We start from the raw sequence: 57671 nt of genomic DNA on the forward strand, positions 1-57671 counted from the left end.
CAGACCGAGGCCATCAGGCTGCCCCCCGGCACCGACGGCGATCAGCTGCGCGCCGCACTGACCGGCATCGTCGAGGGCCATGAGGTGCTGCGCTCCCGGCTGGACCGGCAGACGATGACCCTGCTTCCCGGGTCGACACCCGACTTCCTCACCGAGGCAACGGTGTCGGGGGGCGCGGGCGATCTGCGGGCCGCTGTCGCCGACCACGCCGCCAAGTCATTGGACAGCCTCGATCCCGAACGCGGCGTCCTGCTGGCGGCGGTGTGGCTGAGGCACCCCCCGACGGACGAGAGCGTGCTGGTGCTCACCGCGCACGTCCTGGCGATGGACCCGGCCTCGTGGCGGGTGGTGGTCGGCGAACTCGACGCCGCCCTGACCGCCTTGGCCGCGGGCGAGTCACCCGCGCCGTCGCGCGAGCACACCGGCTGCCGGCGCTGGGCGCAGGCGTTGATCAAGCGCGCCGAAGCCCTTGACACCGAGCAGTTTTGGCTCTCCCAGCTCAGTGGCGACGACCCCGAGCTGGGTACCCGCCGCGTCGATCCCACCCGCGACCGGGCCCGCGACCTGACGGTTCGGGTGGCGATCACCGACGCCGGCGTCACCGGCCGGCTCTTGAACTCCAGTGCGCCGATGTTCGACCTGCTGATCGCCGCCGCGGCGCGCACGGTCACCCGCTGGCGGCAGCACCGCGGACAGCCGACGCCGCCGCCGCTGCTGGCCCTCGAAACGCACGGCCGCGCCGACACCGTGGTCGAGCAAGGCGAGGGCCGGACGTTGGACACCACCGACACCGTCGGGCTGCTGAGCGCGATCTACCCGCTGCGGGTGCAGGCTGACGATCCCGCCGACATCGGGCGACGGACGATTCCGGGCGACGGCGTCGACTTCGGCCTGCTGCGCTACCTGCGCGGCGACACCGCGGCCGGGCTCGGCGCCCCGCCCGGGCCGCAGCTGTTGTTGAACTACCTCGGTCGCCTGGATCTCGGCGAGGCCGAGACCGGGCTGCGGCTGGACCGCGAGCTGCTGTCCGGGCTCCCGCTGTTGCCGGAGCCCGACCTGGCGGTGCGCCACGAACTGAGCATCCTGGCCACCGTGTTGGGTCCCGACGACCAGCAGGTGTTGGCGACCCAGTGGCGAGCGCTCCCTGACATCCTGGAGGAGGCGGACATCATTGCGTTGCAATCGATTTGGAATGACGCGTTGCGGGAGCTGGTGACATGAGCACGCTTGCGGTGCTGGGCGCCGGGGCCAAGGCGGTGGCCGTCGCGGCGAAGGCGGCGGTGTTGCGTCAGATGGGCGTCGATGCACCGGAGGTCGTCGCCGTCGAACGCACCGGCGTGGCCGCCAACTGGCACGCCACCGGCGGCTGGACCGACGGATCGCAGCGGTTGGGCACCAGCCCGGAAAAGGACGTCGGGTTCCCCTACCGTTCCTCGCTGGTGCCGCTGCGCAATGCCGAGCTCGACGAGCGGATGATGCGATACAGCTGGCAGGCGTATCTGATCACCACCGGCCAATTCCGCCAGTGGATCGACCGGGGACGGCCGGCGCCCCGGCACCGGCGGTGGCACGAGTACCTGCGGTGGGTGGCCGAACAGGTCGACATGACGGTCGTCCACGGCGAGGTCGACCGCCTCTCCGTCGACGGCCGACGCTGGGCGCTGCGCACCCGCGAGCGCACCGTGCGCGCAGACGCGTTGATGATCACGGGGCCCGGCCAGGCCGAACGATCGTTGCTACCGGGCAATCCGCGGGTGCTCTCGATCGCGCAGTTCTGGCATCGCGCCGCTCAGCACGAGCGGATCTGCGCCGAGCGGGTCGCGATGATCGGGGGCGGCGAGACCGCCGCCGCCATGCTGACCGAGCTGTTCGGCCACCGGGTTTCGACCATCACCGTCATCTCGCCGCAGGTGACGCTGTTCACCCGCGGCGAGAGCTTCTTCGAGAACGCGCTGTTCTCCGATCCCACCGACTGGACCGCGCTGACGCTGGACGAACGCCGCGACGCGATCGCGCGCACCGACCGCGGGGTGTTCTCGGCGAGCGTGCAGGACGCGCTGCTGGCCGACGACCGGATCCGGCACCTGCGCGGCCGGGTGGCGCACGCCATCGCTCGCGACGGGCAGATCCGGCTCACGCTCAGCACCGATCGGGGCAGCGAAAACCTGGAAACCGTCCACGGCTTCGACCTGGTCATCGACGGATCGGGCGCCGACGCGCTGTGGTTTACGACGCTGTTCAGCCAGGACGCGCTGGACCTGCTCGAACTCGGGCTGGGCACACCACTCAGCTGCCAGCAGCTGCAGGAAGCGATCGGCCACGACCTGTCGGTCAACGACGTCACACCCAAGCTGTTCCTGCCCAACCTGGCCGGACTGAACCAGGGGCCGGGGTTTCCCAACCTCAGCTGCCTGGGGCTGCTGTCCGACCGGGTGCTGGGCGCCGAACTGTCCGCCGCCCAGCGTTCGACCGCGAGAAATACAGGGAGAAACGATGAGCACCAACCCCTTCGATGACGAGACCGCCGCCTTCGTCGTGCTGGTCAACGACGAAGACCAGCACAGCCTGTGGCCCGCGTTCGCGGACATGCCGGCCGGCTGGCGGCAGGTCTACGGCGAGGCGAACCGGGCGGATTGCCTGCAGTACGTCGAAGAGCACTGGACCGACATGCGGCCCAGGAGCCTTCGCGAGGCGATGGATACCCGGTAGCCGGCGCGGTGAGTTTTCGTCGTGGCCCGGGTCTATAGATCAAACCCGACCAACGACGAAAAGGAGCCGTCCATGCCCGCGATCACGCCCTCGCTGTGGTTCGACCACAACCTCGAGGAAGCGGCGGAGTACTACACCTCCGTGTTCCCCAACTCGCGGGTCGAGGGCTTCAACCGGACCACCGGGGCCGGCCCCGGCGAGCCGGGCACCGTCCTGTCGGGCAGCTTCGTGCTGGACGGCAACCGGTTCATCGGCATCAATGGCGGTCCGCACTTCACGTTCAGCGAGGCGGTGTCGTTCACGATCGCGTGCAAGGACCAGGACGAGGTCGACTACTACTGGGAGCGGCTGACCGACGGCGGCGAGGAATCGCAGTGCGGGTGGTGCAAGGACCGCTTCGGACTGAGTTGGCAGATCGTCCCCGACCGCCTCTACGAGCTGATCGGCGACCCGGATCGCGAGCGCGCCGCGGCGGCGACCCAGGCGATGTACGGGATGCGCAAGATCGTCATCGCCGAGCTGGAGCGCGCCGTGCGCTGAAACCCCGGCGCCGAAAGCCATGATGCACGCGCACGCGTTAGGTTAGTCCGTGCGGGCGAGCCGAACAGGGAGTGAACATGGCCGACGGGGTATCCCACGATGTCTGAACCGGGCTGGATCGACGTACCCGGCCCCGCGGGCGACCTGAAGGCCCTCACCTGGGGGCCGCCGGACGCCCCGATCGCGTTGTGCCTGCACGGTTTCCCCGACACCGCCTACGGGTGGCGCAAACTCGCGCCGCGGCTGGTGGAGTCCGGGTGGCGGGTCGTCGCGCCGTTCATGCGCGGCTACGCGCCGTCGTCGATCCCGGTCGACGGCGATTTCCACGTCGGCGCGCTGATGGACGACGCGCTGCGGGTGCGCGACGCCGCCGGCGGCACCGAGCGTGACGTCGTGATCGGCCACGACTGGGGCGCGATCGCCGCGACCGGGCTGGCCGCGATGCCCGACAGCCCGTTCGCCAAGGCGGTGATCATGTCGGTGCCGGTCTCGGCGGGTTTTCGCCGCAGCGCCAGCGTCGCCGACCGGCTGCGGCTGCTCGGCCATCTGCCGCCGCAGCTGCTGCGCAGCTGGTACATCCTGTACTTCCAATTGCCTTGGCTCCCCGAGCGTTCCGCGTCCTGGGTGCTGCCGCGGCTGTGGAAGCGGTGGTCGCCGGGGTATCGCGCCGACGAGGACCTGCGCCACGTCGACGCCGCGATCGGCACACCGGAGAGCTGGCGGGCGGCGCTCGGGCCGTACCGCGCCACCATCCGCAGCCCGCGCCCGCCGGCGCGCTACGCCGAACTGAACCGGCTGTGGACCGAGGAGCCCCTGCTGCCCAGCCTGTACCTGCACGGCCGCGACGACGGCTGCATGACGCCGGCGTTCACCTACTGGACGGAGAAGGCGCTGCCCGCGGGCAGCGAGGCCGCGATCGTGGACCACGCCGGGCATTTCCTGCAGCTCGAACAGCCGGACAAGGTCGCCAACCTGGTGCTGACCTTCATCGGCTCGCCCGGCTGATGCCATGGCTGCCCACCGGATGGCGGCCGTGGATGCGCAGTTCTACTGGATGTCGGCCAAGCTGCCCAACGACCAGTTCCTGCTGTACGCGTTCGACGGCGAACCCCGCGCCGGCGCCATGGAGCAGCTGTGCGGGCGGGCGCGCGCCTGCCCGGAGCTGACAATGCGGGTCCGCGAGGGCGGCCGGCTGACCTATCCGCAGTGGGTGCCCGCGACGGTCGGGCCGGAGCGGGTGGTGCGCCACGACCTGGCCGACGACGGCTGGCCGGCGTGCCTGGCGGCCGTCGTCGCGCTCGCCGAGGACCAGCTGGACGTTTGCCGGATGCCGTGGCGGCTGCACGTGTTCACCCCGGTGCGCGGCGTTCCCGGCATCCGGGCGGGCGCGGGCACCGTCGCGGTGTTGCAGGTCGCGCACGCGCTGGCCGACGGCGCCCGCGCCTCGGCGATGGCGGCCTGGCTGTTCGGCCGGGACGCGCCGGTGCCCGCGCCGGCCCGGCCGCCGGCGGGGTTTCTGCCGTGGCGGGCCGTCGATGCGGCCCGCGCCCATCGCCGGCTGGTGCGCGACACCCGCGCCGGGGCGCTGGCGCCGGGGGCCGGGCCACGGCCCCTGATGCGCACCAACGCCCGCCCGGGCGGGACCCGCTCGGTGCGCACGCTGGTGCGGCGCCGCGCGCAGCTGGCCGGCCCGACGGTCACCGTCGCGGTGCTGGCCGCGGTGTCCACGGCGCTGTCCACACTGCTCGGTGCCGGGTCCGAGGCGCTGGGCGCCGAGGTGCCGATGGCCAAACCCGGTGTGCCGCACGCCAATAACCACTTCGGCAACGTCGTCGTCGGGCTGTATCCGCAGCTCGGCGTCGAGGACCGGGCGGCGCGGATCGCGACCGATTTGGCCAACGGCCGGCGGCGCTTCGAGCACCCGGCGACCCGCGCCGCCGACCGGGCGTTCGCCGCGGTGCCCGCGGCGTTGTTGCGGTGGGGCGTCGCGCAGTTCGACCCCGATGTCCGCCCGGCGCAGGTCGCGGGCAACACCGTGGTGTCCAGCGTGCACCGCGGCGCCGCGGACCTGAGCTTCGGCGGGGCGCCGGTGGTGCTGACGGCCGGGTACCCGGCGCTGTCGCCGGCGATGGGGCTGACGCACGGGGTGCACGGCATCGGTGACACCGTGGCGATCAGCGTGCACGCCGCGCAGTCGGCCGTTCCCGACGTCGACGAGTACGTGCGGCTACTCGACGCGGCGCTGTGACCTACTGCGCGTCACCGGATCTCGCCGCTTCCTCGCGGGTCATGCCCATGGCGCCGATCAGCTCCTCGTGCAGCTCGAACCACACGGTGTGGTACGAGTCGATCAGCGGCCGGGTCAGCCACACGGTGTCGCCGGCCTTGATCTTGTCCAGCGCCGCGGTCAGTTTCGCCGCGTATGCGCTCAACCGCGGCAGCTGCGCGGCGGCGGCGGCGACGATCGGCAGCGCCCGCCCGTGCACCGCGTCGAGGCGGGCCAGCACCGCGGCGTCGTAGGCGGCGTCGTCGTGGGTGTTGGGCGCGCCGCCCGGGCCGCCCTTGAGCTGCCAGTCGGTGGCCAGGGCCTTGAAATCGGTGTTCACGGCGCGGAATTCGTCGTACGCGGCGGCCATGGCGCCGGCATCGATGCCGGCGCGCTCCGCGGCGAGCAGCGCGTCGAGGCGGGCGCGTCCGTCGGGGGTGATCCGCAGCCCCGCGCCGTCGGCCAGCAGGCCCGCGCCGCTCAGCCGCTCGACGATGTCCGCGACGTCACCGAGCGTCGCCGTCAAGTCGGCGGCCCGCACCCGGCCCTTGAGCCGAACCGCCTGCAGCACTTCCAATTCGGTCACCGGGTGGCCCCCGCGTTCAGCGCCGTCAGCATGACGAGCAGCGGGGTGACCGACACCACGTCGTTATGCCCGGCCTCGAGGGCCGCGCGGACCGCGGCGTCGGAGGTGTCGTCCAGCCGCGGGTGATCGCCGGCGGCGTGCGCGCGCAGCGGGCTGATCCGCCGCGCGATGTCGGCCAGTTCACGCAGCTCGGGCGTATCGTCTTCCGACCACGCCGACGGGCTGAGGTCGCCCTCGCGGACTTCGCCTGCGTAGCCGTCGACCGTGATCTGCCGGCCGGCCAGCGCCGCCGCGGCCCCCTGACCGCAGCCCACCACGGCCACCCGGCCCAGCTCGCGGCTGACCACCGCGGCGTGGCTGGCCGCACCGCCGACCTCGGTGACGATGCCGTGGGCGGCCAGCATGCCCAGGACGTCTTCGGGCCGGGTGTGATCGCGCACCAGGATGACCCGCTCGCCCCGGTCGGCGGCGCCCAGCGCCTCGTCGACGTCGGTGTAGGCCCGGCCCGACGCCACGCCCGGGCAGGCCGGCAGGCCCTGAGCCAAAAGCGGTGCGGCGAAACGGGTTTCGGGCTGCAGCGCCGGCAGCAGCAGGGCCGTCACGTGCTCCGGGGTCACCCGGCGCAGCGCCTCGGCGTCGTCGATGATCCCCTCGCGGCGCAGCTGCAGGGCCAGCCGCACGGCGGCCTGAGCCGACCGCTCGGCCGAGCGCGTCTGCAACAGCCACAGCGCGCCGTCGTCGACGGTGAACTCGATCTCCTGCACGTCGGACCCGAGCCGCTCCAGGGTGCGGGCGGCGTCGGCCAGCTCGTCGTAGACGGCCGGCTGCCCGTCGCGCAGCGCGTCGATCGGTTCGACGTCGACCAGCCCCGAGACCACGTCGTCGCCCTGGCCGCCGGGCAGCCATTCGCCGAAGGGCTCGTCGGCGCCGGTGATCGGATTGCGGGAAAAGAACGCTCCCGCACCGGAATTGGCGCCCCGGTTGCCGAACACCATCGCCTGCACGACGACGGCGGTGCCGCCGCGATCGGCCAGGCCGTAGTGGGCGCGGTAGGCGACGGCGCGGGGCGAATCCCACGACGCGAAGACCGCCTCGATGCCGGCGCGCAGCTGCGCGTAGGGATCGTCGGGGACGGCTTGGCGGCCGACGATGCGCCGGTACATCGTCGTGAACCGCCGGCGGGTGTCGCGGGCGAAGGCGTGGCCGTCGAGCTCGGCGAGCGCGCGCTCGACGGCGTCGCTCATGCCCAGGTCCAGGATCGTGTCCATCATGCCGGGCATGGAGTGCGTGGCTCCGGAGCGAACGCTGACCAACAGCGGGCGCGGGCCGCGCCCGAACGTGCGCGAGGTCTCGGATTCCAGGCGGCGCAGCGCGTCGAGCACGTCGTCCCAGAGCGCGTCCATCGTCGCGCCGGGGTCGGCGAGGTAGCGCAGGCCCGCCTCGGTGGTGATGCAGAACGCGGGCGGCACCGGCAGGCCCTGCCCGCGCATCGCGACGATGCCGTGGCCCTTGTTGCCCAGCAGCTCGCGGGGGTGGCGCGTCTCGCCGGTCAGTGCGACCACGGCGGACATGGTGCACCCCCTCGTCTCGCGGCCTGTCCCGGCGGGACCTTCCCGGCGGGCCTCGACGAGTATGTCAGGACGGTCCGCGCAGGTCCGATGATCTAGGTTTGCACCTATGTATGTGGATGTCGGCTTACTGATCCTGCGGCTCGTGCTGGGACTGACGCTCGCCGCACACGGTTTCAACAAGTTCTTCGGCGGCGGCCGGATACCGGGGACTGCGCGGTGGTTCGAGAGCATCGGGATGAAGCCCGGCAAGTTCCACGCCGCGGTGGCCGCCACCACCGAGGTGTCGGCAGGGCTGGGCCTGGCGGCCGGGCTGCTCACGCCGATCCCGGCGGCCGGCTTCGTGTCGCTGATGCTGGTCGCGGCCTGGACCGTGCACCGCGCCAACGGGTTCTTCATCGTCAAGGAGGGCTGGGAGTACAACCTGGTGCTCGCGGTCAGCGCCGTCGTGGTGGCCACGCTGGGCGCCGGGCGGCTGAGCCTGGATTGGCTGATCTTCGGCCACAACTGGTTCGACGGGTGGCCCGGCCTGGTGATCTCGGCGGGCCTCGGCCTGGCCGGCGCCCTCGGGCAGCTGGTCATCTTCTACCGGCCGCCGGTCAAACAGGCGGGATAAGCGCGGGGCTAGGTCGTCCCGCTCCTCCCGTCCTGGCCGAGCAGCAGGCCGCCGGTCCCGCCGGCGCCGGGGGTGCCGGGCGGCGTGCCCGGTCCTCCGTTGCCGCCGTTGCCGCCGTCGCCGATCAACACCGCGTTGCCGCCCCTGCCGCCGGCGGCGCCCGCGCCGCCGGTATCGGCCGCGCCCGCTCCGCCGTCACCGCCGTTACCGATCAGTCCGGCCGTGCCGCCGGCCCCGCCGGCGCCACCGGGATCGCCGAGCTCCCCGGCGCGCCCGGCGCCGCCCGCGCCGCCGGATCCCATGAGCATGCCGCCGTTGCCGCCGTTGCCGCCGGCCGCGCCCTGGAACCCGCCACCGCCGCCGACGCCGCCGGCCCCGCCGTCGCCGAAGAACATGCCGGCGTTGCCGCCGGCGCCGCCCGCGCCGCCGGTGCCGCCGCCGTTGTTGCTGCCGCCGTCGCCGCCGGCCCCGCCGCCGGCGCCCATGCTCAGCAAGCCGGCGTTGCCGCCGCGCCCGCCCGCGCCCGCGGTGGTCTGGCCGAAGCCGCCGTTGCCGCCGTGGCCGCCGCCGCCGAACAGCCCGCCGTTGCCGCCGGCGCCGCCGGCGCCGCTGCTGCCGTTGAGGTTGCTGGCCCCGCCGGCCCCGCCGGCCCCGCCGTCGGCGAACAGCCCGCCGTTGCCGCCGGCGCCGCCCGCCCCGCTGGTTTGGCCGAACCCGGCGTCCCCGCCGATCCCGCCGGTGGAGAACAGCCCGCCGTTGCCGCCCGCCCCGCCGGCCCCGCCCGTGCCGTTGCCGTTCACGCCGGGGGTGAAGGCCACGGCGCCGGCGCCGCCGTTGCCGGCCGCGCCGGCGAGGAGCCCGGCGTTGCCGCCCGCCCCGCCGGCCCCGCCGATGTTGGCGCTCGGCGCCCGCCCACCGGCTCCGCCGGTGCCGCCGGAGCCGAACAACCCGGCGCTGCCGCCGGCGCCGCCCGCCCCGCCGTTGCCGGTCGTCGACGCGCCGCCCGCGCCTCCGGCGCCGCCGGAACCGAACATTCCGCCGCCGGCGCCGCCGTGCCCGCCGGCGGCGCCCGCGGCCCCGGAGCCCCCGATGCCGCCGTTGCCGAACAAGAGCCCGCCGTCCCCGCCGGCGGCCCCGGTCCCGGCGGCGCCATTGGCGCCGTTGCCGATCAGCGGGTGACCGGTTAGCGCCTGGACGGGCGCGTTGATCGCGGTGATCGCCTGCTGCTGCGCGGCGTGTAGCGGGTTGGCGCTCGCGGGAGCGTTGAAGCCGTCCAGGCCCAACAGCTGGCCGGCGATGCCGCCGGCGCCCGTCGCGCCGCGCACCTGGCCGAGGCCGCCGTTGCCGCCGTTGCCGCCGTCGCCGATCAGCATGCCGTTGCCGCCGGCCCCGCCCGCGCCGCCGACGCTGCTGGCGGCGCCCTCGGCGGTGCCCCCGCTGCCGCCGTTGCCACCGTTGCCGATCAGGCCGGACCTGCCGCCGGCGCCACCGACCCCGCCCTGAGCGGTCCCGCCGTCGCCGCCGGCGCCGCCCGCGCCGCCGGAGCCGTTGAGCATGCCGGCCGCGCCGCCGGCCCCGCCGCGCCCGCCGGTCTGGGGGCCGAACCCGCCATTGCCGCCGGCGCCGCCGTCGCCGAAGAGCAGGCCGGCGTTGCCGCCGGCCCCGCCGGCCCCGCCGATGCCGACCACCGGCGTGATGCTCTCGCCGCCGGCGCCGCCGGTGCCGCCGCCGCCCATGCTGAGCATGCCGGCGTTGCCGCCGTCCCCGCCGGCGCCGCCGAAGGTCGAGCCGTGCCCGCCGGTGCCGCCGGCGCCGCCGCCCCCAAAGATCCCGCCGGCCCCGCCGGCGCCGCCGAGCCCGCCGGACCCGCCCGTGCTGGTTCCGCCTCCGCCGCCGGCCCCGCCGGCGCCGAACATCCCGCCGGTCCCGCCGGCCCCGCCGGTGCCGCCGGTCCCGCTCACGCTGGTCCCGCCGAGCCCGCCGGTGCCCCCGGCGGAGAACAGCCCGCCGGCGCCGCCGGCGCCGCCGTCCCCTCCCGGACGGGTGATGCTGTCGCTGTGCCCGCCGGCGCCGCCCGACCCGGCCGCGCCGAACAGCATGCCGGCGTTGCCGCCGGCCCCGCCGTTGCCGGCGGAGGCGTTCGAGTTCCCGCCGGCCCCGCCGGCCCCGCCGGAGCCGAACAGCCCGGCGGCCCCGCCGTTGCCGCCGGCCCCGCCCGGGCCGCCCACCGCCAGGGGTTGGCCACCGGCCCCGCCGGCTCCGCCATTGCCGATCAGCCCGCCCGCCCCGCCGTTGCCGCCGTTACCGCCGGCGTTGCCGCCGTTGGTGCCGGATCCGCCGGCGCCGCCGTTGCCGATCAGCCACCCGCCCGGCGTCCCGTTCTGCCCGGTCCCGGCCGCGCCGTTGGTGCCGTTGCCGATCAGCGGGCGCCCGGTGGCCGCCTGGATCGGCGCGTTGATCCCGTCGAGCACGGTCTGCAGCGGGGACGCGGCGGCGGCCTCGGCGGCCGCGTACATGGTGCCGCCGGAGTTCATGGTCTGGACGAATTGCTGGTGGAACAGCGCCGCCTCGGCGCTCATGGCCTGGTAGAGCTGGCCGTGGCCGGAGAACAGCGAGGCCAGCGCCGCCGACACCTCGTCCTCGGCGGCGGCGAGGATCGCGGTGGTCGGTGCCGCCGCGGCCGCATTGGCGGCGTTCAGCGCCGAGCCGATGCTCTCGACATCGGTCGCCGCCGCGGCCAGCATTTCGGGCGCCACAAATACAAATGACATCGCTATTCCTCCCGGTTGATGAGCGTTCGGGGGATGCGCGTAGCGACCCAGCCCGACGTTCGGTTGCATCGAGTCAAGGATGCGAGGCGGCGCCGTGGCGAACGTCGGTCAAAGCTCGTAGATTGCGCTCGCCGGGGGTCGTAGATTTGCCGAGGGACTTGTACGCCGGACCGGTGTTGCTGTTCACGGGGCGTGCACGCCGAAGCGCAAGGCCCACTGGGGATTAGCTCGAGTAGCGGCCGTACGGCGCGCAGGCGCCCGCCGAAACGCGGCGGACAACCGCGAGCTACGCCGATTCGATATTGCCGTTCTGGCCGAGCAGCAGCCCGCCGGCGCCGGCGGTCCCCGGCGTTCCATTCGGTGGGCCGGTGCCGGCGTTGCCGCCGTTGCCGCCGTCGCCGATCAGGAGGGCGTTGCCGCCGTTCCCGCCGGCGCCGCCGGCGCCGCCGTGACCGTCCGCGCCGGAGCCGCCGTCACCGCCGCTGCCCATCGCCCCGGCCTTGCCGCCGGCCCCGCCAGCGCCGCCCTGGGTGAGAGCACTCAGGCCGGCGGCGCCCCCGGCGCCGCCCGCGCCGCCGGAGCCGTTGAGCAGACCGGCATTGCCGCCGGTGCCGCCGGTACCGCCCGTGGCGTTGAACAAGCCGGCGCCGCCGGCGCCCCCGGCACCGCCGTCGCCGACGAGGAAGCCGCCCGCGCCGCCATTGCCGCCGGCCCCGCCGTTGCCGTTGAAGACGGACCCGCCGAAGCCGCCGGCGCCGCCCCCGGCGCCCATGCTCAATATTCCGGCGTTGCCGCCGGCCCCGCCGCGTCCACCGGTGCCCGAGAGCCCGAAACCGCCGGTGCCGCCACCGCCGCCCCCGCCGAACAGCCCGCCGGCGCCGCCGGACCCGCCGGCACCGGCGGCGCTGGAGCCCGAGCCGCCGGCGCCGCCGTCGCCGCCGCCGGAGAACAGCCCGCCGACGCCCCCGGCGCCGCCCGCCCCGGCCGTACCGCCGAACCCGCCGTACCCGCCGACCCCGCCGTTGGCGAACAGCCCGCCGGCGCCGCCGGCCCCGCCGGCCCCGCCCGTGCCGGTGCCCGCGCCCGCCCCGCCGTTGCCGGCGGCGCCGAGGAGGAGCCCCGCACTGCCGCCGGTACCGCCGGCCCCGCCGGTGGTGCCCGCGCCCGTCGTCCTACCGCCGGCGCCCCCGGCGCCGCCGGAACCGAACAGCATGCCCGACCCGCCGGCCCCGCCGGCCCCGCCGCTGGCGGTCGCGGAGGCACCGCCGGCGCCGCCGGCGCCGCCGGAGCCGAACATCAGCCCTGCCGCACCGCCGTCTCCGCCGGCCCCGCCCGCGGCGCCCGATCCTCCGAGGCCGCCGTTGCCGAACAGGATGCCGCCGGCCCCGCCCGCCGCTCCGGTCCCCGCGGCGCCGTTGGCGCCGTTGCCGATCAGCGGGCGCCCGGTCGCCGCCTGGACGGGCGCGTTGATCGCAGCGATTGCCTGTTGCTGCATGGTGTGCATGGGCGAGGCGCTGGCCGGGGCGTTGAATCCGTCGAGCCCCAGCACCTGGCCGGCGGTGCCGCCCGCGCCCGGCTTGCCCGGGTTGAACGTGCCCGTCCCGCCGTTGCCGCCGTTGCCGCCGTCGCCGATCAGCACGCCGTTGCCGCCGACCCCGCCGTTGCCGCCAATGCTGCCGGCGCCGTTGCCGCCGGCGCCGCCACTGCCGCCGTTGCCGCCGTTCCCGAACATCCCGGCTGCGCCGCCGGCGCCGCCGGGTCCGCCGATGCTGGTGCCGGCGGCCCCGCCGGTGCCACCCGCACCGCCGGAGCCGTTGAGCATGCCGGCGGCGCCGCCCGCCCCGCCCTTGCCACCGTTCTGGGCGCCGAACCCGCCGTTGCCGCCGGCCCCGCCGTCGCCGAAGAACATGCCGCCGTTGCCGCCGGCCCCGCCGGCGCCGCCGAAGCCGCCCGGGGTGACGCCTTCGCCGCCGATGCCGCCGGCGCCGCCGGCCGCGCCGAGGCTGAGCATGCCGGCGTTGCCGCCGGTTCCGCCGGCCCCGCCGAAGGTTGCGCCGTGCCCGCCGCTGCCGCCGGCGCCGCCGGCGCCGAACACGCCGCCGGCCCCGCCGGTCCCGCCGGCGCCGGCGATGCCGCCCTGGCTTTCCCCGCCATGGCCGCCGGTGCCGCCGGGCCCGAACATGCCGCCGATTCCGCCGGCGCCGCCGGCCCCGCCGGTCCCGGCGTCGCTGAACCCGCCCATCCCCCCGGCGCCGCCGCCCGAGAGCATCCCGCCGGCGCCCCCGGCGCCGCCGGCCCCGCCGGACGCGGTGTTGCTCTGGGTGAACCCGCCGGCGCCGCCGGTCCCGGCCGCGCCGGAGAGCATGCCGGCGTTGCCGCCGGCCCCGCCGGTCCCGCCGGCTCCCTGGATCGAGCCGCCGCCGGCGCCGCCCGCGCCGCCCGCGCCGAACAGCCCGGCTGCCCCGCCGGTCCCGCCGGTCCCGCCGGTTCCGGTCGTGGCCGATCCGCCCGCCCCGCCGGCCCCGCCGAGGCCGATCAGCCCGGCGGCGCCGCCGTTGCCGCCGTTGCCGCCGTTGGTTCCGGGTGTGCCGGATCCGCCGGCGCCGCCGTTGCCGATCAGCCAGCCGCCGGGCGTGCCGCTCTGCCCGGTCCCCGGGGTTCCGCTGGTCCCGTTGCCGATCAGTGGGCGCCCGGTTGCCGCCTGGATGGGCGCATTGATGCCGTCCAGCAGGCTCTGCAGCGGGGACGCGGCCGCCGCCTCGGCCGCCGAATACATTGTCGCGCCGACACTCATCGCCTGGGTGAACTGCTGATGGAAGGTCGCCGCCTCGGCGCTGATCTCCTGATACAGCTGCGCATGCCCGGAAAATAGCGACGCCAGGGCCGCCGACACCTCGTCGGCGCCGGCGGCCACTATCGCCGTGGTCGGCGCCGCCGCGGCGGCATGGGCCGCGCTCAGCGCCGATCCGATGTTTCCCACATCCGTTGCCGCCGCAGCCAGCATCTCGGGCGCCACCAATACGAACGACATCGCGTCCTCCCGGTCGTCAGCACGCGTTCCGGGATGCGGTCGCCACCCCAGCCGACGCTGTGGATTCGACTCAAGGATGCGAGGCGGCCCGCCGACGTACGTCGGTCATAGCTCGTAGATTGCGCACGCCGGGGGGTCGTAGATTCGCCCGTCGAAGTACGTAGCAGTCCCGCGCACGCGTGCCGCGGCTCAGCCGTGACCGGTCACTTCCTGGGCGAGCTGCACCCGCGAGCTGATGCCGAGCTTCGCGTACACGTGCGTGAGGTGGGTCTGCACGGTCCGCCGCGAGACGAAAAGCCGCGCGGCGATCTCGTTGTTCGCCAGGCCGTCGGCGACCAGCCGCGCGACGTCCCGTTCGGTCGGGGTGAGGGAGCCCCAGCCGCTGCTCGGGCGCTTGCGCTCCCCACGGCCGCGGCGCGCGTACGCGACGGCTTCCTCCAGCGACAGGCCGGCGCCCTCGGCCCACGCGGCGTCGAAGTCCTCGTCGCCCAGCCCGTCGCGAATCGCCGCGAGCGCCCGCTCGTGATCCGCGTCGTAAATCCGGAAGCGGACCACCCCGATCCGCCGGCGGATCGTGTCGGCGGCGCCCATCAGCCGCGCCGCGTCGCGCGGGCTTTGCCCGTCGGCGGCCAGCCGGGCGAGGCACTCGAGGACGTCGGGCACGGCCAGGTGCGCCCCGCATTCCGCCGCGCAGCCCAGCGCCTTGTGCGCGTCGCGGTCCGCCTGGTCCGGCTCGCCCTTGGCGAGGGCGATGCGCGCCCGCGTGGTCAGCGCGCGGGCCAGGTGCCAGCCCGACGACACCGCGACCTGCTGGTCGGCCCGGCGCCCGGCCTCGATCAGGTCGCCGCGCGCCAGCGCGACCTCGGCGATCGGGTTGGCGATCGCCGCCCCGAGCTCGCCCTGCACGCTGAGCCGCTGCTGGGCCGCCTCGGTCGCCTCGGCCGCGGCCGCGACGTCGCCGGCGGCCACGGCCGCGGTGGCCGAGACCGCGTAGCTGAATCCCTCGTTGTACGGCCACAGGTCGGCGGCGGCCCGCAGCGACGCGTCGGCCTCGGCCGCGGCCGCGCCGGTCTCGCCCCGGAAGGCGAGGGCAAGGCTCAGGCTCAGCCGGGCGCCCCACCGGAACAGCACGTCGTGCGACGCGTCGGCGTCGGCGGTCACCGCCTCGAACTGCGCGACGGCCTCGGCCAACTCGCCCTGCATCAGCTGCGCCAACCCGAGGGTCCAGCGGCACGAACGCGCGTCGAACCGGTCGCCGATCGCGTCGGCGAGCTCGCATCCCTCCCGCGAGGCCGCGCCCGCGGCGATCGGGTCGCCCGCGTAGAAGGCGCCGTTGGCCTGCCAGGTCAGGATCTGCGTCAGCCGCCACTGGTCGTCGAGCGCGCGGGCGATGCCGATCGCCTCGGCGAGGTACGGGCGCGCGGCGTCGGCGCTGTACGACGCGATCGCGCCGCAGGCGGTGAGCGCGCGCGCCAGCAGGGCGGGGTCGTCGAGCTCGCGGGCGATGGCCACGGCCTGCTGCGCCTGCTCGAGGTTGTCGCCGATGCTGCGCGACGCGTCGAGGGCGGCCTTGTCGGCGAGCGCCCGCCCGCGCACCAGCGCCGAGATGTCCGAGTGCCGCGCGTCGCCCTCGGGGAGGGTGGCGTCGAACCAGGCCAGGCCCTCCTGGATGCGGCCCCGCGTCTGCCAGAGCGGTTGCAGCGACGACGTCAGCTCCAGCGCGCGCTCGATCTCCCCGTTGTGGCGGCACCATTCGAACGCGGCGCGCAGGTTGTCGATCTCGATCTCGACCTGTTCGATGCGGCGCTGGTGGTCGGCGTCGGCGGGGCTGTCCAGCAGCGCGGCCAGCGCCGCGTAGTGCTCGCGGTGGCGGGCGTGGACCTCGTCGGCTTCGCCGGATTCCCGCAGCCGTGCCATCGCGTAGTGACGCACCGTCTCCAGCAGCCGAAACCGCGTCCGGTCGCCGGCGTTTTCCGCGACGACCAGCGACTTGTCCACCAACTGGGCGAGCCGGTCGAGGACCTGCACTTGCTGCGCGGGATCGCCGTCGCCGATGATCCGCGCGGCGTCGAGGTCGAACCCGGACCGGAAGACCGCCAGCCGGCGAAACAGCCGGCGTTCCGGCTCGCTGAGCAGCGTGTGCGACCAGTCGACCGACCCGCCGAGGGTCCGCTTGCCGCGCGTGCCGGCGGGAACGTCGGTCACCAGCCGGAACCTGTTGCGCAGTCCGTCGAGGATCTCGGCCAGCGACATCATCCGCACGCGCGCCGCCGCGAGCTCGATGCCCAGCGGCAGGCCGTCCAGCCGGTCGCAGATCTCGCGCACCGCGGCGCTGTCGTCGACGGCGATGCTGAAGTCGGGCCGGGCCAGGCGCGCCCGGTCGACGAAGAGCTCGATCGCCTCGTCGGCGAGCGAGAGCGCGGGCACCCGCCAGGTCAGCTCGCCGGCCACGCCGAGCGGCTCGCGGCTGGTCGTCAGCATGGTCAGCTGCGGGCAGGCGCCCAGCAGCGCGACGGTCAGGTCGGCGCACGCGTCGAGTTGGTGCTCGCAGTTGTCGAGCACCAGCAGCGCCTCGCGGTCGCCGAGGAAACGCACCAGCGTTTCGGTCGCCGAGCGGCCCGGCTGGTCGGGGAGGCCGAGCGCGCGGATCGCCGCGACCGGCACCACCTCGGCGTCGGTGACCGGTGTGAGATCGACGAACCACACGTTGCCGTCGAACTCGGCGGCCGCCTGCGCGGCGACCTGCACCGCCAGCCGCGTCTTGCCGACGCCGCCCGTGCCGGCCAGGCTCACCAGCCGGTTCTCCGACAGCGCCTTGGCCACGTCGTCGGTCAGGGTGACGCGGCCGACGAAGCGGGTCAGCTGCACCGGCAGGCCGTGCGGAACGAGGCTGCCGGTGGTGCGCAGCGGCGGGAACTCGACGTCGAGGTCCGAATGGCACAGCTGCGCCACCCGCTCCGGGCGGGGCAGGTCGCCGAGCTGATGCGCGCCCAGGTCGGTCACCCAGGCGTCGTCGGGGAGTTCGTCGGCGACCAGGTCGCGGGTGATGCCCGAGACCAGGATCTGGCCGCCGTGCGCGAGGTCGCGCAGCCGGGCGGCCCGGTCGGGCGTCGGGCCGACATAGGCGCCGGCGTCGTCCAGCTGCACCTCGCCGGTGTGCACGCCGACGCGCAGCCGGATCGGCGCCAGCGCCGCGCGCTGCAGCTCCACCGCGCAGGCCACGGCGTTGGTCGCGTGCGCGAACGCGGCCACGAAGCCCCCGTCGGCGCCGGGTTCCTCCGCCAGCACGCCGTCGTGCGCGGCGACGACCTCGGCGGCCAGGCGGTCGAGCCGCACGAGGGCGGCCGTCATTTGCTCCGGCCGGGTCTCCCAGAGTCGCTCGGAGCCGTCGAAGTCGGCGAGAAGCAGGGTCACCGTTCCTGCGGGCATAAGCTCCCTCGCGCCGCGGTCACGCCCGTTGCGTGACCCAATATCCGCGCGGACATCAGTTTCGCTCATGCCCGCCACCGCGGGACGCATACCACCCGAAAAAGATGGAGGTCATCGGGGCGGCGGCGGGAACCGCGACCGACCCGGGCGCGCGGGTGGACCCTTTGCCGTGGGGCGGGTCTACGACCCCGCACCCGGCTGCAATTACGACCCCTCATGTTGTGTATCTACGCGATTCGACCGACGTTAGTTCGACGTCACGCCCCACATATTTGACTCGCTGTCAATAGACATCGGGGGCGGTTCGCGCGTTCGCTGCGCAGGTCCCGCCGAGTGCGATCGACGAAGGGACGTGGCGATGAACTTCCTGGTACTGCCGCCGGAGGTCAATTCGGCGCGGGTGTATCTGGGTGCCGGGCCGGGCCCCATGCTGGCCGCGGCGGCGGCCTGGGAGGGGCTGGCGGGCGAGTTGGGTTCGGCGGCGAGCTCGTTCGGGTCCGTGACGGCGGGCCTGACGGGCGGGGCCTGGCAGGGCCCCGCGGCCGCGGCGATGCTGGGCGCGGCCGCGCCGTACGCGGGCTGGCTGTCGGCGGCGGCGGCCCAGGCGCAGGGTGCGGCGGGGCAGGCGCGGGCGGCGGCGTCGGCGTTCGAGGCGGCGGTGGCCGCGACGGTGCATCCGGGGGCGGTGGCGGCCAACCGCAGCCAGCTGGTGTCGTTGGTGCGGTCGAACCTGTTGGGGCTCAACGCCCCGGCGATCGCGGCGGCCGAGGCCCAGTACGAGCAGATGTGGGCCGCCGATGTGGCCGCGATGGTGGGCTACCACGGCGGGGCCTCGGCGGTGGCCGCGCGGCTGGCCCCGATGGCGCAGGCGCTGCAGAACCTGCCCGGGCCGCTGGGTCAGGTGCAGGCGGCGCTCGCGAACCTCAACCTCGGCCCGGGCAACACCGGCAGCCAGAACGTGGGCGGCGGCAACACCGGCAATCAAAACGTGGGTAGCGGCAACACCGGCAACGGCAACGTGGGCGGCGGCAACATCGGCAACACCAACGTCGGCAACGGCAACAACGGCCTCGGCAACATCGGTAGCGGCAACCGCGGCAACCAGAACATGGGCAGCGGAAACGCGGGCAACACCAACACCGGCTTCGGCAACAACGGCATCGGGAACGTCGGCGCCGGAAACCTGGGCAACGCCAACACCGGCAACGGCAATCTGGGCAACGGCAACCTCGGCAGCGGCAACCGCGGCGACGCCAACATGGGCGTCGGCAACCGCGGCAACAACAACGTCGGCATCGCCAACACGGGCAACAACAACTTCGGGTTCGGCAACACCGGCAACAACGACATCGGGTTCGGGCTGACCGGCGACAACCAGATCGGCGTCGGCGCACTGAATTCCGGGATCGGTAACATCGGCTTCGGCAACTCGGGCACCGGCAACATCGGCTTCTTCAACTCGGGCACCGGGAATGTCGGCATCTTCAACTCGGGCAACCACAGCTTCGGCTTCGGCAACTCGGGCAGCTTCAACACCGGCTTCACCAACGCGGGCCAGGGCAATACCGGGTTTTGGAACAGCGGATTTTCCAACTTCGGCTTCGCCAACGGTGGCGCGAACAACATGGGGATGCTCAACGGCGGTTCCCAGAATTTCGGGATGGACAACTCCGGCTTCCAGAACATGGGCAGCGGGAACGCGGGGAGCCTCAACACCGGTGACTTCAACGCCGGCAACATCAACACCGGGTGGGGGAGCTCCGGCTCCAGCAATACCGGCGGCTTCGACTCGGGCAGCCTGAACACCGGCTTCGGCAGTGCGATCACGCCTGTGGGCGTGAAGAATTCGGGCTTCGGCAACGCGGGAATCGGCAGCTCCGGGTTCTTCAACACGGGCGGCGGCGACACCTCCGGCTTCCAGAACACCGGCCTGGCCGAGGAAGCGGGCTTCGGAAACTCCGGCAACGGCAACAACGTCGGCATCGACAACTCGGGCAGTTTCCTCGCCGGCATCGGCAACACCGGCTTCGACAACATCGGCATCGGCAACTCGAACGTCTTCAACTCGGGCGTCGGCAACTCGGGCAACGACGACTCGGGGTTCTTCAACAAGCGCGACGCCGTGGCCGGATTCTTCCAGTGATGTCGGACTTTTCGTTGTTGCCGCCGGAGATCAATTCCGCGCGCATGTACGCGGGCGCGGGGGCGGGTCCGTTGTTCGCGGCGGCGACGGCGTGGCAGGGGTTGGCCGCCGACCTGCGGGCGTCGGCGACGTCGTTCGCCTCGGTGGTCGCGGCGTTGACCGCCGCGCCCTGGTCGGGCCCGGCCGCCGAGGCGATGGCGGGCGCCGCCGCGCCGTACGTGCGGTGGCTGGCGGGGTCGGCGGCGCGGGCCGAGGGGGCCGCGGCGCAGGCCCGCGCGGCGGCCACGGCGTTCGAGGCGGCGCAGACGGTGACCGTTCACCCGGCGGCCGTGGCGGCGAACCGGGTTCAGCTGATGTCGTTGGTGGCCACCAACTTTCTGGGCCAGAACACGCCGGCGATCGCGGCGACGGAATTCCACTACGCGGAGATGTGGGCGCAGGACGTCGCCGCGATGCTCGGCTATCACGCCGGGGCAATGGCGGTCGCGTCGTCGCTGACGCCGTTCGCCTCGCCGCCACTCGACCCGGCGGGCGTCGCCGGCGCGGTCCCGCTCGTGGTGGGCACGCTGCAGTCGCTGGCTTCCGGTGTGCCCCTGCAGTCGTTGTCGTCGCTGGCGGAGGTCGCATCGCTTCCGGTCAGCATGCTGATGTCCCCGATCATGTCGTTGGCCCAGGGCGCGAACGCCGGGACGGCGGGGCTGGCCGGCGCGGCCGCGATCGGGGCCGATGCCCCGAAGTTCGTGGGCGACACCGCGTTCAAGCCGCTCGGCGGTGGCGGGGGCCTGGCCATGTCGGCGGGCCTGGGCCAGGCGCGGCTGGTGGGGGCGATGTCGGTGCCGCCGACGTGGCAGGGCTCGACTCCCACCCGGATGGTCAGCTCGGCGATGTCGGGGCTCGGCGGCGGAATGCCCGGTGCCGCAGGGGGATACGGCGCCGCGATGGGCGGGATGCCGATGATGCCGATGCCGATGGGCGGCATGGGCGGCGGTGCCCCCGCCGGGATGATGGGCCGCGGTGGGGCGAGCCCGAACCATGTGGTGCAGTCGCGGCCGAGCGTGGTGCCGCGTGTCGGGGTCGGCTAGTGGGTCTGCGGGACAACGTGATCCGGGGCTACGGTGCGGCGTGCTACCTGCTGTCTCGCGCAGCGCTGCTGTGCGGGATCGGCTTCGTCGGCAACATCGCGATGCCGCGCAGCATCGACCACGCGGTGACCGCGTCGCCGCACAAGGCGGTCGTGGTCGATCTGCTGCTGCTCGGCCTGTTCGCGTTCCAGCAGAGCGTCATGGCGGATCCGGTGTTCCGGCGGTGGTGGGCGCGCTTCCTGGCGCAGTCGATGGAACGCGGCAGCTATGTGTTGTTCGGGAGCCTCACGCTGTTCCTGCTCTATTGGCAATGGCGTCCCATTCCCGCGGTGGTGTGGGAGGTACCGTCACCGACGGGCCGGTGGGGGTTGCACGCGATGTTCTGGCTGGGCTGGGCGGTCGTCGCGATCGGAGCCGTCAAGCGTTCCGACGGCGCGAGTTTCGGTTCTCAACCGGTGTCTTGGCCGGCGCGCCACCCGGTTATGTCCGGCTTCGTGGTCGCGTTCTGGGCCACCCCTTTGATGACGGCGGGGCATCTGCTCTTCGCGCTTGCCGCCACCGGGTACATCGTCGTCTTCGTCCGGCAGGAGGAACGCGAGCTGCGGCGGCGATCGGCGCTGACCGCCGCCGTCATCGCCGAACTGTCCGGCACCGTGTTTCCGGTGCTGCGCCGGGCGACGGTCTACCCGACGGCCTCGGACAACGGATTTCCGTGGAACCAGGCGCGTGGGGAGCTCGAACGGCGCTAAGCCGATTCGATGGAACCTTGGGCGGGGTTTGTGCGTCTAACGGCGGCGGCTCCCGGGGCGCGCGAAATTTCTTGTGTCACTTTGGTTTCAGGCGTCACATTGTCGGGATTCTTGTCGGTGATGGTTCGTAGTGTCGGCGGTATGGGTTGCAGCAGTCGCGAGGAGATCGTCGAAGCCTTCGACGCGCTCGATGCCGGCCTGGACCGGGTGGGCGCGTTGTCCTTCGATGTGCTCACCACCCCGGAGCGGTTGCGGGTGCTGGAGCGCCTCGAGCGCGCCGCGCGGCGGCTGCGCGCCCCCCAACACACGCTGATCAATCAGCTCGACGCCCAGGCCGGCCCCGCCGAGCTGGGCGGCAGCCTGGTCACGGCGCTGGCCGACCGGTTGCGCATCACCAAGGCCGAGGCCGGTCGGCGCCTCGCCGAGGCCGAGGATCTCGGTCAGCGCCGCGCGCTGACGGGTGAACCGCTGGCGCCGCGGCTTGCCGCGACCGCGGCCGCCCAACGCCAGGGGTTGATCGGCGATGGGCATGTGAAGGTGATCCGCAGTTTCTTCGCCCATCTGCCCGACGAGGTGGACCCGGCGCTGCGCGAGGCCGCCGAGAAGGATCTGGCCGGCAAGGCCACCCAGTACCGGCCCGACGAGGTGGCCAAGTATGCCCAGCGGATCATGGACTGGATCCACCCCGACGGCGACTTCAGCGACCGCGAGCGCGCCCGCCGGCGCGGCATCGTCTTCGGCAAGCAGGAATTCGACGGCATGTCACGCATCAGCGGGCTGGTCACCCCCGAGCTGCGCGCCGCGATCGAGGCGCTGTTGGCCAAGCTGGCCGCCCCCGGCGCCTGCAACCCCGACGACGACACCCCCGTCGTCGACGACACCCCCGACGACGAGGCGGTGCGCCGCGACACCCGCAGCACCGCCCAGCGCAACCACGACGCTTTCCTCGCCGCGCTGCGCGCCCTGCTCGCCTCCGGGAAGCTGGGCAGCCACAACGGGCTACCGGTAGGGATCGTGGCCATCGCCTCGTTGCGTGAGCTCGAGGCCGCCGCCGGCAAGGCCCTGACCGCCGGGGGCAGCCTGCTGCCCATGGCCGACGTGATCCGCATGGCCGCCCATGCGCATCACTACCTGGCGATTTTCCACGACGGCAAACCGCTGGCGCTGTATCACACCAACCGGTTGGCGTCTCCGGCGCAGCGAATAGTCTTGTACGCCAGGGACCGTGGTTGCACTAAGCCGGGCTGTACCGCCCCGGCGTATCACAGCCAGGTCCATCACATCAAAGGCTGGCAAGCCACCCGGCGCACCCACATCGACGAACTCACCCTGGCCTGCGGCCCCGACAACCGCCTGGCCGAACAGGGCTGGACCACCCGCATCAACGCCCGAGGCGAAACCGAATGGATCCCACCCGCACACCTGGATCACGGACAGCCCAGGACCAACGCCTACCACCACCCCGAACGCTTCACCGACAACGACGATGAAGACGACCCGTAGCGGCAGACGTCGGCTAGGCCGGCAGGGCCGCGCCCGCGGCGTCGTGCGCCATCACCTCGGCCGCGGCGCGCTCGCCCGAGCGAATCGCCCCGTCGACCCACCCGCACATGATCGCCGAGCTCTCGGTGCCGGCCCAGTGGACGCGCCCGCAGGGCTCGCGCAGGGTGTAACCGAACTGGGTGAGCACCCCGGGCGCGGCGTGGCTGATCATGCCGCCGCCGGAATAGCGGTCCACGGTCCAGTTCTGCTCGTGAAATTCGCGGTGCGCGTTGGCCTTTGCGCCGAACCGATCGACGAGCTCGCCGATGACCAACGCCCGGCGCTCGGCCTCGTCGAGCCTGCCCAGCCGCCGTGCCGCGGGTCCCTCGCTGATGACGCACATGACGCCCGGGCTGCCGGTGTCGGTGCAGGCATCGATGGTCAGGGTCGCCGGGGATCCCGGCGCGGCCGACTGGCCCGACAACCCGTCGGCGCGCCAGAACGGCTCGTCGTAGACGACCGAGATCTTGACGACCGCGCCGCTCGGCATCCGCTGATGCAAAAAGGCCCGGTCCACCGGCAGCATCGGTTCGTAGACGATCGATGTCGCGATCGCCAAGGGGATCGCGACGACCGCCCGCCGTGCCCGCACCGTCATGCCGTCGGCGCGGACGGTCACGCCGCCGTCGTCCTGGGCGATCTGGCGGACCGGTTGCGAAAGGTGCAGCGCGTCACCGACTTCGGTTGCCATCGGCCCGTAGATGGCGCCCATCCCGCCGACCGGGCGGGCGTCCTGGGAGCCACCCTTGCCCGAGATGGCGAAGGTCGGGCCGCCGGCGGATCCCGTCTGCAGCAACGCCCACAGCAATGACGTCTCCGACCCCGCCGAGGTGTAGAGCCCGGACAGGGCCATGTCCAGCATCTCCCGGGCCGGCCTGGACATCGTGTTGTTTTCGATCCATTCGGCCAGGCTGATGCGGTCCCACTCCTCGGCTCGCTCTGCCTCCCAAGGGGATTCGAGCGGAACGGATTTGCACATGCTTTCCACGGCGCGCAGGCCCAGACCCAGGTTGATGACGGTCCACGGGTTCATCGTCCAGGGGATGGCGCCGCCGTAGCGATGCTTCTTCCCGCCGACGATCATCATGGCGTCGCCGTCGTTGTGCTGCTTGTACTCCGGCACCCCGAACTCGTTCATCAGCGCGTAGACGCGGTCCTGGCCCGGCCCGATCCACGCGCCACCCCGGTCGACCCACGTTCCGTCCGGCCGATATTCGGTGAACGTGCGCCCGCCGACCCGGTCGCGCGCCTCCAGCAAGGCCACCGAGTGACCCGCTCGCTTCAGCCGCAGGGCGGCGGTCAGGCCCGCGAACCCGGCGCCGACCACGCAGTAATCGACCTCCGACACGGCTGGCTCCTCAGCTGGTTTCGTCCCAGCAGCAAACTACACCCACGGGGTACCGGCGGTAGGTGTTCGCGCGGATTCGTCGGTTAAGGGAGCGTCGAACCGCTGGACGCCAGATCGACGTCCTGTCCGGACTGCGAGGATCGTTGCGCATCACGCCGATTGACGGCGGCCACGCGGTAGAGGAACGACGGGCGCAGCAGGCGCGTGGGCGGATCGAGTAGCCCGGTGACCCGGAAGAACTGGGTGCCGATCATGACATCGGACTCGGAAGCGGCCAGCACGCGTTCCACCAGCCGATTGGTCATCCGCATCGAGCGTGTCCGTCGCCCTTGGACTTCCGGGAACGCCAGGTCGGAAGTGGCCCCGGTCCTCCACGCCACACCGATCGCCTTGGCCGTGGCGCGAAAGTACCGCCTGGGCAGGTCGGCGACGCCCCGACGCAGACAGTCCCGCAGCGCCACGGCATCCAGCGCGGCGACCGACATTCCTTGGCCGTAAATAGGATTGAAGCTACAGATCGCGTCGCCACAGGCCAGCAGGCCGTCGGGGAGCCGACGCATCTTGTCGTAGCGTCGCCACTGGCTGGACGGCATGCGATGTTGCACCACGGGCCCGACGGGTGCGCCGGCGCGCACCGCCGCCAGCAAGTGGGCCGGCCCGTACTCCTGCGCGTAGGACAGCATGCCGTCCAGGTCCCGCGGCGGCTCGTGTCCGGCCAGCGCGTAGACCGTGAAAATCCAGGTGTCGCGCTCGTAGCCAACCAAAAACATGCCCTTGGGCCGCCCCGGCGCGGGGCTGACGAGCGCCAGCATTTCGTGCAGCGTGCCGGGTGGGATCCGCAGCGCCTGGCTCACGTAGGTCGTGTGCATGGTGATGTGATCCTCGGCCGGTCGCCCATAACCCAGGCTCTCGAGGAGGGCGGGCGTGTGGGCGCCGCGGCCCATCGCGTCCACGACGAGGTCCGCCGTCATCTCCTGCGGACCGCCACCGGAGCGGTGCGCCACGCGCACCCCGGTGATGCGACTGCGGTCCGGGGCCGCGGTCAATTCGGTGACGTCGCGGCCGGCGTGGACCGTGACGTTCCCCAGCTGCCGCAGGCGCCGCCTGACGTGGCATTCCAGCAGCGGCCGGCTCGGCATATACAGCGCCATTTCCTGCGGGTCGGCGGCCAGCGCTCCCGACTTCAGCACCCGGCGGCCGTTGTAGGAGAAGTAGCCCTTGGTGAGGTCGCCGTCGTCCCACACCGGCGCACCGGCGGCGACCAGCTCGTCGAGCAGCCCGGGAAAGAGCTCGTCGAGAACGTGGGCGCCGCGCGGCAGCAGGGCGTGCACGTGCCGTCCCTGCGGCACCCCCCGGCGGTTGACGGGATCGTCTGAGAGCTCATCGCGCTCGAATACTGTGACGTCCCCGAAGAAGTCGGCCAGCACCCGCGCGGCGAGCAGCCCGCCCATGCTCGCTCCCAAAACCACCGCCCGCTCACCCAATACCGGCATTGCGACACACCTTTCAGCGCGACTGTGGGTCAATCACTGCGGATCAGCATGCGGGGCCGCGACGGGCGCCGATAGGGTAGTGCACTACCTCATATCCGAGCTTCTCGGCGGTGATCATGTTGGTGCGCACGGTCCGGGCGCGGCGCAGCGCCGACGACTTCCCGCGCGCCGAACACCTGGCCGCCAAGATCGCGGACGTGGCCGCCGACCCGGTCGCCGTCGAGCCGGAAACCGCGGGGATGGTGGCGAACCGGATCATCGACAACGCCGGCGTCAGCGCCGCGGCCGTGTTGCGCCGTCCGGTCACGGTGGCCCGCGCGCAGGCGCTGGCGCACCGCAGCCCACGCGGGGCCCGGGTCTTCGGCCTTAGCGGCGCCTACTCCGCCGAATGGGCGGCCTGGGCCAACGGCGTCGCGGTGCGCGAGCTCGACTTCCACGACACGTTTTTGGCCGCGGAGTACGCGCATCCCGCCGACAACATCCCCCCGCTCGTCGCGGTCGCGCAGCAGCTCGGCGTGGGCGGCGCCGACCTGATCCGCGGCATGGCCACCGCGTACGAGATCCAGATCGACCTGGCCCGCGGAATCTGCCTGCACGAGCACAAGATCGACCACGTCGCGCACCTGGGCCCCTCGGTGGCCGCCGGCCTGGGCACCATGCTGCGGCTGGACACCGAGACGATCTATCACGCCGTCGGCCAAGCGCTGCACCTGACCACCAGCACCCGGCAATCCCGCAAGGGCTCGATCTCCAGCTGGAAGGCGTTCGCGCCCGCGCATGCCGGAAAGGTCGCCATCGAGGCGGTCGACCGGGCGATGCGCGGCGAGCGGTCGCCGGCCCCGATCTGGGAGGGCGAGGACGGCGTGATCGCCCGGCTGCTGGGCGGACCCGAATGTGAGTACCGCGTGCCGTTGCCGGCGCCGGGCGAACCCAAGCGCGCCATCCTGGACAGCTACACCAAGGAGCACTCGGCGGAGTACCAGAGCCAGGCCCCGATCGATTTGGCCCGGCGGATGCGTGCGCGGGTCGGCGACCTCGATAGGATCGCGGCCGTCGTGCTGCACACCAGCAACCACACCCACGTGGTGATCGGGACCGGGTCGGGCGATCCGCAGAAATTCGACCCCGACGCGTCGCGAGAAACGCTCGACCATTCGCTGCCCTACATCTTCGCCGTCGCGCTGCAGGACGGCGCGTGGCACCACGAGCGGTCTTACGCGCCCGAACGGGCACACCGCCCCGACACCATCGCGCTGTGGCGCAAGATCACCACTGTCGAGGACCCCGAGTGGACCCGCCGCTACCACGCCGGCGACCCGGCGGAGAAGGCGTTCGGCGCGCGCGCCGAGATCACCCTCGACAGCGGTGAGGTGATCGTCGACGAGCTCGCCGTCGCCGACGCTCACCCGTTGGGCGCCAGGCCCTTTGGCCGTCGGCAGTACGTCGACAAGTTCACCACGCTGGCCGACGGCGTCGTGGATCCCGCCGAGCAGCGGCGGTTCCTGTCCGCTGTGGACGACCTGTCGACGCTGGAGGCGGTGGACGCGCTGAATATCGTCATCGACCCCGCGGTACTGAAAGCCGCGCCGACGACGCCACCGGGCATCTTTTACTGAGTTACGTTGCGGCGCTGTGGCTTTGAGTGCGGCTAACGGCCGCCGACCTACATGCGGTCGAGGTTTCGGAATTTGTCGGTCCCGAACCAGTGGGCGTTGAGATCCATAGTGGCCTGGTTGACGTCAGCCGGGCTGACTCTCTTCGCGACCTCCCACAGCCCGTAAAAAGCCCAACCGTTTCCGGGAAAAGTTCCCGTCGGGACTTGGTCGGGATCGGCGCCCGGGAGTCTATTCAGGCTCTCCAACAGCAGCCGCTTGGCCGTGTCCAGATCGTGTCGGGCCGGGTCCGCCCTCCGGATCAGGATCGAGGCCAGGGTTTGGCGCGTGGGATAGAGCCATACGGGAAGCTCCTTGTACGGCAGGGTGTCCTCGATCGCCCTGGCGCGGTCCGCACGGTCGAAAGCTTCGTCCCACTTGGCGTTCAAGGCGGCGGTGCGGGCGTGGCCCAGCTCATCCAGGATCGCGGCCAGACAGAGGCCCTTGTAATTTTTGGGGAGCTGGGCGCCCGTCGCGGGAGGATTGCAGTCCCGGTTTTGTTCGCCCTCGTCGGCTGCATCCTGACGATATCTTGCGAGGTCGGCACCGAATGTGCCGGCCCATTTACTGGAACGATTTCCGTCCCAGATATCCGCCATCAGCTGCGTGTAGTCATAGGCGATATTTGCGAGCGGCTGCTGGTCGAAAGAATCCGGTTGCGGGAACTGACGAATGTCCGCCGTGCTGGAGAAATTCAATCTTGTGAGGTAGTAGATGGTGCGGTATCTGTCCGAAGCGCTTCCCTTCCCTTTGTCGGGCGCCGAATCCAACAGCTTCTTCGCATAAGGGTCGACGTCCTGACTGTCGCCGCTCAACACCGCGGCGGCGAGGAGGAAATGAATATTGTGGAGGTAGTAGTCGTACCTATAGCGGTCGTCGTTCGGGCGATACAGCTCCTCCTTGGCAAAATACGCTTCGTCCGCGTCGATGGCTTTCTTGTTGGCCCAGATTGCGTTCTGCATCTCCCCGAGGCGGTAATAGATGTGCGACGGCATGTGGACCAGATGACCTGCATTCGGCGCCAATGACGCCAGCAGGCCCGCGTATGGTCTCGCCTTGCGTGGCGTGCGCGACCCCTCCATCAGGTGGATATACCAGTGGACGGGTCCTTCGTTTTGCGGGAACCGGCCGAAGTCCAGCGCCTTCTCGAGAGCAGCCCGTGCCTGCCCGAGCGGCCCGCTCCACTCGGTGATCGGATTTCCGTTTTCGTCCCAGTAATTCCAGGGCGTCAGGTTCATGGCCGCATCGGCGAAAAGCGTGATGACATTGGGGTCGTCGCTGCCGAACTCGTCCAGCACCCTTTTCATGCCGCGGTAATAGGCTTGGTTGCGAAGCCGCTGACACTGCCTCGGGTCGTTGACGGTGCAATCCTGGTAGCGCTCGAACAAGGCCCGGATGATTTCCCAGTCCTTAGCACTTGGATCCGCATCGATGGCGCGGTGCAGGGCGTCTCTCGCGGCCTTGCGGTCGGGTTCGGATTGTTTCGGCATATTGATGTCGACTCCCAGGGGGAGCGCTTGGGCCCAGTAGCATGCCGAGCAACGACGACCAGCACTCTCGGCCTCATCCGCCGCCGCGCGGAATGCCCTGAGGGATTCGCGGTTGTTGAACGCGAAAAAGAACTGTAGGCCCTGATCAAAATACGACTGGCCCGACGGCACGGGCCAATGCGCGGTTCCGACGAAGGGGTACAACGGCGGCGGCGCCGGATCATCCTCGGCCAGGTTGATTAAGGCGCAGGCCTGGGTCGGCTTTTTGGCCGTCTGCATGTCGTCCATACCCGAGCCCGCATCCGCGTCGGCGGCGGGTTGCGTCGCGGCCTCCTCGGACGGGCCGGGACAGGCATCTGTCCGCTCGGAAGGCGAACAGCATGAAGCGGCGGTGAGAACAACAATCATCGCCGCTACCCACAATCTGCCCCGGAACAGCTTGGACATGATTTCCCTCGTGACGGACCATTGTTGCGGGCAAACTCATTGAGACGAAAGGGATCTTATTCCGCGGCGAGTCGCCGCGCCACGATATGGCTAAGGCGTGGACGGCCCGCCGTACTGCCACACCAGGCTGTGATTGCCGGTCATCGTGGGGTTGCACCACATCGTCCGGCCGTTGACGTCCTGGGCGGTGGCGTGCAGCACGGTGCAGGCGTCGCCAGGCCCGGGGACGTCGGCCCGGGCGACACCGACCCCGGCGATCGATGAAAAAGCAGCGATTGTCGCGACGACGCCGAATCGAAGTCCGCTCATGGGGGAAGTATCCTCGCGCGGGACTCGCCGGCCAAGTTTCCGCCCACCCCATGCCACGCGGCTAGAACACGTTCTAATCTGTCAAACCATGGGATTTCTCAAGCCCGAGCTGCCCCAGGTCGACTTCGATGCATGGAGCAAGGGCACGCGCAGCGAGAAGATCCGCCCGATGGCCCGGCACTGGGCCGAGGTCGGCTTCGGCACGCCGGTCGTCCTGCACCTGTTCTATGTCGTCAAGATCCTGCTCTACATCCTCGGCGGCTGGCTGTTCGCCTCGGCGACCAACGGACTGGGCGGCTTCACCAACGTCGCGCACTGGTGGTCCGAGCCGATCGTCTTCGAGAAGGTCGTGCTCTACACGATGCTGTTCGAGGTCGTCGGGCTGGGTTGCGGCTTCGGGCCGTTGAACAACCGGTTCTTCCCACCGCTGGGCTCGATCCTGTACTGGATGCGGTTCGGCACCATCCGGCTGCCCCCGTGGCCGGATCGCGTCCCGCTGACCCGGGGCACCGCGCGCCGCCCGGTGGACGTGTTGTTGTATGCGGCGCTGTTGGTGATGACGCTGTGGGCGTTGTTCTCCGACGGGACCGGCCCGGTGCCCGAACTGGGCACGACGGTCGGGCTGCTCCCGACGTGGCGCGTGGTGCTGATCCTGCTCACCCTCGGCGTGCTCGGGCTGCGCGACAAGGTGATCTTCCTGGCCGCCCGCGGCGAGGTCTACGCCACGATGGCGGTGACGTTCCTGTTCGGCGGGGTCGACATGATCGTCGGGTCCAAAGTGGTGTTCCTGGTGATCTGGATGGGCGCGGCGACGTCGAAGCTCAACAAGCACTTCCCGTTCGTCATCTCCACGATGATGTCCAACAACCCACTGGTGCGGCCCCGCTGGCTGAAAAGACGCTTCTTCGAGAAGTTCCCGGACGACCTGCGGCCCGGGCGGCTGTCGCGTTTTCTGGCCCACGTGAGCACCGCCATCGAGATGCTGGTGCCGCTGCCGCTGTTCTTCTGCCACGGCGGCTGGCCCATCACGGTGGCCGCCTTCGTGATGGTGTGTTTCCACCTGGGCATCCTGGTGTCGATCCCGATGGGGGTGCCGCTGGAGTGGAACGTGTTCATGATCTTCGGCGTGCTGTCGTTGTTCGTCGCGCACGCCCGCCTGGGACTGGCCGACCTGAGGCACCCGGTGGTGGTGGTGATCCTGTTCGTCGTCATCGCGGGAATCGTGTTGCTGGGCAACATGTTCCCGCGCAAGATCTCGTTCCTGCCGGGCATGCGGTATTACGCCGGCAACTGGGACACCACGCTGTGGTGCATCAAGGGATCGGCCAACGAGAAGATCGGCCGGGGCATCGTGGCGATCGCCAGCATGCCGCAGGCCCAGCTGGAACGGTTCTACGGCAGCCCGGAGGCCGCGCAGATCCCCATCTACATGGGGTATGCGTTCCGCGGGTTCAACACCCACGGCCGCGCCCTGTTCACGCTGGCGCACCGGGCGATGGCCGGTCAGAACGAGGACGACTACGTCATCACCGACGGCGAGCGGATCTGCAGCACCGCCATCGGCTGGAACTTCGGCGACGGCCACATGCACAACGAGCAACTCATCGCCGCCATGCAGGAGCGCTGCCACTTCGAGCCGGGTGAGGTGCGCGTCGTCCTGCTCGACGCGCAGCCCATCCACCGGCAGACCCAGACCTACCGCCTGGTGGACGCCGCGACGGGCGAGTTCGAGCGCGGCGTCGTGCGCGTCGCCGACATGGTGACCCGCCAGCCCTGGGCCGACGACCTGCCCGTCGAGGTGGTCACCCAATAGCGCGAGCAGTCGCAAAAGCCCCCGCATGGCCGGCGTGTCGCGGGCTTTTGCGTCTGCTCGCCAGGACTAGGCGCCCGCCCGCACCTCGCGGGCCGCGGCGACCATGTTCCGCAGCGATGCGGTCACCTCGTCGACGCTGCGGGTCTTCAGCCCGCAGTCGGGATTGACCCAAAGCCGTTCCGCCGGTACGGCTCTGAGCGCCGCGCGCAGTGACTCGGCCATCTCGCCGGTGCCGGGCACCCGCGGCGAGTGGATGTCGTAGACGCCGGGGCCGACGCTGTTGGCGAAGCCGGCCGCGTTCAGGTCGTCGAGCACCTCCATGTGTGAGCGGGCGGCCTCGATGGAGGTGACGTCGGCATCCAGATCGGCGATGGCCCCGATCACCTCACCGAATTCCGAGTAGCACAGGTGGGTGTGGATCTGCGTCGAGTCCGCGACGCCGGAGGTGGCCAACCGGAAAGACCCTACGGCCCAACGCAAATAGTCCTCCTGCTGGGCGCGGCGCAGCGGCAGCAGCTCGCGCAGCGCGGGCTCGTCGACCTGGATGACCGCGATCCCCGCGGCCTGCAGGTCCACGGTCTCGTCGCGGATGGCCAGCGCCACCTGGTTGGCGGTGTCGGCCAGCGGCTGGTCGTCGCGGACGAACGACCACGCCAGGATCGTCACCGGCCCGGTCAGCATGCCCTTCACCGGCTTGTCGGTCAGCGACTGCGCGTAGGTGATCCACTCGACGGTCATCGGGTGGGGCCGGGACACGTCGCCGAAGAGGATCGGGGGGCGCACGCAGCGGCTGCCGTAGGACTGCACCCAGCCGTTCTGCGTGGCGAAGAAGCCCTCGAGCTGCTCGGCGAAGTACTGGACCATGTCGTTGCGCTCCGGCTCGCCGTGCACCAGCACGTCGAGCCCCAGCTCCTCCTGCAGCTTGATGACGTCGGCGATCTCCTGGCGCATCTTGGCGACGTAGGTGGCCTCGTCGATCTCGCCGGCCCGAAAAGCCGCGCGCGCCTTGCGAATCGCCGACGTCTGCGGATAGGAGCCGATCGTCGTTGTCGGCAGCGGGGGCAAATGCAGCCGGGCCTCCTGGCTGGCGCGGCGCTGGGCCGCGTCGCCGCGCTGGGTGCCCGACGCGACGATCGAGTCGATCCGGGCGCGCACCGCGTCGTTGCGCAGCCGCGGGTCGCGCCTGCGGGAGGCGACCGCGGCGTTCGAGGCCGCGATCGCCTCGGCGACGACGTGGCGCCCCTCGTGCAATGCCCGCGCCAGCGTCACCACCTCGGTGACCTTCTCGGCCCCGAACGCGAGCCAGCTGCGCAGCGCGTCGTCCAGGCCGGTCTCGGGATCGAGCGAGTACGGCACGTGCATCGTGGAACACGACGTCGAAACCGCCACGGTAGCAGCCGAATCCGCTACAGCGGCCAGCCTGGTCAACGCCGACTCCAGGTCGGTGCGCCAGACGTTGCGCCCGTCGACGACGCCGGCCACCAGCAGCTTGGGGGACAGCTCCGGGATGCCGGCCAGCGTGACGTCGGCGCCCGCAACCAGGTCGACGCCGATGGCCTCGACCGGTGTGCGGGCCAGCCCCGCCAGCGACGCGCCCGGGTCGCCGAAGTAGGTGGCGACGTGGATCGCGGGCCGGTTGCTCGCCGCACCCAGCGCGTTGTAGACGGCCTCGGCCAGCGCGGGCGCGTCGGGGGAGATGTCGGTCACCAGCGCGGGCTCATCGAGCTGCACCCACTGCGCGCCGTTGTCGGCGAGCAGCGCGAGCAACTCCGAGTACAACGGCACCAACTCCTGCAGCCGATCGATCGGCGCGCCGGCGCCGTTAACGCCCTTGCTCAGCAGCAGGAACGTGATCGGCCCGATGATCACCGGGCGCGCCGGAAACCCTTGCCCCAGCGCCTCCTTGAGCTCCGACAGCACCTTGGCCGGGTTCAGCGCGAACTTCGTCGCGGGCTCGATCTCGGGGACCAGGTAGTGGTAGTTGGTGTCGAACCACTTCGTCATCTCCAGCGGAGAGATCGCCTCGTTGCCGCGCGCGAGGGCGAAGTAGCGGTCCAGCTCGTCGGGGACGTCGCGCGCCCGCGCCGGCAGCGCGCCGAGCATGACCGCGGTGTCGAGCATCTGGTCGTAGTACGAAAAGGTGTTCACCGGCACCGAGTCCAGGCCCGCGGCGGCCAGCTGGGACCACATGTCGCGGCGCAAGGTCGCGGCGACGGACTCGAGTTCGGCCCGGTCGGTGCGCCCGGCCCAGTAGCCCTCGGTGGCGCGCTTCAGTTCGCGGTTGGGCCCGATGCGGGGGGAGCCGGTGACGGTGGCGGTGAATGCTTGAGCGGTCACGTTGTCGTCCTAACACTCGACGGATGGGTCACCGCCGGCGGACGCGCAGCCGATTCCGACGGGGCACACAAGCCACAACGGCAACGGCCCAACGCCCATTCCACGAGGCTATAGGCCGCCGGACGCGGCGCGCCCGGCACTGCTTGTGACGGCGGTCGTTCCTTGGCGTTACTAACGTCGCCGGAGCGCCTCGGCGATGGGGACGTCACCGTTGTTGAAGTCGATGGTTCGGCCGACCGTCGAGTCGTCCGCCAGCGCGGCGGCGGCGACCGCGGCAACGTCCGTGCGCGAGACCGAACCCTTCGCTTCGTCGATCGCGATGCGCCCGGTCCCAGGCTCCATCGTCAGCCGCCCCGGCCCCAGCACCGTCCACTCCAGGCCGCTGGAGCGCAGGTGCGCGTCCGCGGCCGCCTTGGCCTCCGCGTACGGGAAGAACGAATCACCCTCCGGCACACCGTGATCGGGGCCGGCGCCGAAGTAGGACACCATCACGAACCGCTTGACGCCGACGCGCCCCGCGGCGTCGATCACCCGGATCGCCGCGTCGCGGTCGACGGCGTAGGTGCGCGCCGGGTCGCCCCCGCCCGCCCCGGCGGAGAAGACGACCGCGTCGTGGCCCGTCAGCAGGCCGGCCAGCTCATCGGTGTCGAGGCGCTCGACGTCGGCCACCACCGGCGTTGCGCCCGTGGCCGCGACGTCGTCGGAGTGCCCGGGGTTGCGGAAGACCGAGCTCACCTCGTCGCCGCGTTCGGTCAGGATGCGGGCGAGCTGCAGGGCGACCTTGCCGTGTCCGCCGATGACGACGATGCGAGCCATGCCCGCAACACTAGCGCCGCCACGCCGCGCCAGGCCGGGACGCCGACTGTGAAGCCGTGGCTTTCGTTGTGAGCCTAGGGCGGCAAACAGACCCCGAATCCCGCCCTACACGCACACTCGAAGCCACCAGATCACACGCGATCTGTGCTCGCGATCGCCGCTAGAGCTTCACCTTGCCCATGATGATGTCGATGATCGGCTTGCCCGGCGCGTAGGCGCCGGTCATCGAGGCCATGGTGTGGCCAGAGTCCACGAGCAGGGTGACGCCGCTGACGCCGCAGGCCGCCTCGCTGTTGAGGAAGGCCATCACGTCGCCCATCTGCTCGGGCGTGTGCACCTTGGAGCCGGTCTCGTCGCGGTAGTCCTGGGCGAAGGACAGCCACAGGTCGGCGTTGGCCTGGGCCAGGGGGGTGTCGGTCGGGCCGGGGCAGATCGCGTTGATGCGAATGCCCTTCTTCGCCAGCGGGTAGCCCTGGGTCGCCACGTAGGTGTTGATCACCTTCTTGCTGGTGCCGTAGTGGTTGATCCCTTCGGCCTCGTGCGCCTGGCACCACGCCTCGGCCGCCGCGAAGTCCGGCGTGGCCAGGAAGTCCAGCATCAGGTCCAGGTCGTTCTCCCAGCCCATGCCGGCGACCGAGGAGATGAAGCAGATGGCCGATCCGTTGGGCAGTTGGTCCTTTTCCAGCAGGCGGTCGATCAGGTGACGGTGGCCGATGAAGTTGATCTTCATCAGGTCGATCGTTCCGTCGGCGACGCCGGCGGCGGAGAACACCGCGTGGATGGGACCCTTGACCTGCTCGAGCGCAAAATCGATGGACGCGGGGTCGCGCAGGTCTACCTGGACGGACTGGGCGACCTTGTAGTCCACCGGCGCGTAGTCCAGCACGATGACTTCGGCGCCGAGTTCGGCCGCCGACTTGGCCGCGGCGGCGCCCATGCCCGTCGCGCCCCCGACAACCAGCGCACGCTTGCCGTCGTAGCGCAAGCGATCGACAATGGTCATGGAAATCCCCTTCTCGCTATCTGCCAATGAGATTCTAGTCGCCCTACTGTATGTAGAACAGTTATTAGGTTCAATACCTAATTGCCCCGGACCGCGACGCCGCGCAGCACGGTGTCGCGGGCGTGCACCAGCGCGGCGCGCTTACCGATCGCGCGGAGGATGTTCTCCGGGATCCACTGCAGGCCGATGAGGCACCGCGCCAGCATGGTCGTGGATGGGGCGTCGATGCCGATCTCGCCGGACCGGATCCCTTCGGAGAGCAGCGATTTCATCTGCCGTAGCCGCGTGGCGTACAGCCAGCCGGGGTTGGGCGTGTTCGGCGGGGACTGGCGCATCCACGCCAGCTGGATCCGGAACTCGTCGGAAAAGCGGTCGAGGGCGTTGACGTTGACCCAGCTCAGCGCGTCCAGTTTCTCGATCGCCGTGGCGTCCGAGCGCAGCACGGCGACCCAGCCGGCCTCAACCTTGCGCCCGAAGGACTCCATGATCGACGCGAGCAGCTCGTCCTTGGAGCCGATCACCCGGTAGACGGTCCCGGTGCCCAGACCCGCCGCGGACGCGATGTCTCGGATGGTGGTCACCTCGTACCCGCGGCGACCGAATTCCGTCCGGGCCACCGCGAGGACGTGGGCGGCCTTGTCGTCGGGATCGGTGTCGCCGTCGTCGGCCCAGGTGGCGATGACGTCTTTGGCGGCCGCGAAGGCGTTGGACCGGTCCAGCGCCGCATCGGTGAGGGGCCGGGTTGCCAAGCCCTGCAAGATGATTCGGCACAGCAGCTCGGCCACCTGGTTGGCCGGCGAGTTGTGGCGCATGACGTCGAGCCCCACCTGCAGCATGGTCTGGCAGATGCGGTCGGACAGCGTGGGCAGGTCGATGTCGGGCTTGATGTAGCCGCTCCAGCGGGCGGCGCGCAGCGTCTGCAGCATCGCCTCCTGAACGGCCAGGGGCTGCTGCTGGGTCAGCTTGATGAGCTCCGGGTCGTCGCTGGGCCCCTCGTAGAACGACATCTGCAGGGCGGCGCCGTGCCGCACCGCGCAGTTGGCGATCGCCTTGCCCAGCTCGACGATCCGCTCCGACGGGGGCCGCGAATCGGGCTCGTCCAGCCGGGCCTGGGCGGTCCGGCCGATGCTTTCCAGGTCCTCCTGGTAGCGGCGGATCAGTTCGACCAGGATGGCCTCTTTGGACTCAAAATGGTGGTACAGGCTGCCGGGCAGGATGCCGGCCGCGTCGGCGATCTCCTGCAGCGACGTCCGCAGCCCCGTGGAGGCGATCAGCGACGCGGCGGTCTGCAGGATCTCGGTGCGGCGCGACCCGAAATCCGCTGTGCCGCTGGCGCGCAACGACTCGGCCTTGGCCATGATCAACGGCGCGCGGATCCGGACGACGGCGGATTCGCCACCATACGCATCCGTCCTCTCAGCGAACCAAATGTTTGTTAAAGGCTATCAGACTTCGCGCTGCAAATCCGCTGCATACGGCGGTGCCAGCGCCATTCTAGAGCGCCGGGCCGTCCCAGCCGTCGTGCGCGGCGACCTCGCCGACGGGCCGCCTATGGGCGGGCCGGAACGTGCGGCCGGCACGCAGGCGGCCCACCGGCAGCAGGCAACCCTGGGCGTAGCCCGCCGGAATGCCGAGCAACTGCCGGACCTCCTCCTCGCGGTGCAGGTGCAGGGTCGTGATGCACGTCCCGTATCCGCGGGTGTGCAGGGCGAGCTGAAAGTTCCACACCGCCGGGAAGATCGAGCCGTACAGCGTCGCCTGGTAGAACGACTCGTCGCCGTCGATGCGCGGCAGGTAGGGCTGATAGCACGGGATGATCAGCACCGGCACCTTGGCCATGTTGTCGACCAACCACTCCGTCGACGACATGATCCGGCCCTCGGGCGTCCCGGCCGGCAACACGTCGGCGAGCATCTGTCCCCCGACCCGCAGCAGGTACGCCTCGCGGTACAGCTCGGCGATCCTGGTGCGCAGCGCCGGGTCGGTCAGCACCAGCCAGCGCCACGGCTGGGCATTGGACCCGTTGGCGGCCTGCAGCCCGACGCGCAGGCACTCACGGATGTCGGCGAGGTCCACCGGCGCAGCCACATCGAGCGACTTGCGCGCCGACGGGGTCGAGGTGAGCAGGTACTCGATGTCCATCATCTGGCGCCTCTCGTCGCGAGGTGCGCACCGATTTCGATGAGGTAGCGGTCCGGGCTGCCGAGAAATCCGCTCCAGCTCAGCAGGCGCTTGAGGTAGAGGTGAGCGTCGTGTTCCCAGGTGTAGCCGATGCCCCCCAGCACCTGGATGGCGGTGTCGCCGACGGTGGCCAGCCGGCCGGCGAACGCCTTCGCCCGCAGCGCGGCGAGGTGCCGTTCGGCCGGGGCCGCGTCGGCGGCCCACAGCGCGTGGATCACCCCGCTGCGGGCCAGCTCGACGGTCTCGTACATGTCGACGCACAGGTGCTGCACCGCCTGAAAGGAGCCGATGGGCTGCCCGAATTGCCTTCTGGTTTTGGCGTATTCGACGGCGAGGTCCATCACGGCGCGCGCGGCGCCGAGGGCGTCGGCGGCGGCGGCGATCAACACGTCGTCGATCACCGACGCGACGCCGTCCGGGGAAGCGGCACCCAGCCGTCGCGCCGGGGCCGCGTCCAACGTGACACGAAACTGCTTGCGGGTCAAATCGATACCGTGTTCGGGCGCCACCGACACCCCGGCCGAGCCGGTGTTGACGACGAAAAGCGCCATGCCGTCGGCATCCTCGGCGAGTGTCAACAGGACGTCGGCCGCGGCGGCGTCGGGCACCGCGCCGATCTCGCCGCGCAGCACGATTTCGTCACCGTGCCTTGCGGCCGCGACGTCCCCGAGGTACGGGAGACAGAGGGTGGCGACCGTGGTGCCGTCGGCGATCCCGCGCAACAGGTCCGCCGCCGTGCCGCCGGCGCCGAGCCGGGTCAGCGCCCGCGGGGCGGCGACCGCGGTCGACAGCCACGGGCCCGGATGCAGCGCGGCACCCAGCTCTTCGGCGACGATGCCGGCCTCGACCATCGTCATCCCGGCCCCGCCGCAGTCCTCCGACACCAGCAGACCGGTGCTGCCGAGACCGGCGAGGCCCCGCCACACCGCCGGATCGGTGCCGGTCGGGTCGTCCAGCAGCGGTCGCACGTGGTCGCGGATCGACGCCTTTTCGGTGAGGAAGCGCCGGGTGGTGTCGCGCAGCGCGACCTGCTCGTCGGTGAGTTCGAGGTTCATGCGCGCGGCAACCCGAGAACCCGCTGGGCGGTGATGTTCTTGTTGACCTGGCTCGTGCCGCCCGCGATGGTCAGCGATCGCGACGTCAGGCGATAGTCGGCCCACGGCTCGCCGGCGCCGCGGGCACCCAGCACGTCGAACGCCAGGGCCGCCAGGTCCTGCCCGATCTCGCCCCAGACGGTCTTGGCGAGGCTGGCCGACCCCAGCGGGTCGCCGCCGTGCAGCGTCGCCGAGATCGACCGCTGGCACAGGACCTCGAGATATTTGATGCGGACGGCGATTTCGCCGAGCCGGCGCAGCGTGACGGGATCGTCCAGGGCGCCCGCCGTGGCGATGTCGTCGGCGAGTTCTTCCAGCCGGACGTGCATCTCCGCATACAGCCGGGCGGCCCCCGCGCGCTCGTGGCTCAGCGTGGTGGTGGCCACCTGCCAGCCCGCGTTGAGCGGCCCGAGCAGCGCGTCTGCCGGCACCCGCACGTCGCGAAAGAAGACCTCGGCGAAGTCGGTGTCGCCGTTGAGCGTGACCAGCGGGCGGGCCTCGATGCCCGGCAGCGTCATGTCGACGATCAGGCAGGAGATCCCCTTGTGCTTGGGTGCGTCGGGATCGGTGCGCACGTACAGCTGGCACCAGTCCGCCCGGTGACCCAGCGACGTCCAGACCTTCTGGCCGGTCACCACGAAGTGGTCGGCGTCCCGAACCGCGCGGGTGCGCAGCGACGCGAGATCGGACCCGGCCTCGGGTTCCGACATCCCTTGGCACCAGATGTCGTCGGCGCGCATCATCCGGGGGAGCAGCGTCAGCTTCTGCGCCTCGGTGCCGTACTGCATGATGGCCGGCGCGATGTTGTTCATCCCAATGACGTTGAGCGGCATGGGCGCCCGGGCACGGGTGGTTTCCTCGGTGTAGACCAGTTGCTCGAGAACCGTTGCGCCGCGACCGCCGTATTCGCGGGGCCAGGACACCGCGGCCCACCCCGCGTCGGCCATCGTGCGATTCCACGCCCGCAGCTTCTCGAATCCCGCGTCGTCGCGCCCCGACGGGCGGCGGGCGGCGATCAGCTCGGCGGTCAGGTTCGCCGACAGCCAGTCGCGCAGCTCGATGCGGAACTGTTCCACTTCCGCCGGGTATGAAAAGTCCACGTTGGCTTAACCTTAGCGGCGCGACGCCGCCAGCGGGCGATCGTAGGAGGGGTCGGCCGTGTCGTGGCGGGGGGTGCGTGCCCCGGCGACCATAGCGATGGCTTCGTCGGTGAGCAGCGATTGCGATTCGTCCATGAAGACGATCGCCCAGCGCCCGTCGCGCCGCTCCAGGCGATCCACATAGCGGCCGCCCAGTCCGCGGCCGGCGCCGGTGACCACCGCCACCCGCCCGCTGAAGTCAATCACGCTGTGCTCCTTAGCAAGTGCGATCGGCCACCCGATCCGATTGACCGCAGATGCGATCGGACCCTACGCTGGAACAGATATTTGGTCAACACGCAGGGTGGGTTCGGAGGCCGATGGCAAACGACGCGCTTGGTGACAGGCTGGCGGGCCTCGGCATGCTTGCGTCCGCGCTCGCGGGCCGGCCCGTCGCCGTCGCCGAACTGCCGGTCGGCGAATCCCCGTGGACCGACGGGCAGACCATCTACGTCTCCGCGCGCGCGCCGCTCACCGCCCTGGCGGTGCAGGCCTCCCTGATCGCCGCGGGCAGCCTGGACCCCGACGTGGTGCGGCCCCTGGTGCGACACCGCCGGCTGGCCCGGCGCTACCTGGCGATCGAGGGCCACCGCGCCCTGGTCGCCAATGGCGCACTGCTGCCGGGCATCCTGGCGTCGACGGGAGACCGCGCCATCGCGGCCCGCAGCGACTCGCCCGCCGCGTCGCTGACCCTCGCCGGGGGGCGGGGGGCGATAGACGGCCCGCCACCGGAATTCGGCTTGATCCGTGCGGCGAAGGTCGTGGCCGCGGGCTCCCGGGCGGGCACAGAGCCGGAACAGGAAACCCCACAACACGTCCCGCGGCGTCCGGGCGCACAGGAACTCGAAGAACTTGACGACGACGCCGTCGACGACTCGGACGACCCGGACTTGTTCACCAGCCCGGTCGGGGGCGGCGGCTTCATCGGCAAGTGGCTGAAGAAGATGCTGTCGTCGGCACGTAAGACCGGCAGCGGCGGCGGACCGCCCGGCGCCGATGCCCCGACGCACCGGACGAACGCCGCGAACCGCGGTGTGCACGCCGTGTCGTCGCTGGCGCCGAGCTCGACCGAAGATATCGACGACGACCAGGCCACCGCCGAGGACGGGGTGACCTATCCGGAATGGGACGCCGCGCGCCACAGCTACCGACCCGCCTGGTGCACCGTGCGCGAGGTCGAGCCGACGATCAAAGCCTCTGCGACGCAGCAGATCGAAGCCGCGATCGGCGTCCGGCGCCCGCTGTCCCGGCTGGGGATGGGCCTGCACCGGCGCCACCGCCAATCCCAGGGCGACGACATCGACATCGATGCGGCCGTGGAGGCGCGCGTCGAGGTGCTGGCCGGGTCGATGCCCGACGAGGCGGTCTACCTCGACAGCCTGCGGCGCCGGCGCGACCTGTCGGTGCTGCTCCTCCTGGACGTGTCGGGATCGGCGGCCGAGCCCGGGACGGTGGGGCGGACGGTGCACGAACAACAGCGCGTGGCGGTCGCCAATCTGACCGTCGCTCTGCACGACCTGGGCGACCGCGTCGCGCTGTACGCCTACTACTCCCAGGGCCGTCGCGCGGTGAGCATGGTGCCCGTCAAGCGATTTGACGACCACCTCGACTCGCACGTCATGCGGCGGCTGAACAGCCTGGAGCCCGGCGCATACTCGCGACTGGGTGCGGCCATCCGGCACGGCTCGGCGGTCCTCGAAGCGCGCGGCGGGACGTCGCGGCGCCTGTTGGTGGTGCTGTCCGACGGGCTCGCCTACGACCACGGCTACGAGCGGCCCTACGGTGCCGCGGACGCGCGGCGCGCCCTGACCGAGGCCCGTCGCCGCGGCACCGGCTGCGTCTGCCTGACCATCGGCGCGGGGACCGACGTGGTATCGCTGCGCCGGGTTTTCGGCAGCGCCGCGCACGCGACGATCGCGCGCCCCGACCAACTCGCCGGTGTCATCGGACCGCTGTTCCGGTCCGCGCTGCGCTCGGCGGAGGTGCGCCGGGCAACTGCCGCGAGCGTGCGTGTTGGTACGGCGACACGCCGCGGGCAGCGTACATTTGCGGACGCTCGCGGTCGTTGAAACAAACATCTGTTCCGGATAGGCTCCCAGAAACGCGGGCGGGAGAAGGGAAATCATGGCCAACGAGTCCGGCGTTGCCTACCGGAACGGCGTGCCGTCCGGTTCGGACGGAGAAATGATGCGGCCCTACTACAAGGCGATCGGCAGCGAAGAGACCGTCTTCAAGGCGGCCTATCGCCAGGGCCTGGCGCTCGTGTTGAAGGGGCCCACCGGCTGCGGCAAGACCCGCTTCGTCGAGGCGATGGCACACGACCTGGGCCGGCCGCTGATCACCGTCGCCTGCCACGACGACCTCACCACCGCGGACCTGGTCGGCCGGTTTCTGCTGCAGGGCGACGAGACGGTGTGGGTGGACGGGCCGCTGACCAAAGCGGTGCGCGAGGGCGCGATCTGCTACCTGGACGAGGTGGTGGAGGCCCGCCAGGACACCACCGTGGTGCTGCACCCGCTCGCGGATTACCGGCGGCAGCTGCCCATCGAGCGGCTGGGTGTGACGCTGGACGCGGCGCCGGGATTCGGTCTGGTCGTGTCCTACAACCCCGGCTACCAGAGCGTGCTCAAGGACCTCAAGGATTCGACGCGGCAGCGGATGGTGGCCATCGAATTCGGTTTCCCCGCAGCCGATGTCGAGGAGGGGATCGTCGCGCACGAGGCGGGCGTGGACGCGGCGACGGCCGCCGAGCTGGTGCGCTTCGGGCAGGCCATCCGCCGCCTGGAGACGGGCGGGCTGCGTGAGGTCGCGTCGACGCGGGTGCTGATCGCGGCGGGCAGGCTCGTCGCCGAGGGCCTGACCATGCGGGAGGCGGCCCGCGCGGCGATCGCCGGGCCGCTGACCGACGACGCGGCGGTGGGCCGGGGACTGCACGAGATGATCGAGGTCTACCTGGGCGGGGCGAACGGATGATTGACGGTGCATACCGCCGCCGCTAGTGTCTGAACAAATATTAGGTTTTTCCGTGGATGGGTGTGGGTCGGGCTCGCAACCCGGGAGGTCAGATGTCCTACGAAAGCAGCGCGGAGCCGATCAAGGTCGGCTACCTGATGGACTTCACCCTGCCGCCGGGGTTCCCCGAGGAGCTGTTCGCCTCCTTCACCCAGACTTTCGACCTCATCTTCGAGGAGGCGGTCGAACAGGGCCTGATGGACCGTCCCGTGCAGATGATCTACCGCGAGGTGGAGGGCCTGCCCAAGGGTTCGGTCAAGGCGGTGATCGACGCGTTCGGGGAGCTCGTCGACGAGGGCTGCCTGGTGGTCTTCGGCCCGAACATCACCGACAACTGTGTGCCGTTGCGGGAAGCGATCGAGGAGCGGTTCAAGGTGCCCGCGATCAGCGTGACCGGTACCGACGACTGGTTGGGCGAGTGGACCTTCGCCTTCCCCCAGGGATCCATGACCGACGAGCCCATCTTCCTGGCCGACCTGATCGCCAAACGGGGACTCACCGAGGTCGGGGTCCTGGTCGAGCAGAGCCTCATCGGTGAGAGCTACCTGAGGAACTTGCGCAGCGCCTGTCGGCGGAAAAACATCCGGATCGTGGCGGAAGTCGCGATCGCCCAGACGGCGCAGGACATCAACGCCGCGGTGCAGACGCTCCATGAGGCGAAGGCCGAGGCGATCGTGCACCTGGGGTTCGGGTTCGGCATCGTCTTCATCAACCCGGCGCTCGAGGCCGTCGGCTGGGACCCGCCCCGCTTCACCACCACCGCGTGGCAGAACGCGTGGGTGAACCCGATCATGTGGAACGCGTTCATGGGCTGGACCGGTGTCGATCAGTACGACGAGGCGAACCGGATCGGCCAGGACTTCCTCGACGCCTACGCGAGGAAGTACAACGGCAGTCGCCCGGAGTTCTGCGTGACCGTGGTCAACCGCGATGTCGCGGCGACGCTGGTGCGCGCGTTCACCGACGCACACCCGCTCAGCCCGCGCGGGGTCAAGGAGGCGCTGGAGCGGGTGAAGATGATGCCCGCCGCCTCCGGCGCGCCCGGCACCCGCGTGTCGTTCGGCAAGTGGACGCGGCGGGCGTGGATGGGCGCCGGCTATCTGGTGGCGCGGACCCTCGACGCCGACGGCGTCAACTCGCACTTGGTCGATCGCTTCGGAGAGTAAGGCGCATATGAGCACTGAACAATCCACACCCCTTGCCGCGCAGGGCAAGCCGGCGTCCCGGGATGGTAAGCGCGGCTGGGGCGGCTGGGTGGCCGGCGCCGCCCTCGCCGCGTTCGCGCTCTTCTTCATCGCGAACTGCCGCGTCGCCCTCGACCCGCGCGTCGCCAACCCGAACGTCCAGGGCCGTCCCCGCCCGGTGAAGTTCATCTTCGGCCTGGACTACATGACGTTCATCCAGATCTCCACCGTGATCATGCTGATCGTGCTGGTCGTGGTGTTCGTCCGGGGCTGGCGCCGCAATCCCGGCAGCCCGGCGATGCTGATGTTCTTGTGCACGACGCTGATCGTGTGGCAGGACCCGATCATGAACTGGTCACCGTTCGCGGTGTACAACCCCGACCTCATCCACTGGCCGGAGTCGTGGCCGCTGGTGTCGCTGTCGCCGACCGTCGAGCCGTTCGTCGTATTCGGTTACGTCACATTCTATTTCGGTCCCTACTTCCCGGGGGTGTGGATCCTGCGCAAGCTGCAGGCCAAGTACGGTCCGCAGTCGTTCGTGTCGCGTCACCCGCTGGTCAGCCTGGGCGTGCTGGTCTGTGCGATCGGCTTCGTGTTCGACGCGTGGCTGGAGATCCAGCTCGTCCACATGGGCATGTACATCTATTCGCAGGTCATCCCGTGGGGGTCGGTGTTCACCGGCACCACGTTCCAGTTTCCGCTGATCTGGGAGTCGTTCTCGGTCACCTTCGTGATGGTGCCCGCGGCGATCCTGTGCTATCGCGACGACACCGGCAAGTCGGTGGCCGAGAAGCTGGCCGCGAAAGCCCGGCTCTTCCCGACTCGCCCGGTGCTCGGCACGTTCCTGGTGATGTTCGTCATCATCAACGTTTCCTACTTCGCCTACGGCACCTGGTTCTGGGTCATCAAGGTCACCCATTCCGCGACGTCGGTCGCGTGCCCCTGGCCGTATCCGGAGGCCAAAGTGTATGACCCGCAAGGCTATTACGAGAAGGCCGGCGCTGCGAGCCCGTTCTCGGTCGGCATCTGGTCGACCTGGGCGAGCGGGGAGCCCAACGGGCGGCCGCACGTCGACCCCCCGCCGCCGGGTGAAGGCGCCTGTGCGACTTCTGCTGCGCCGAGCAAGCATGGGTGAGCCACGCAGCGTCGTCATCACCGGTGCGTCCCGCGGGCTGGGATTCGCCTCGGCCGTGCGCCTCTATCGCGAAGGGTGGCGCGTGGTCGCGGCCATGCGCACACCCGACAGCGGGATGGCGTCGCTGCGCGAGGCGAGCGGGGCCGGAGAAGACGACGCCCGGCTCATCGGCGTGCAGCTCGACCTGCTGGACCCGGCGTCGATCGCCGCGGCGGCCAAGGCGATCGAAGGGGCCGTCGGCGCACCGTATGCCGTGGTGCACAACGCCGGGATCTCCGCGGCCGGCGTGGTGGAGGAGACCGACATCGCGTTGTGGCAGAGGATGTTTGCCACCGCCGTCCTGGGGCCGGTGGAACTCACCAAGGCCTTGTTGCCGTCCATGCGCGCGGCGGGTGAGGGCCGAATCGTGTTGGTAGCCAGCTCGGCCGGGGTCCGCGGCCAGCCCGCCACCGCGCCGTACTCGGCCGCCAAAGGCGCGATGGAGCGGTGGGGCGAATCGCTGGCCGGCGAGATCGCGCCCTTCGGTCTCGGTGTCACGGTGTTGGTCGCCGGCACGTACGACACCGAGATCATCACCGACGCCGGCACCACCGACGACCGCAACTTCGAGGGCCCGTACGCGCGGCTGCACACCACGATGAACACCCGGGGGCGCTTCGCGATGAAAATGGCCCGGCCACCCGAGCGGTTCGCCGACGGCTTGGTCAAGGCACTGGAGGACCGAAAGCCGTTCCGGCGCCGCGGTGTCGGCGCGGACGCCTCGATGCTGTTGGCGCTCAACAGGATCCTCCCGGCGCCCGGCATGCACCACATGTCCCGGGTCGTGCTGGGCATCCCGCGGCAGGGGTCGATGCGGGGCGGGGCGTGGCCGTTGACGGTCACCCAGAAGGCGATGGTGCTGGGCGCGCGCGTCATTCCGCAGCCGCTGCTGCGTCGCTTGGCAAAAAAGGAGCAGTGATGGAACAGCTTTTCGACGACCTGGACGACTTCGGCGCCTTCGACGACGCGATCTCCGGCGACGTGCGCGACCCGTACACCGAACTGGCGCGGCTGCGCCGCGAGGAACCGGTGCAGCGACTCGAGACGTCGGGAGCGCTGCCGCACGAGGAATCGCTGCCGATGTTCATCGTGTACCGCCACGAGGACATCCAGCAGATGCTGCGCGACAACGAGACGTTCTCGTCGGCGGCCGTCATCGCGGCGTTCGGCCCCGTGCTGGGCGAGGGCGTGATGCTGGGCATGGACGAGCCGATCCACGGCCGGCTGCGCTCGCTGGTGTCAAAGGCGTTCTCGCAGAAGTCATTGGCGCGCTGGCAGGACGAGTTGGTCGGCCGCGTGGCCAACGGCCTGATCGACAACTTCGCCCCGAACGGCAAGGCGGACCTGGTCAAGGAGTTCACCTTCGACTACCCGAGCCAGATCATCGCCGGACTGCTGGGCCTGCCGGAAAAGGACTACCCGCAGTTCCAGCGGTGGTCGATCTCGCTGCTGAGTTGGCTGATGAACCCCGAACGCGGGCTCGTCGCCTCGGCCGCCCTGTGCGACTATTTCGCGCCGATCCTCGAGGCCCGCCGGGCCGAACCCAAGGAGGACCTGATCAGCGCGCTCGCCGCCGCCGAGATCGACGGGCAGAAACTCGCGGACGAGGAGATCTTCTCGTTCCTTCGGCTGCTGCTGCCCGCCGGCGTCGAGACGACCTACCGGTCGCTGGGCAGCCTGCTGCTGGCGCTGCTGTCCGATCCCGCGCAGCTGGCCGCCATCCGCGCGGACCGGTCGTTGCTGCCCCAGGCGATCGAGGAGGCCGTGCGGTGGGAGTCCCCGTTGTTGACCATCACCCGCGTGGCGACGCGCGACACCGAACTCGGGGGCGTGGCGATCCCGGCCGGGGCGACGGTGATGCCGATGCTCGGTTCGGCGAACCGGCAAGAGGATCGCTATCCCGATCCGGACACGTTCGACATCTTCCGCGCGCCCAAGAGCCACCTGGGCTGGGGGCACGGCGTGCATGTGTGCCTGGGCATGCACCTCGCGCGGCTGGAGATGCGCACCGCGGTCAACCTGTTGCTGGACCGGCTGCCCAATCTCCGGCTGGACCCCGACGGGGACGACCCGCACATCCGCGGGCAGGTTTTCCGGTCGCCGACGTCGGTGCCGGTGCTGTTCGACCCGCAATAACAGGCCCCGAAAAGGTTGCAGCTTGCCAATCGGCTAGTTTCCAGTAAGGCTCTCCGTAGCCCCTCAAACGACCCAGAAGAGAGTGACAAGTATGACCGAGGCTGTAAAGGTTCGCTTCGAGCCGAAGATGATGATCGACGGCAAGCTCGTCGAGGGCCGGGCCGGCTCCTTCACCAACATCAACCCGGCCACCGAGGAGTCCCTCGGCGAGGTCTCGGACGCCTCGAAGGAGGACATGCACCGGGCCATCGACGCCGCCCGGCGCGCCTTCGACGAGACCGACTGGTCGACCAACAAGGAGCTCCGCAAGCGCTGCCTGTTGCAGCTGCACGACGCGATCGAGTCCGAGAAGGAAGAGCTGCGCGAGGAGCTCATCCTCGAGGTGGGTTCGCCCCGCGCCATCACCTTCGGGCCCCAGCTGGACGCCCCGCTGGCCGACGGGCTGAAGTACCCCGCCCGGCTGATCGACTCGTATGCCTGGGAGACCGACCTCGGCGACCGGGTGATCAGCCTCACCGGCGCGAACACCACCATCAAGGTGTGGCGCGAGCCGGTCGGTGTGGTCGGTGCGATCGTGCCGTGGAACTTCCCGTTCGAGGTCACCCTCAACAAGCTCGGCCAGGCGCTGGGCAGCGGCAACACCGTGGTGCTCAAGCCGGCGCCGAATACGCCGTTCAACGCGAACCGGCTGGGCCGGCTGATCGCGGAGAAGACCGACATCCCCGCCGGCGTCGTCAACGTCGTCACCGCCTCGGATCACTTTGTGGGCGAAGAACTCACGCTGTCGCCGAAGGTCGACCTGATCTCGTTCACCGGCTCGACGGTGGTCGGCAAGCGGATCATGGAAAAGGGCGCCGCCACCATGAAGCGGCTGTTCCTGGAGCTCGGCGGCAAATCGGCCACCATCGTCCTCGAGGACGCGGACTTCGGGACCGCCTGCATGGTCGGCATCGCGCCCTGCATGCACGCCGGCCAGGGTTGCGCCAACCCGACCCGGCTGCTGCTGCCGCGGTCCCGCTACGACGAGGGCGTGGAGATCCTCAAGAACATCTACGAGAACGTGATGCCCGGCGACCCGCAGGACCCCGCCACCCTGTGCGGACCGGTGATCTCGCAGCGCCAGTTCGAGCGGGTGACGGGCTACATCCAGAAGGGTGTCGACGAGGGTGCGACCGCGCTGGTCGGCGGACCCGGCGCCGAGACCGGCTTCGACAAGGGATACTTCATCAGGCCAACGCTTTTCACCAACGTCGACAACAAGATGACCATCGCGCAGGAGGAGATCTTTGGCCCGGTGCTGTCGGTCATCCCGTTCGACGACGAGGAGGACGCGATCCGGATCGCCAACGACAGCGTGTACGGCTTGGCCGGCAACGTGTTCGCTGGTTCGCTCGAGCGCGCGCTGTCGGTGACCCGCCGGATCAAGGCCGGGTTCATGGGCGTCAACGGTGGTGCCGGGTACGCAGCCGACGCCCCGTTCGGCGGCTACAAGGAAAGCGGCATCGGGCGCCAGAACGGCGTCGCCGGGTTCGACCAGTACACCGAGATCAAGTCGGTCGCCTACCCCGCCGGCTAGTTCGTAACGCGTTGCGGCGCAAGACATGACCACCTATGTCTTGGTGCACGGCGGCGGCCATGGTGGCTGGTGCTACCAGGCCGTCGCCCGGCTGTTGCGGTCGCGCGGGCACGAGGTGTACGCGCCGTCGTTGACCGGCCTCGGCGAGCGGGCGCACCTGTTCGCGGCCGATGTCGACCTTGACTGTCACATCACCGACATCGTCAACCTGCTGCACTACGAGGACCTGCGGCAGGCGATCCTGGTCGGTCACAGCTATGGCGGCATGGTGATCACCGGTGCCGCCGACCGCGCCCCCAACCGTGTCGGCCACCTGGTGTACCTGGACGCCGCGACGCCGGCGGACGGCCAGGCACTGACGGACGTGGCCCCGCAGATGATGGCGGCGGCGCGCGCCGACGGCCGCATGGTCGACGGCGTCGAAATGTGCTTGTACCCAACCGATGACACGCTGGCCTATTACGGCGTGTCCGACCCCGACCAGCTCGAGTGGATGCGCGCGCGGCTGACCCCGCACCCGTGGAAGTGTTTCGAGCAGCCCCTGCGGCTCACCGACGAAGCCGCGCTCGCCCGGATCCCGCAATCGCACCTATGCACCACCATGTACATGCGCTGGCGCGACGTCGAGGGCCTGCGGCAGCGGGCCGACGGCCGGCTGTGGGACCTCGACACCGGCCACGACATGATGATCACCGAACCGGACTGGGTCGCCGACAAGCTGCTGTCGGTCGCTGCGGGCCCTCGTAAATCGGCCTCGTGAAAAGGTATGGCAATTTCCGGCACGTCTTTATTGCGCGATGTCCAGCGGTGCCACAAATGGCACCACGCCGTGTGAATCGTATGCAAGCGCATTATTTCGGATTGCGATTGGCCACGAGCCCCACTGACCCGTAGCAGGGCGCCGCGACAGCCAGATTCATTGACTCGCTTGCGGATTGACGATCTCGGTTCGGTGCTGTCAAATTGGTGTACGAATCGATCCTGTGCGGCAGGCGAAAGTAAATTTGTCCAAAAACTCGACATTTTCAATTATAACATTTTTATAACGAGTTCTCGACGGTCGATACCGATATTGCACGCGCGCCCATACCATCTGCCTGTCCTCCCGCATTTTTGGAAATCAGGATTGAATGCCATGTCATTTACGATCGCGACCCCTGAGGCGCTGACGGCGGCGGCTTCGGACCTGGGCGGTATCGGCTCAACGATCCGCGCGGCCAACGCCGCGGCGGCGGCCCCGACCACGCGGGTGGTGGCCGCGGGCGCCGACGAGGTGTCGACGGCCCTCGCGGCGCTGTTTTCCGCGCACGGTCAGCTCTATCAAGCGGCCACCGCGGAGGCGTCGGCGTTCCGCGGCGAGTTCGTGCAGACCCTGGCCGCGGGTGCGGATTCGTATGCCGGCGCGGAGGCCGGCATCGCGGCCGCGCTGAGCCCGCTGCAGGTTGCGGAGCAGGAAGCGTTCGCGTTGATCAACGCTCCCATCCTGACGCTGACCGGACGCCCGCTCATCGGCAACGGGGCCAACGGCGCCCCCGGCACCGGTGCCAACGGCGCGCCCGGCGGGTGGCTGATCGGCAACGGCGGTGCCGGCGGTTCCGGGGCGCCGGGTCAACAGGGCGGCGCCGGCGGGGCCGCCGGCCTGATCGGCACCGGGGGCGCCGGCGGCGCCGGCGGATCCACAGAGTCCGATACCGGGGTCGGCGGGGCGGGCGGCGCCGGGGGTGCCGGCGGGGCCGGGGGGTGGGTGTTCGGCGACGGCGGCGTCGGTGGTCACGGCGGGGCCGCCTTCGGCGGCGATGCCGGCGGCCCAAATCCAGGCGTCGGCGGCGCCGGCGGCGCTGGCGGGATGGGTGGCCTGTTCGGCGCCGGTGGGCCCGGCGGGGCCGGTGGGCTCTCCTCGGACCTGACCGGTGGGGCCGGCGGGGCCGGCGGCGGCGGCGGACTACTCGCCGGGCTGGTCGGCGCCGGTGGCGGGGCCGGTGGCGCGGGCGGCAGCGGCGAGACGGGCGGGCTCGGTGGGGCCGGCGGGGCCGGTGGGCTCGTCGGCGGGTTCGGTGGGTCCGGCGGGTCCGGCGGGCACGGCTTCAATGTCGGCGGGGCCGGCGGGGCCGGTGGCAACGCGGGTCAGCTGTTCGGCACCGGGGGGGCCGGCGGGGCCGGCGGCGTCGGCGAGGCGATCATCGGGGGGGTCGGCGGGAACGGCGGCCACGCCGGGCTGATCTTCGACAGCGGCGGTGTCGGCGGTGCCGGCGGATCCAGCCCGAATGGCGTTGGGGCTGCCGGCGGGGACGGCGGCAACGCCGGCCTGATCAGCTGCGGCGGGATCGGGGGGGCCGGCGGATCCAGCCTGTCCCAGGCCGGCGGGCCCGGCGGGGCCGGCGGCGTGGGCGGCCTCCTGATTGGGGATGCCGGCGCCGGCGGTGCCGGCGGGGAGGGCGCAACGATCGGCGGGGCTGGCGGGTTAGGTGGCAACGCCGTGCTGATCGGCACCGCGGGCAACGGCGGCAACGGTGGGTTCGGGCCGACGATCGGCGGCGCTGGCGCGGGCGGCGTGGTGTCGCCGCTGCAGCCGGCCTTCGACGCGATCAATGCCCCCAGCGAGGCGCTGTTCGGGCGTCCGCTGATCGGCAACGGCGCCAACGCCGCGCCGGGCAGTGGGCTGTCCGGCGGCCCGGGCGGGTTCCTGCTCGGCGATGGCGGGGCCGGTGGGGCCGGCGGGTCCGTCGGGCCGGGGCCGGGCCAAAATGGCGGCGCCGGTGGGGCCTCGGGGCTGTTCGGCACCGGCGGCGCCGGCGGGGCCGGCGCGAACGGAGTGGTGGGAGATGGCGGTGCTGGCGGCGCTGGCGGGGCCGGCGGATTGCTTTCCGGTAATGGCGGGGTCGGCGGGGCCGGCGGGGGGGCGGGCCATTTCCAGTCCAGCGGCGGGGCCGGCGGGCCCGGCGGGGCCGCCGGGCTGCTGGGCTCCTCGGGCGGGGCCGGCGGGGCCGGCGGTATGGCGGTGAACCAGGGCATCGCCGGGGCCGGCGGGGCCGGCGGCGCCGGCGGGCTGCTCGGCGGGCTGGTCGGCGGCGGCGGCGGTGACGGCGGGGCCGGCGGCTTCGGCAGCGCGGGCGGGGCCGGCGGCGCCGGCGGTCCCGGCGGCACGCTGTTCGGCTTCGGCGGTGCGGGCGGTGACGGCGGGGACGGGACCGGGAACGGCCCGTCGCAGGGCGCGGGTAGCGGTGGGGCCGGCGGCCATGCCGGAGTGGTGTTCGGCGCCGGCGGAGTCGGCGGCGCGGGCGGGTCCGGCATTACCAGCAGCGCCGGCGGCAATGGCGGGGCCGGCGGTGACGGCGCGTGGCTGTTCTCCAACGGGGGCGACGGCGGGCCCGGCGGAACCGACACATTCGAGGGAGGCGCCGGTAACGGCGGGCCCGGCGGCGGCGGCGGCCTGCTCAGCAAAGGCGGGATCGGTGGGGCCGGCGGAATGACCCAGTGGGGCACCGGCGGCATCGGCGGGGCCGGCGGCACCGCCGGGCCACTGGTGGGCACCGGCGGGGCCGGCGGTGCGGGGGGAGACAGCTTCCGGGACGGCGGGGGCGCCGGAGGGTCCGGTGGTAATTCCGTGCTGATCGGCACCGGCGGCAACGGCGGCAACGGCGGTTTCGGCGGATATGCCACGGGCGGCTCCGGCGCCGGCGGCACCGCGCTGGGGTTGGGCGTCAACGGGCCCAGCGGGTTGCCGTAGCCGGCGGGGCTCGGCCAGGGCCTGCGCCCGACCCCGCCCTCCGGCCACCCAACGCGTTGGTTGACAATCGACGCAAGGTCCTAAGTCAAAGGAGACACAACATGCCTGAAGCCGTCATCGTCGAGGCAGTCCGCTCACCGATCGGGAAGCGCAACGGCGGGCTGTCCGGGGTGCACCCGGCCGACCTGTCCGCGCAGGTCCTCAACGGGCTGGTCGACAAGACCGGCATCGACCCCGGGATCGTCGACGACGTGATCTGGGGCTGCGTCATGCAGGCCGGCGAGCAGGCCCTCGACATCGGCCGCACCGCGCTGCTGACGGCCGGGTGGCCCGAGACCGTCCCGGGCGTGACCGTCGACCGCCAGTGCGGGTCGAGCCAGCAGTCCATCCACTTCGCCGCGGCCGGCGTGGTCGCCGGCCACTACGACGTCGTCGTCGCCGGCGGCGTCGAGTCGATGTCGCGGACCCCGATGGGCGCGTCGCTGGCCAACGGCGGCCGGCCGTACCCCGAGGCGTTCATGACCCGCTACGAGGGCCAGGTCCCCAACCAGGGCATCGGCGCCGAGATGATCGCCGAGCAGTGGGGGCTGAGCCGCACCGCGCTCGACGAGTTCTCGCTGGGCTCGCACGAAAAGGCCGCCGCCGCACAGGATTCCGGCGCGTTCGATGACCAGATCGTGGGCATCAAGGACCAGGACGGCAACGTCGTGCTCAAGGACGAGGGCATCCGGCGCGGCACCCCGATGGAGAAGATGGCGTCGCTGAAGCCGGCGTTCAAGGAGGACGGCGTGATCCACGCCGGCAACTCCTCGCAGATCTCCGACGGGTCGGCCGCCATCCTGTTCATGTCCGCGGAGAAGGCAAAGTCGTTGGGCCTCAAGCCGATCGCCAAGGTGCACACCGCGACGCTGGCCGGGGCCAACCCGGTGATCATGCTGACCGCGCCGATCCCGGCCACCCAGAAGGTGCTGAAGCGCTCCGGCCTCTCCATCGACGACATCGGCGCCTACGAGGTCAACGAGGCGTTCGCCCCGGTTCCGATGGCGTGGCTCAAGGACATCGGCGCCGACGAGAAGAAGCTCAACCCCAACGGCGGCGCCATCGCGCTGGGCCACCCGCTCGGCGGCTCGGGCGCGCGCCTGATGACCACGCTGCTCTACCACATGCGCGACAAGGGAATTCGCTACGGGCTGCAGACCATGTGCGAGGGTGGCGGCCAGGCCAACGCCACCATCGTGGAACTGCTGTGACGGAAGCTGATACCTCTGAGAAGGGGGCCCTGGCCGAGCGCCGGGGCAACGTGATGGTGATAACCATCAACCGGCCGGAAGCCCGCAACGCGGTGAACGCCGCCGTCAGCATCGGCCTCGGGGACGCGCTGGAGGAGGCGCAGCGCGACCCCGAGGTGCGGGCGGTGGTGGTCACCGGCGCCGGCGACAAGTCGTTCTGCGCCGGGGCCGACCTCAAGGCGATCGCGCGCCGGGAGAACCTCTATCACCCCGACCATCCCGAGTGGGGGTTCGCCGGCTACGTCCACCACTTCGTCGACAAGCCGACGATCGCGGCGGTCAACGGCACCGCCCTGGGCGGCGGCACCGAGCTGGCGCTGGCCAGCGACCTGGTGGTCGCCGACGAGCGGGCCAAGTTCGGCCTGCCGGAGGTCAAGCGCGGGCTGATCGCGGCCGCCGGCGGCGTGTTCCGCATCGTCGACCAGCTGCCCCGCAAGGTGGCGATGGAGCTGCTGTTGACCGGCGAGCCGATCACCGCGTCGGACGCCCTCGAGTGGGGCCTGATCAACCAGGTCGTCGCGGAGGGCTCGGTGCTCGACGCGGCGCTGGCGCTGGCCGCGCGGGTGACCGTCAACGCCCCGCTGTCGGTGCAGGCCAGCAAGCGCATCGCCTACGGGGCCGACGACGGGGTGATCGGCGACGAGGAGCCGGGCTGGGAGCGCACGATGCAGGAGATGCGGACCCTGATCCGCTCGGAGGACGCCAAGGAGGGGCCGTTGGCGTTCGCCGAGAAGCGCGAGCCGGTCTGGAAGGCGCGCTAGCGCGCGAGGACGTTCACGCCCCACCGGAACACCGGGGGCAGTGCCGAGGCCGCCGGCACGATCGCGCGGCGGGCCACCGGCGGCGCGCTGGCCAGCACCAGCGCGCGGGTGAGCAGCCGGTAGTTGCGGGTGATCCGGTGCCACGCCGCCTCGTAGGACGCCGGCGCGTCGTCGACGATGGCGTCGACGGCCGCGGCCGCCTGCTTGACCGCGAGGCTGATGCCCTCGCCGGTCAGCGCGTCCTCGTATCCGGCGGCGTCGCCGACCAGCAGCACCCGTCCCGCGACGCGGCGCGAAACCACTTGGCGCAGCGGGCCACAGCCGCGGGCCGGCCCGCGCCCGGCGCCGTCCAGTTGCCGGGCCAGCCACGGGAACCAGGACAGGTCGGGTCGCCCGCCGGACAGGATGGCGACGCCGACCAGGTCGGGCTCCACCGGCGTCACGTATGCCTCACCCCACCGCGACCAGTGCACCTCGACGAACTCCGACCACGCCGGCGCCCGAAAGTGCCACCGCACGCCGTGGCGGCGCGGTGCCCCGGCCGTCGCCTCGATGCCGACGGCGCGGCGCACCGGCGAATGCAGCCCGTCGGCGGCCACCAACCATTTCGCGCGCACGCCCGCAGCCGTCACGCCGTGCGCGTCCTGCGCGACGCTGGTCACCCGCGCCCGAATCCATTCGGTGTCTTGCTCTTTGGCCCGCGCCGCCAGCGCCGCGTGCAACGTGGTGCGTCGGACGCCGCGGCCCGGACCGCCGCGAAACCTCGCTTCGGCTCTGCGGTGTTCGCTGACATAGGCGATCCCGCGGAAGGGCATGCCGGCCGGGTCCACGCCCAGCGCCGTCAGCTCGGCCAAACCGCCGGGCATCAGCCCCTCGCCGCACGCCTTGTCGATCGGGCCGTCGCGCGGTTCGGCCACGATCACCGACAGGCCGTGCCGCCGCGCCTGCAACGCGGTGGCCAGGCCCCCCGGTCCGCCGCCCACGACCAGCAGATCGGCGTCGTAGTCGGTCACGTGTATCCCAACGCGGAGTTCTCCACCCGCAGCCGCACCCACAGCACCGCCGCGTTGGCCAGCGTGAAGGCGAGCGCGGTCAACCACGCGGTGTGTACCAGCGGCAACGCGAACCCTTCGGCCACCACAGCAACATAGTTCGGGTGGTGCAGCCACCGGTAGGGGCCCCGGCGCACCAGCGGCGCGTCCGGCACTACGATCACCCGGGTGTTCCACCGGCGGCCCAGCGTCCTGATGCACCACCAGCGCAGCAGCTGGCTGGCCGCCACCACCGCCAGCATCGGCCAACCCAGCCAGGGCAGGAACGGCCGGTGCAGGGCCCACGGCTCGACGGCGCAGCCGATCAGCAGCGCGGTGTGGATGGCGACCATCGCCACGTAGTGGGGGCGGCCAAACTCCTTGGCGCCCTGGTCAAAAGACCACTGCGCGTTGCGCTTGGACACCACCAGCTCGACGAGGCGCTCCACCCCGACCGCCAGGATCAGCAGGTAATACATGGCTACAGTCTTTACCAGCCCTACCAGGCCAGCAGCACCAGCTCGGAGCAAAAGGCCGGGCCCATCGCGATCATCAGCCCGATCGACCCCGGCGCCGGCGGGTCGGCCATGTTGGCCCGCAGCACGTCCAGGACCGACACCGACGACAGGTTCCCGTTGGCGCGCAGGGAGTTTCGCGTGTGGTCCAGGGCGTCGCCGGGCAGGTCCAGGACGCTCTCGACGGCCTCGATCACCCGCGGCCCGCCGGGGTGGCACACCCAGGTCGAGACGTCCTGGGGGGCCAGGCCGTGGTCGGCCAGGAAGTTGCGGACGTCGTCGCCGAGGTATTTCTCGGTGATGGTGGCGACGTCGACCGACAGCACGATCCGAAAGCCGTCGCTGCCGATCTTCCAGCCCATGACGTCTTCGGTGTCGGGGTAGATGCGGCTGCGGGTCGCCAGCACCCGGGGGCCGGTGGCGTGCCGGTGGGCGCCCTTGGCGATGACGGCGGCCGCGCCGTCACCAAACAGGCTGGTGGCGACCAGGTTTGCCACCGAGTTGTCGCGCGGCTGAATGGTCAGCGAGCACAGTTCGACGGCCAGCAGCGCCGCCACCTGGTCGGGGAAGGCCCGCAGGTAATCGTGCATGCGGGCCACCCCGGCCGCGCCGGCGACGCAGCCCAGCCCGAACAGCGGGATGCGTTTGACGTCCTGGCGCAGCCCGACCCGGTTGGCCAGGCGCGCCTCCAGCGTCGGCACCGCCAGCCCGGTGACGGTCGTGGAAAACACGATGTCGACCTCCGACGGCTTGACCTTCGCCTGGTCGAGCGCGGCGAGGAACGCCTGCTCGGCCAGGCCGAGCGCGGTGTCGACGTAGGTGTCGTTCGCCTCGGTGAACCCGCTGAGCTCGCCGTAGCGCGACAGCGGCAGCGCGATGTTGCGGAACTCGACCCCGCTGCTGTCGGCGAACCGCCGAAATTCCGGGCCGGCGAAGCCGCTCAGCGCGCGGGCGGCCTCGTCCTGCCGGTACCGGTGCGGTGGGAATGTGACGGCAACGCCCGAGACGGACGGATAGATGGTTGATGTTGATGTTGGTGTGGCACTCACGCATGCGGAACTGCCCCCGATGATCTCCTCCATGCCCTGCTCACGGTGCCGGCACCGCATCGG

The 57671-nt window shown here is 71.4% G+C and carries 43 protein-coding genes and 1 pseudogene (1 of these 44 running past the window's edge); 24 read left to right on the forward strand and 20 right to left on the reverse strand.

Going from position 1 to position 57671, the window contains the following annotated elements:
* The 6 genes from AC5Y4Z_RS03685 to AC5Y4Z_RS03710 all read left to right on the forward strand — a co-directional run.
* Nucleotides 1-1221 carry the 3' portion of an amino acid adenylation domain-containing protein gene (locus tag AC5Y4Z_RS03685; RefSeq protein WP_499960982.1) on the forward strand. The gene continues 3219 nt to the left of window position 1, outside the view, so only the last 1221 of its 4440 coding nucleotides appear in the window; its start codon lies beyond the left edge, outside the window; the stop codon is at nt 1219-1221.
* Nucleotides 1218-2516 (forward strand): NADPH-dependent L-lysine N(6)-monooxygenase MbtG, encoded by a 1299-nt coding sequence (gene mbtG / locus AC5Y4Z_RS03690; RefSeq protein ID WP_499960983.1) that lies wholly within the window; start codon nt 1218-1220, stop codon nt 2514-2516. Before AC5Y4Z_RS03685 ends, mbtG begins: the two co-directional genes overlap by 4 nt.
* Nucleotides 2494-2709 (forward strand): MbtH family protein, encoded by a 216-nt coding sequence (locus AC5Y4Z_RS03695; protein ID WP_499960984.1) that lies wholly within the window; start codon nt 2494-2496, stop codon nt 2707-2709. Before mbtG ends, AC5Y4Z_RS03695 begins: the two co-directional genes overlap by 23 nt.
* Before the next feature lie 72 nt (nt 2710-2781).
* The gene (locus AC5Y4Z_RS03700) at nt 2782-3249 is read left to right on the forward strand and encodes a VOC family protein (protein WP_499960985.1); all 468 of its coding nucleotides are present in this window, start codon (nt 2782-2784) and stop codon (nt 3247-3249) included.
* 99 nt (nt 3250-3348) lie between these two features.
* A complete protein-coding gene (locus tag AC5Y4Z_RS03705; protein ID WP_499960986.1) occupies nt 3349-4254 on the forward strand; it encodes an alpha/beta fold hydrolase in 906 nt (301 codons plus the stop codon).
* Nucleotides 4255-4258: 4 nt separating this feature from the next.
* Nucleotides 4259-5497 (forward strand): WS/DGAT domain-containing protein, encoded by a 1239-nt coding sequence (locus AC5Y4Z_RS03710; RefSeq protein ID WP_499960987.1) that lies wholly within the window; start codon nt 4259-4261, stop codon nt 5495-5497.
* A 1-nt stretch (nt 5498) separates the two neighbouring features.
* Here the strand turns inward: AC5Y4Z_RS03710 and AC5Y4Z_RS03715 are convergent, their stop codons facing one another.
* Both AC5Y4Z_RS03715 and AC5Y4Z_RS03720 read right to left on the reverse strand, forming a co-directional pair.
* Nucleotides 5499-6101, reverse strand: coding sequence for a MarR family transcriptional regulator (locus AC5Y4Z_RS03715; protein ID WP_499960988.1), 603 nt, complete (start codon nt 6099-6101; stop codon nt 5499-5501).
* Nucleotides 6098-7672, reverse strand: coding sequence for a pyruvate, phosphate dikinase (locus tag AC5Y4Z_RS03720; RefSeq protein ID WP_499960989.1), 1575 nt, complete (start codon nt 7670-7672; stop codon nt 6098-6100). The genes AC5Y4Z_RS03715 and AC5Y4Z_RS03720 overlap by 4 nt, the downstream gene beginning before the upstream one ends.
* Before the next feature lie 106 nt (nt 7673-7778).
* Here AC5Y4Z_RS03720 and AC5Y4Z_RS03725 point away from each other — a divergent pair, with 106 nt between their 5' ends.
* Nucleotides 7779-8285, forward strand: a complete 507-nt coding sequence (locus AC5Y4Z_RS03725; RefSeq protein WP_499960990.1) for a DoxX family protein — start codon at nt 7779-7781, stop codon at nt 8283-8285.
* 8 nt (nt 8286-8293) lie between these two features.
* Here the strand turns inward: AC5Y4Z_RS03725 and AC5Y4Z_RS03730 are convergent, their stop codons facing one another.
* From AC5Y4Z_RS03730 to AC5Y4Z_RS03740, 3 genes are all read right to left on the reverse strand, one after another.
* The gene (locus tag AC5Y4Z_RS03730; RefSeq protein ID WP_499960991.1) at nt 8294-11056 is read right to left on the reverse strand and encodes a PE family protein; all 2763 of its coding nucleotides are present in this window, start codon (nt 11054-11056) and stop codon (nt 8294-8296) included.
* 286 nt (nt 11057-11342) lie between these two features.
* Nucleotides 11343-14087, reverse strand: a complete 2745-nt coding sequence (locus AC5Y4Z_RS03735) for a PE family protein (protein WP_499960992.1) — start codon at nt 14085-14087, stop codon at nt 11343-11345.
* 189 nt (nt 14088-14276) lie between these two features.
* Nucleotides 14277-17516, reverse strand: coding sequence for a LuxR C-terminal-related transcriptional regulator (locus AC5Y4Z_RS03740; RefSeq protein WP_499960993.1), 3240 nt, complete (start codon nt 17514-17516; stop codon nt 14277-14279).
* A gap of 358 nt (nt 17517-17874) precedes the next feature.
* Between AC5Y4Z_RS03740 and AC5Y4Z_RS03745 the strand changes: the two genes are divergently transcribed.
* The 4 genes and pseudogenes from AC5Y4Z_RS03745 to AC5Y4Z_RS03760 all read left to right on the forward strand — a co-directional run bounded on the left by AC5Y4Z_RS03745 (nt 17875) and on the right by AC5Y4Z_RS03760 (nt 22993).
* Nucleotides 17875-19659: a PPE family protein gene (locus AC5Y4Z_RS03745; RefSeq protein WP_499960994.1), complete on the forward strand. Its 1785-nt coding sequence runs from the start codon at nt 17875-17877 to the stop codon at nt 19657-19659.
* On the forward strand, nt 19659-20741 hold the full coding sequence (locus AC5Y4Z_RS03750) for a PPE family protein (RefSeq protein WP_499960995.1): 1083 nt from the start codon (nt 19659-19661) through the stop codon (nt 20739-20741). The genes AC5Y4Z_RS03745 and AC5Y4Z_RS03750 overlap by 1 nt, the downstream gene beginning before the upstream one ends.
* A gap of 5 nt (nt 20742-20746) precedes the next feature.
* Nucleotides 20747-21387 (forward strand): annotated as a pseudogene (locus tag AC5Y4Z_RS03755) (methanethiol S-methyltransferase); the annotation flags it as partial.
* A gap of 244 nt (nt 21388-21631) precedes the next feature.
* On the forward strand, nt 21632-22993 hold the full coding sequence (locus AC5Y4Z_RS03760; protein WP_499960996.1) for an HNH endonuclease signature motif containing protein: 1362 nt from the start codon (nt 21632-21634) through the stop codon (nt 22991-22993).
* Nucleotides 22994-23006: 13 nt separating this feature from the next.
* On the opposite strand, the gene AC5Y4Z_RS03765 is transcribed toward AC5Y4Z_RS03760, so the two are convergent.
* On the reverse strand, nt 23007-24380 hold the full coding sequence (locus AC5Y4Z_RS03765) for a flavin monoamine oxidase family protein (RefSeq protein ID WP_499960997.1): 1374 nt from the start codon (nt 24378-24380) through the stop codon (nt 23007-23009).
* Nucleotides 24381-24463: 83 nt separating this feature from the next.
* Entirely contained in the window at nt 24464-25873 is a 1410-nt protein-coding gene (locus AC5Y4Z_RS03770; protein ID WP_499960998.1) for an FAD-dependent oxidoreductase, read from the reverse strand.
* 116 nt (nt 25874-25989) lie between these two features.
* Between AC5Y4Z_RS03770 and prpD the strand changes: the two genes are divergently transcribed.
* Nucleotides 25990-27489: a 2-methylcitrate dehydratase PrpD gene (gene prpD, locus AC5Y4Z_RS03775; protein WP_499961788.1), complete on the forward strand. Its 1500-nt coding sequence runs from the start codon at nt 25990-25992 to the stop codon at nt 27487-27489.
* Between the two features lie 47 nt (nt 27490-27536).
* Here the strand turns inward: prpD and AC5Y4Z_RS03780 are convergent, their stop codons facing one another.
* Together AC5Y4Z_RS03780 and AC5Y4Z_RS03785 are read right to left on the reverse strand one after the other, a co-directional pair.
* Entirely contained in the window at nt 27537-29462 is a 1926-nt protein-coding gene (locus AC5Y4Z_RS03780) for a hypothetical protein (RefSeq protein WP_499960999.1), read from the reverse strand.
* A 90-nt stretch (nt 29463-29552) separates the two neighbouring features.
* Nucleotides 29553-29771: a hypothetical protein gene (locus AC5Y4Z_RS03785; protein ID WP_499961000.1), complete on the reverse strand. Its 219-nt coding sequence runs from the start codon at nt 29769-29771 to the stop codon at nt 29553-29555.
* Nucleotides 29772-29859: 88 nt separating this feature from the next.
* Between AC5Y4Z_RS03785 and AC5Y4Z_RS03790 the strand changes: the two genes are divergently transcribed.
* Nucleotides 29860-31584, forward strand: a complete 1725-nt coding sequence (locus AC5Y4Z_RS03790; RefSeq protein ID WP_499961001.1) for a DUF3556 domain-containing protein — start codon at nt 29860-29862, stop codon at nt 31582-31584.
* 66 nt (nt 31585-31650) lie between these two features.
* Here the strand turns inward: AC5Y4Z_RS03790 and metE are convergent, their stop codons facing one another.
* The 8 genes from metE to AC5Y4Z_RS03830 all read right to left on the reverse strand — a co-directional run bounded on the left by metE (nt 31651) and on the right by AC5Y4Z_RS03830 (nt 40361).
* Nucleotides 31651-33921, reverse strand: coding sequence for a 5-methyltetrahydropteroyltriglutamate--homocysteine S-methyltransferase (gene metE, locus AC5Y4Z_RS03795; RefSeq protein ID WP_499961002.1), 2271 nt, complete (start codon nt 33919-33921; stop codon nt 31651-31653).
* 171 nt (nt 33922-34092) lie between these two features.
* Nucleotides 34093-34737 carry an SDR family oxidoreductase gene (locus AC5Y4Z_RS03800; RefSeq protein WP_499961003.1) on the reverse strand — a complete coding sequence of 215 codons (645 nt, stop codon included), beginning with the start codon at nt 34735-34737 and terminating at the stop codon, nt 34093-34095.
* 160 nt (nt 34738-34897) lie between these two features.
* On the reverse strand, nt 34898-35740 hold the full coding sequence (locus AC5Y4Z_RS03805; protein ID WP_499961004.1) for an SDR family oxidoreductase: 843 nt from the start codon (nt 35738-35740) through the stop codon (nt 34898-34900).
* A gap of 77 nt (nt 35741-35817) precedes the next feature.
* Complete coding sequence (locus AC5Y4Z_RS03810) at nt 35818-37098, reverse strand: TetR/AcrR family transcriptional regulator (RefSeq protein ID WP_499961005.1); 1281 nt, start codon at nt 37096-37098, stop codon at nt 35818-35820.
* Between the two features lie 136 nt (nt 37099-37234).
* Complete coding sequence (locus AC5Y4Z_RS03815; RefSeq protein ID WP_499961791.1) at nt 37235-37882, reverse strand: nitroreductase family protein; 648 nt, start codon at nt 37880-37882, stop codon at nt 37235-37237.
* Nucleotides 37882-38976 (reverse strand): acyl-CoA dehydrogenase family protein, encoded by a 1095-nt coding sequence (locus AC5Y4Z_RS03820; RefSeq protein ID WP_499961006.1) that lies wholly within the window; start codon nt 38974-38976, stop codon nt 37882-37884. Before AC5Y4Z_RS03820 ends, AC5Y4Z_RS03815 begins: the two co-directional genes overlap by 1 nt.
* Nucleotides 38973-40115: an acyl-CoA dehydrogenase family protein gene (locus tag AC5Y4Z_RS03825; protein ID WP_499961007.1), complete on the reverse strand. Its 1143-nt coding sequence runs from the start codon at nt 40113-40115 to the stop codon at nt 38973-38975. Before AC5Y4Z_RS03825 ends, AC5Y4Z_RS03820 begins: the two co-directional genes overlap by 4 nt.
* 12 nt (nt 40116-40127) lie before the next feature.
* Nucleotides 40128-40361, reverse strand: coding sequence for a hypothetical protein (locus AC5Y4Z_RS03830; RefSeq protein WP_499961008.1), 234 nt, complete (start codon nt 40359-40361; stop codon nt 40128-40130).
* A 113-nt stretch (nt 40362-40474) separates the two neighbouring features.
* Here AC5Y4Z_RS03830 and AC5Y4Z_RS03835 point away from each other — a divergent pair, with 113 nt between their 5' ends.
* The 11 genes from AC5Y4Z_RS03835 (at nt 40475) to AC5Y4Z_RS03885 (ending at nt 55013) form a co-directional block, all read left to right on the forward strand.
* Complete coding sequence (locus AC5Y4Z_RS03835) at nt 40475-42223, forward strand: nitric oxide reductase activation protein NorD (protein WP_499961009.1); 1749 nt, start codon at nt 40475-40477, stop codon at nt 42221-42223.
* Between the two features lie 55 nt (nt 42224-42278).
* Nucleotides 42279-43127 (forward strand): CbbQ/NirQ/NorQ/GpvN family protein, encoded by an 849-nt coding sequence (locus AC5Y4Z_RS03840; RefSeq protein WP_499961010.1) that lies wholly within the window; start codon nt 42279-42281, stop codon nt 43125-43127.
* A 92-nt stretch (nt 43128-43219) separates the two neighbouring features.
* Nucleotides 43220-44332: an ABC transporter substrate-binding protein gene (locus AC5Y4Z_RS03845; RefSeq protein ID WP_499961011.1), complete on the forward strand. Its 1113-nt coding sequence runs from the start codon at nt 43220-43222 to the stop codon at nt 44330-44332.
* A gap of 7 nt (nt 44333-44339) precedes the next feature.
* Nucleotides 44340-45485, forward strand: coding sequence for a spirocyclase AveC family protein (locus AC5Y4Z_RS03850; RefSeq protein WP_499961012.1), 1146 nt, complete (start codon nt 44340-44342; stop codon nt 45483-45485).
* A complete protein-coding gene (locus tag AC5Y4Z_RS03855; protein ID WP_499961013.1) occupies nt 45478-46443 on the forward strand; it encodes an SDR family NAD(P)-dependent oxidoreductase in 966 nt (321 codons plus the stop codon). Before AC5Y4Z_RS03850 ends, AC5Y4Z_RS03855 begins: the two co-directional genes overlap by 8 nt.
* Nucleotides 46443-47660, forward strand: a complete 1218-nt coding sequence (locus AC5Y4Z_RS03860; protein WP_499961014.1) for a cytochrome P450 — start codon at nt 46443-46445, stop codon at nt 47658-47660. Before AC5Y4Z_RS03855 ends, AC5Y4Z_RS03860 begins: the two co-directional genes overlap by 1 nt.
* 91 nt (nt 47661-47751) lie before the next feature.
* Entirely contained in the window at nt 47752-49236 is a 1485-nt protein-coding gene (locus AC5Y4Z_RS03865; protein WP_499961015.1) for an aldehyde dehydrogenase family protein, read from the forward strand.
* Nucleotides 49237-49261: 25 nt separating this feature from the next.
* The gene (locus tag AC5Y4Z_RS03870) at nt 49262-49996 is read left to right on the forward strand and encodes an alpha/beta hydrolase (RefSeq protein ID WP_499961016.1); all 735 of its coding nucleotides are present in this window, start codon (nt 49262-49264) and stop codon (nt 49994-49996) included.
* A gap of 375 nt (nt 49997-50371) precedes the next feature.
* Nucleotides 50372-52963, forward strand: a complete 2592-nt coding sequence (locus AC5Y4Z_RS03875; RefSeq protein WP_499961017.1) for a PE family protein — start codon at nt 50372-50374, stop codon at nt 52961-52963.
* Nucleotides 52964-53064: 101 nt separating this feature from the next.
* Nucleotides 53065-54213: a thiolase family protein gene (locus tag AC5Y4Z_RS03880; protein ID WP_499961018.1), complete on the forward strand. Its 1149-nt coding sequence runs from the start codon at nt 53065-53067 to the stop codon at nt 54211-54213.
* Nucleotides 54210-55013, forward strand: a complete 804-nt coding sequence (locus tag AC5Y4Z_RS03885; protein WP_499961019.1) for a crotonase/enoyl-CoA hydratase family protein — start codon at nt 54210-54212, stop codon at nt 55011-55013. Before AC5Y4Z_RS03880 ends, AC5Y4Z_RS03885 begins: the two co-directional genes overlap by 4 nt.
* On the opposite strand, the gene AC5Y4Z_RS03890 is transcribed toward AC5Y4Z_RS03885, so the two are convergent.
* From AC5Y4Z_RS03890 to AC5Y4Z_RS03900, 3 genes are read right to left on the reverse strand one after another with little or no spacing between them, the layout of a single operon-like run.
* Nucleotides 55010-56026, reverse strand: coding sequence for an NAD(P)/FAD-dependent oxidoreductase (locus AC5Y4Z_RS03890; RefSeq protein ID WP_499961020.1), 1017 nt, complete (start codon nt 56024-56026; stop codon nt 55010-55012). The two genes, AC5Y4Z_RS03885 and AC5Y4Z_RS03890, sit on opposite strands and share 4 nt — an antisense overlap.
* Nucleotides 56023-56523, reverse strand: coding sequence for an isoprenylcysteine carboxyl methyltransferase family protein (locus tag AC5Y4Z_RS03895; protein WP_499961021.1), 501 nt, complete (start codon nt 56521-56523; stop codon nt 56023-56025). The genes AC5Y4Z_RS03890 and AC5Y4Z_RS03895 overlap by 4 nt, the downstream gene beginning before the upstream one ends.
* 20 nt (nt 56524-56543) lie before the next feature.
* Complete coding sequence (locus tag AC5Y4Z_RS03900) at nt 56544-57668, reverse strand: type III polyketide synthase (RefSeq protein WP_499961022.1); 1125 nt, start codon at nt 57666-57668, stop codon at nt 56544-56546.
* Nucleotides 57669-57671 lie beyond the last annotated feature (3 nt).

The sequence above is a fragment of the Mycobacterium sp. NGS63 genome (genome assembly GCF_059812295.1).

Bases quoted from the DNA above. Each gene is read 5' to 3' on its own strand.
- mbtG (WP_499960983.1), top strand. From the start codon at position 1,218: ATGAGCACGCTTGCGGTGCTGGGCGCCGGGGCCAAGGCGGTGGCCGTC.
- AC5Y4Z_RS03695 (WP_499960984.1), top strand. From the start codon at position 2,494: ATGAGCACCAACCCCTTCGATGACGAGACCGCCGCCTTCGTCGTGCTG.
- AC5Y4Z_RS03700 (WP_499960985.1), top strand. From the start codon at position 2,782: ATGCCCGCGATCACGCCCTCGCTGTGGTTCGACCACAACCTCGAGGAA.
- AC5Y4Z_RS03705 (WP_499960986.1), top strand. From the start codon at position 3,349: ATGTCTGAACCGGGCTGGATCGACGTACCCGGCCCCGCGGGCGACCTG.
- AC5Y4Z_RS03710 (WP_499960987.1), top strand. From the start codon at position 4,259: ATGGCTGCCCACCGGATGGCGGCCGTGGATGCGCAGTTCTACTGGATG.
- AC5Y4Z_RS03720 (WP_499960989.1), bottom strand. From the start codon at position 7,672: ATGTCCGCCGTGGTCGCACTGACCGGCGAGACGCGCCACCCCCGCGAG.
- AC5Y4Z_RS03725 (WP_499960990.1), top strand. From the start codon at position 7,779: ATGTATGTGGATGTCGGCTTACTGATCCTGCGGCTCGTGCTGGGACTG.
- AC5Y4Z_RS03730 (WP_499960991.1), bottom strand. From the start codon at position 11,056: ATGTCATTTGTATTTGTGGCGCCCGAAATGCTGGCCGCGGCGGCGACC.
- AC5Y4Z_RS03735 (WP_499960992.1), bottom strand. From the start codon at position 14,087: ATGTCGTTCGTATTGGTGGCGCCCGAGATGCTGGCTGCGGCGGCAACG.
- AC5Y4Z_RS03740 (WP_499960993.1), bottom strand. From the start codon at position 17,516: ATGCCCGCAGGAACGGTGACCCTGCTTCTCGCCGACTTCGACGGCTCC.
- AC5Y4Z_RS03745 (WP_499960994.1), top strand. From the start codon at position 17,875: ATGAACTTCCTGGTACTGCCGCCGGAGGTCAATTCGGCGCGGGTGTAT.
- AC5Y4Z_RS03750 (WP_499960995.1), top strand. From the start codon at position 19,659: ATGTCGGACTTTTCGTTGTTGCCGCCGGAGATCAATTCCGCGCGCATG.
- AC5Y4Z_RS03760 (WP_499960996.1), top strand. From the start codon at position 21,632: ATGGGTTGCAGCAGTCGCGAGGAGATCGTCGAAGCCTTCGACGCGCTC.
- AC5Y4Z_RS03770 (WP_499960998.1), bottom strand. From the start codon at position 25,873: ATGCCGGTATTGGGTGAGCGGGCGGTGGTTTTGGGAGCGAGCATGGGC.
- prpD (WP_499961788.1), top strand. From the start codon at position 25,990: ATGTTGGTGCGCACGGTCCGGGCGCGGCGCAGCGCCGACGACTTCCCG.
- AC5Y4Z_RS03780 (WP_499960999.1), bottom strand. From the start codon at position 29,462: ATGTCCAAGCTGTTCCGGGGCAGATTGTGGGTAGCGGCGATGATTGTT.
- AC5Y4Z_RS03785 (WP_499961000.1), bottom strand. From the start codon at position 29,771: ATGAGCGGACTTCGATTCGGCGTCGTCGCGACAATCGCTGCTTTTTCA.
- AC5Y4Z_RS03790 (WP_499961001.1), top strand. From the start codon at position 29,860: ATGGGATTTCTCAAGCCCGAGCTGCCCCAGGTCGACTTCGATGCATGG.
- AC5Y4Z_RS03800 (WP_499961003.1), bottom strand. From the start codon at position 34,737: ATGGCTCGCATCGTCGTCATCGGCGGACACGGCAAGGTCGCCCTGCAG.
- AC5Y4Z_RS03805 (WP_499961004.1), bottom strand. From the start codon at position 35,740: ATGACCATTGTCGATCGCTTGCGCTACGACGGCAAGCGTGCGCTGGTT.
- AC5Y4Z_RS03810 (WP_499961005.1), bottom strand. From the start codon at position 37,098: ATGGCCAAGGCCGAGTCGTTGCGCGCCAGCGGCACAGCGGATTTCGGG.
- AC5Y4Z_RS03815 (WP_499961791.1), bottom strand. From the start codon at position 37,882: ATGGACATCGAGTACCTGCTCACCTCGACCCCGTCGGCGCGCAAGTCG.
- AC5Y4Z_RS03820 (WP_499961006.1), bottom strand. From the start codon at position 38,976: ATGAACCTCGAACTCACCGACGAGCAGGTCGCGCTGCGCGACACCACC.
- AC5Y4Z_RS03835 (WP_499961009.1), top strand. From the start codon at position 40,475: ATGGCAAACGACGCGCTTGGTGACAGGCTGGCGGGCCTCGGCATGCTT.
- AC5Y4Z_RS03840 (WP_499961010.1), top strand. From the start codon at position 42,279: ATGGCCAACGAGTCCGGCGTTGCCTACCGGAACGGCGTGCCGTCCGGT.
- AC5Y4Z_RS03845 (WP_499961011.1), top strand. From the start codon at position 43,220: ATGTCCTACGAAAGCAGCGCGGAGCCGATCAAGGTCGGCTACCTGATG.
- AC5Y4Z_RS03850 (WP_499961012.1), top strand. From the start codon at position 44,340: ATGAGCACTGAACAATCCACACCCCTTGCCGCGCAGGGCAAGCCGGCG.
- AC5Y4Z_RS03855 (WP_499961013.1), top strand. From the start codon at position 45,478: ATGGGTGAGCCACGCAGCGTCGTCATCACCGGTGCGTCCCGCGGGCTG.
- AC5Y4Z_RS03860 (WP_499961014.1), top strand. From the start codon at position 46,443: ATGGAACAGCTTTTCGACGACCTGGACGACTTCGGCGCCTTCGACGAC.
- AC5Y4Z_RS03865 (WP_499961015.1), top strand. From the start codon at position 47,752: ATGACCGAGGCTGTAAAGGTTCGCTTCGAGCCGAAGATGATGATCGAC.
- AC5Y4Z_RS03870 (WP_499961016.1), top strand. From the start codon at position 49,262: ATGACCACCTATGTCTTGGTGCACGGCGGCGGCCATGGTGGCTGGTGC.
- AC5Y4Z_RS03875 (WP_499961017.1), top strand. From the start codon at position 50,372: ATGTCATTTACGATCGCGACCCCTGAGGCGCTGACGGCGGCGGCTTCG.
- AC5Y4Z_RS03880 (WP_499961018.1), top strand. From the start codon at position 53,065: ATGCCTGAAGCCGTCATCGTCGAGGCAGTCCGCTCACCGATCGGGAAG.
- AC5Y4Z_RS03895 (WP_499961021.1), bottom strand. From the start codon at position 56,523: ATGTATTACCTGCTGATCCTGGCGGTCGGGGTGGAGCGCCTCGTCGAG.
- AC5Y4Z_RS03900 (WP_499961022.1), bottom strand. From the start codon at position 57,668: ATGCGGTGCCGGCACCGTGAGCAGGGCATGGAGGAGATCATCGGGGGC.